Consider the following 56,684-nt stretch of genomic DNA (forward strand, 5'->3'; position numbering starts at 1 on the left):
GCGAGTTGGAGATCCAGGTCTTGGCGCCCGAAATGACATAGCCATTCGCGGTCTTCTTCGCGCGCGTCGTCATACCGCCGGGGTCCGAACCCGCATCGGGCTCGGTCAGCCCGAAACAGCCAATGAACTCGCCGGTCGCGAGCTTTGGCAGAAATTTGCGCTTCTGCGCTTCGGAGCCGAACGCGTTGATCGGGTACATCACCAGGCTCGACTGGACCGACATCATCGAGCGATAGCCCGAGTCGATCCGCTCGACCTCGCGCGCGACCAGGCCGTACGCGACATAGGAGGCGCCGACGCCGCCATATTCCTCTGGGATAGTCGGACCGAGCAGGCCGAGATTGCCCATTTCGCGGAAAATCGCGGGATCGGTATGTTCGTGCTGGAACGCGTCGATGATCCGCGGCGCGAGCTTGTCCTCGGCATAGGCGCGCGCGGTATCGCGGATCATGCGTTCGTCTTCGCTCAGCTGGTCGTCGAGCAGGAACGGATCCGCCCATTCGAACTTGCCCATTCCGGCGCCGGTGCCTGCCATCGTCATCTCCTTCATTGGCCGCCGACTTCGTGTTTCCAGGGCCGAAAGTCCAGCCCCAAGGCATGGCTATGCGTCGATCAGCGTCAACGCCGCGATGGTGACACGCAGCCGCGACCCGACTTGCTCCACCATGTCGATCGCGAGATCGGCGAGGATGTGTCCCCGCAGCGGCAGCTCGGCATCGGGCAGGGCGGCAAGCCAGGATCGAAAACCGGGTATGGGATCCGCCAATATGACCAGATGGTGTTGCTCGCCCGAGAAGGTGGCGCTCGCCCACGGGTGCGAAACCGTCTCGATCACCTCGAATGGCGTGCCCGATGCTGCGGCACCGGCGTGAAGTGCGCGGATCAACCGCGTCGCGACATCGGGGCCGCGCAGGGGGTCCATCCTCACGACCGGCCGCGCCCGGACGTGTTCGCGATGAACGCCTCGATTCGCGCGACCAGTCCCGCGCGTGGCTGACGACCGCGTCTGAGATCCGCGACGAGCCGGGAGTCATTCACCGCACGCCGTCCGAAGGTCGCCGCCCCCATGTCGGTCTGCCGCAAATAATGGTTGATCTTGACCAGTACGGACATCGTTTGCTCCTCATGATTCCCTGTGTCCGTTCACGATCTGTTCCCTGAAATCCAACTTGTCTAGGATTTTTCCTGCGCTATGGTCTCGCCATGTCCGATCCCGAACCCCGAGCAGCGCTGGCACAGCTTGCGGCTGCGCGCGGGGACAGTCTGGCGGCCCTGTCGGCGATGCTGGGTCGCAATGCGGCCTATCTGCAGCAGTATGTGAAGCGCGGTTCGCCACGACGATTGGCGGAGGACGATCGCCGGCTGCTCGCGCAGTATCTCGGCGTCGAGGACCATGTGCTCGGTGGGAGCGGGGGGAAGGCGGGGCAGAGCCGCACCGGATTCCAGATCGCCCGGCTGGCGGTGCAGGCGTCGGCCGGGCCGGGTGCGCTGGTCGATGACGAGGTGTTGCTGGGCACCGACGTGATCGACCCCGCGCTGGCGCGGCGGCTCGGGCTGCGCGACGGGCAGGCTGCGATCATCCGGGTCCGGGGGACATCGATGGAACCCGGCCTGCAGGATGGCGATCACATCATCGTCAATATGGCGACCACGGTGCCGGGCGCGCGCGGGCGGCTCTACGTCATCCGGGTCGATGGCCTGACGATGGTCAAGCGGGTCGCGTTGCGGGACGGGACGCTCAGCGTGTCGAGCGACAATCCTGCAGCGCCGCCGGTGCCCGACGGCCCGGTCGACATTGTCGGCCGCGTCGTCTGGCAGATGCGCGAACCCGCCTAGCGGCGGTCGCGGATCCAGACGAGCAGCGCGGCGGCGACGCCGATCGCGGTGCCGATCAGGAGGCCGGGCGTGGCCTGGCCGATCGCAAATCCGACCCCCGCGCCGCCAAGGATGCCCATCGCGATCAGGAAGCCGCCGGCGGCGGTCGGACGTTTGTCAGCCATGTCCCGCACCTGCCACGTCGCGCGCGCGGACGCCAGTGCCGGCTGCCGACGCGGACAATGCACCGCGCAACGCGCTGATTGTCCGGCAGGATATTTCGATGTCATGACGAAACGTGGCGAAAATGCGTCACGAACGACTGTTGCGGGGGGCCAAGCCCGGCTAGGAGGCGAGCATGGTGTACCGCTTCGGGTGGGTCGGGATCGGTACGGCCACCGCCGTCCTTGTCGTGCCGATGCTGACGGCGCCCCCGCGCGCCGCCGCCCAGACACGCGTGTCCACGCCGCAGGAGGGCGCTGCGGCCGCGGACGCGCCGGTGTCGCTCGATCCCATGTCGCCGCTCGCGCCGCTGCCCGATATCGGCGTCGCCTGGCCCGATCTTGCTGCCGCCACCGATGATCCGGTCACCGTCGCTACCAACACCGACGCGACGACCGAGACGCGCTATTCGTGGCGGCTGGAAGGGATCGACTCGGTTGGAAACGCGCTGCTGAAACAGCGGTTTGACCAGCTCTCGACGCTCAACGCGAACGACGGCGAGGTCGCCAACGCAGCGCAGCTCGATCGCCGCGCGCGCGAGGACGGCGACCTGCTCAACAGCCTGTTGCGCGCCGAGGGCTATTATGACGCGCGCGTCACCACCCGGGTCGAGCCCGGGCAGAAGCCGCTGGTGATCGTCTCGGCCGAGCCCGGCACACGCTACACCTTCACGGGTGTGACGATCGACGGTCTGGCGGCGGCGGGGGACAAGGCGCCCGCGCTGGCCCAGGCCTTCGGCATCAAGCCTGCCGACCCGGTCAATTCGGACGCGATCGTCGCGGGCGAAGCCAAGCTGACGACTCAGATCGGGCGCGAGGGCTTTCCCTTTGCCAAGGTCGGCGATCCGGCGATCGTGGTGGACCATGCGACGCGCACCGCCACGCTCGACCTGTCGATCGTCCCTGGCGGCCAGAAGCGCTTTGGCCGGATCGTCGCGCTGCCCGGCAACCGCGTGTTCGATGCGGAGCATGTGCAGGAAATCGCGCGGTTCACGCCCGGCCAACCCTATGACGCAGGCGAACTGGACGATCTCCGCCGGGCGCTCGTCCAGACCAGCCTGGTGTCGTCGGTCGAGGTCAGGCCGATCCCCGGCAGCACCGCGGACAGCGTCGATATCGGCGTAAAGCTCGACCGTGCGCCGCCGCGCACGGTCGCGGGCGAGCTTGGGTATGGCACCGGCGAGGGCGCGCGCGCCGAGGTCAGCTGGACGCATCGCAACCTGTTCCCGCCCGAAGGCGCGCTCACGCTGCGCAGCGTCATCGGGACGCAGGAGCAGCTTGGCGCGATCGTCTATCGCCGCAACAACTTCCATGCGCGCGACCGCGTGCTGACCGCACAGGTCTCCGCGGTGCATATCAACCGCGATGCCTATGAAGCCAAGACCTTCACGCTGGCCGGCAGCATCGAACGCCAGACGAACATCTTCTTTCAGAAGACCTGGACCTGGTCGCTCGGCGCGGAGCTGATCGCGTCGGACGAACGCGACGTGATCGTGTCGACCGGCGACCCGCGGCGACGCACCTTCTTCATCGGCGCGCTGCCGACCACGCTGAATTTTGACGGATCGGACGACCTGCTCAACCCGACGCGCGGGTTCCGGCTCGGCGGGCGGCTGAGCCCGGAGGCGTCGTTCCAGGGATCGGTGTTCGGCTATGCGCGGACGCAGATCGACGCGAGCGTGTACCGGACGGTCAGCGACGGGATCGTGCTGGCGGGGCGGACCCGGCTCGGCACGATCGTCGGCGCGCCACGCGATCAGGTGGCACCGTCGCGGCGCTTCTATGCCGGCGGCGGCGCGTCGATACGCGGCTATGGCTATCAGTCGATCGGTCCGCGCGATCCGAACAACGATCCGATCGGCGGCCGCAGCCTGACCGAATTCTCGATCGAGGCGCGGATCAAGGCGTTCGGCAATTTCGGCGTCGTGCCGTTCCTGGATGCGGGCAACATCTACACGTCGCCGCTGCCCAAATTCACCGGCCTGCAATATGGCACGGGGATCGGGGTGCGCTATTATTCGAACTTCGGCCCGATCCGATTCGATGTCGGGACGCCGATCAACCCGCAACCGGGGGACAGCCGGATCGCGGTCTATGTATCGCTGGGACAGGCGTTTTGACCGACGCCGCGACCGACGCGACAGAGCCGGGCCGGCCTGTGCCACGGCGCCGCTGGTGGCGCTGGCTTGCGGCAGCGTTCCTGGCCCTGGTGGCGATCCTGGGTGCTGCACTGCTCATCGTCGATACCGATGTCGGCCACCGCTATGTCGCCAACCGCGTCGGCGCGATCCGCGCGGCCAACGGGCTGCGCTTCACGATCGGGCGGATCGACGGGTCTCTCTATGGTGATACGCGGCTGACTGATCTGCGCGTCTATGATCTCGACGGGCTCGTGTTCCAGGCGCCGCGCGTCGAACTCGACTGGTCGCCCATCCGCTGGTTTTCGAACCGGCTCGAGATCCGCCGGCTCGCGATCGATCGCGCGACGCTGTTCCACGTCCCGCGCACGCGACCGTCGAAGAGGCGCACGCCGATCCTGCCGGATTTCGACATCCGGATCGGGCGGCTCACAGTCGGACGTCTGCTGCTCGACACGCGCGTGCTCGGCACCGCCCGCGTCGCGCGGCTCGACGGCCGTGCCGATATCCGCTCGGGACGCGCGCTCGTCGACGTGAACGCGCTGGTTGCGGGCAGCGACCGGCTCAAGCTGCGGATCGATGCGGAGCCCGCGCGCGACCGGTTCGATCTGGACGTCGCGGCGCGCGGGGCGGCGAACGGGGTGCTCGCCCGGATGATCGGCGCCCGGAACAACGTCGCGCTCGTCGTCACCGGTGACGGCCGCTGGGCGCGCTGGACGGGCCGCGCACAGGGTAATGTCGGCGCGTCGCGCGCGGTCGATCTCGCGCTCTCACAGGTAAGCGGACGCTATACGCTGTCGGGAACGCTCGCCCCCTCGGGGCTGCTCAGCGGACGGCTCTCGGCGCTCACGACGCCACGGGTTCTGGTAAATGGCGCCGCGACGTTCGTCGAACGCCGGCTTGACGGGCGGCTGTCGCTGCGGTCGCCGGCCGTCTCGCTCGACACGACGGGTATCGTCGATCTCGGCGCGAACGCGTTTCGTGATCTTCGCGTGAAGGCGCGGCTGCTGCGGCCGACGGCGCTGATCGGGACGATGGGGGGCAGCGGCATCGAACTGCGCGCCATTCTCGACGGTGACTTCGCGACTGCCAGCTTTGACTACCGCCTCGATGCGGCACGACTGACCTTCGACAAGACCGGCTTCGATTCCGTGCGGATCGCCGGCAAGGGGCGTCTGTCGGCGGCGCCGGTCACCGTCCCGATCCGCGTCACCGCCGCCCGCGTGACCGGGGTGGGCGATGTTGCCGGGGGGATCCTGCGCAACCTGTCGGTCGATGGGCGGCTGCGGATCACGCCTGCGCTGTTGACCGGTGACGACCTCGTGCTGCGCTCCGACAAGCTCAAAGGGCGGATCGGCATCCGGGTCGATCTGCGCACCGGGCGGTTCGACGTCGGGGTGAATGGCCGGCTCGGTCGCTATCTGATCCCGGGGCTGGGAATCGTCGACGTCACGTCGACGCTGCGCGTCGTTCCGGGGCCGAACGGCAAGGGGACGCGCGTGATCGGGCAGGGAGCGGCACAGGTGCTGCGTCTCGACAACGCCTTCTTCCGCAGTCTCGCAGGTGGCCTGCCGCGGCTCACCGCCAATCTCGAACGGACGACGGACGGCGTCCTGCATTTCAACACCCTCGTCCTCGTCGCGCCGCAGATCCGGTTGAGCGGCAACGGCTACAGGCGGCGCGACGGCAGCTTCCGGTTCGAGGGTGGTGGGCGCCAGCAAAACTACGGGCCGGTCACGCTGACGCTGGACGGCAGGATCGAGCGGCCGACGCTCGACCTCGTCCTCGCCAGCCCCAGTCCGGCGCTGGGGCTGACCAACGTGCGAGCGCATCTCGATCCGACCGCGCAGGGCTATGCCTTTGCCGCTGCGGGCGGCTCGCGGCTTGGCCCCTTCACCGCGGCGGGTACGCTCCTCCTGCCGCGCGGCGCCGGTGCCACGATCGCGATCGCCGCGCTGGACGTCAGCGGGACCCGCGCGACGGGGACGCTCGCGATCGTCGATGGCGGCTTCAACGGGCGGCTCGCGGTGGCGGGCGGCGGTCTGGCGGGTGAACTGCTTTTCCGGCCGGTCGGCGAGAATCAGCGCGTCGAGGCGCATCTCGATGCGCGCGCGGGGACGCTTGCCGGCTGGACGTTGCGGCGTGGTCATATGGACCTCGTCACGATCCTTGACCCTGCGGGAACGTCGATCGAGGCGACCGCGACCGGCGCAGGCTTGCAACGCGGCGCGCTCAGCATCGGGCGGCTGGCGGGCAGCGCGTCGCTGCGCGGCGGGGTGGGGCAGATCAAGGCGTCGATTGCCGGCTCGCGCGGACGCGCATTTGATATCGAGAGCGTGACCGACGTGACCGCGGACAGCTATCGCATCGCCGCGCAAGGGACGCTCGACCGGCGGCCGCTGCGCCTGCTGAGCCCGGCGATCGTGACCCGCGACGGCGATGGCTGGCGCCTCGCACCGACGCGGCTGAGCTTTTCGGGCGGCGAGGCGCAGATCGGCGGACGCTTCACCGGATCGACCAGCGCGATCGACGCGAGCATGACGCGGATGCCGCTGGCCATCCTCGACATCGGCTATCCCGGCCTCGGGCTCGGCGGTCTGGCATCGGGGACGTTCAGCGTCGCGACGAGCGGCGGCAACCCGCCGACGGGCAAGGCGGACGTGACGATCCGTGGCCTCAGCCGTGCGGGGCTCGTGCTGTCGTCGCGGCCGATCGACGTCGGGGTCGTGGCGCTTCTGTCGCCCGACAAGCTCGGCCTGCGTGCGGTGATCGCCTCGGGTGGCAAGACGATCGGGCGCGCACAGGCGCAGCTTGCGCCGCTTGGTGAGGGCGACCTTGCCACGCGGATCGCGCGCGCGCGGCTGTTCGGACAGCTGCGCTACAGCGGGCCCGCGGACACGCTGTGGCGGCTAACGGGGGTCGAGCTGTTCGACCTGTCGGGACCGGTGGCGATCGGGGCGGACGTCGTCAATACGCTCGAAGCGCCGGTAATCCGCGGCGTCGTCCGTGCGACCAACGCCCGCATCGAAAGCGGCACGACGGGCACGATCCTGTCGAACGTCCAGGCCAGCGGCCGGTTCGGCGGTTCGCGGCTGGTGATCGACCGTTTCGCCGCGGACGCGGGCAAGGGTGGTCGGGTGACCGGCGTCGGCCAGTTCGATTTCGCAGGCAAGAACGGGCTCGGCATCGATTTGCGGCTGCAGGCTGCAAACGCGGTGATGATCAATCGCGACGATATCGGCGCGACGGTGACGGGGCCGCTGACGTTCACATCGGACGGGATAGGCGGCGTGATCGCAGGCGACGTGGTGATGAACAAGAGTCGCTACCGGCTTGGCCAGGCGACCGCGGCGAGTGCGGTGCCCCAACTCAACATCCGGGAAATCAACCTGCCCGAGGGCGGCGAGGAAAAGGCCGCGCCGACGCGCCCCTGGACGCTGGCGATCAAGGCCCGCGCACCGAACCAGGTCATGGTCAGCGGACTGGGGCTGACGAGCGAATGGTCCGCCAATCTCCAGATCGCCGGTGAGCCGCAGAACCCCGCGATCACGGGCCGTGCGACGCTGATCCGCGGCGATTACGAATTTGCCGGGCGCGAATTCGAACTGGCGCGCGGCGTCATCCGGTTCGATGGCGGCGTGCCTGCGAACCCGGCGCTCGATATCGAGGCGAACGCCGATTCGACCGGGCTCAACGCTTCGATCCGGGTCACGGGCTATGCGCTCAAGCCGGAGATCGGGTTCACGAGCACGCCCGCGCTGCCGCAGGACGAACTGCTCTCGCGCCTGCTGTTCGGGACGTCGATCACCAACCTGTCCGCGCCCGAAGCCCTGCAGCTCGCGGCGGCGGTGGCGGCGTTGCAGGACGGCGGCAACGGGATCAACCCGATCAACGCGGTGCGGCGTGCAGCAGGTCTCGACCGGCTGCGTATCCTGCCTGCCGACCCGCAGACGGGGCAGGGCACGTCGATCGCCGCGGGCAAATATGTGACGCGGCGGCTCTATGCGGAGATCGTCACCGACGGCCAGGGCTATAGCGCGACGCAGGTCGAGTTCCAGGTCACCCGCTGGCTGTCGCTGCTGTCGAGCATCTCCACGCTAGGCAGGCAGAGTGCGAACGTCCGCATCTCGAAGGACTATTGAACCGGCGGCAAACGCTGCGGCCCCCCTTGTCGTGGGAACCAGCGCTTTCGGCCATGGTTGATCGGCCGTTACATATCGAGGCCAGATGACCCTTCCCCAATCTCTTTCGATCGCCACGCTCATCGGCATGATGATGCTCTTCATCTGGGGACGGTTTCGCTATGACGTCACCGCCATCCTGGCGTTGCTCGCGAGCATCGCGCTGGGAATCGTCAGTCCCAAGGACGCCTTCAAGGGCTTTTCCGACGACATCGTCATCATCGTCGGTTCGGCGCTCGTCATCTCGGCGGCGGTCCAGCGCTCGGGGGTGATCGAACTCGCGCTGGCGAAGCTCGCAAAGCGGGTCACGCGGGTACGATCGCAGCTCGTCGTGCTGACGGCGTCGGTCGGATTCTCGTCCGCGCTGGTCAAGAATATCGGCGCGCTGGCGATGCTGATGCCTGCCGCGTTCCAGATGGCCAAGAAGAACGACACCTCGCCATCAGTGTTCCTGATGCCGATGGCGACCGCGTCGCTGCTCGGCGGTCTGATCACGCTCGTCGGCACCTCGCCCAACATCATCGTCAGCCGCGTCCGCGAGCAGATGACCGGCCAGCCGTTCGGGATGTTCGATTACACCCCGGTCGGCCTCGGGCTGACGGTGATGGGGCTGATCTATCTGCGCTTCGCCTATCGGCTGCTGCCGCGCGACCGGCGGGCTGCGCCAACGATGGGCGAGGCGCTCGATATCAAGGGGTATATCACCGAAGCGGCGATCCCCGAGACGTCCCCCGCGGTCGACGAGTCGGTCGAGGATTTTCTCGCACGGCACGACGGCGAGGTGTCGATCACGCGGATCCTGCGCGCGGGCATGCGCAGCGCGCCGAACGAGCATACGCACCTGAGGGCTGGCGACGTACTGATCCTCGGCGGCGAACCCGATGCGCTCGAACGCGTGATCGCGCGCGACCGGCTGAAGCTCGAAGGCGAGGACCGCGAAAAGGCGGATCAGGCGGACGACGATGAAGTCGGCGTGATCGAGGCGGTCGTCAATGTCGGTTCGCCGCTGGCGGGGCGGACCGCTGCCCGGCTTGCGCTGCAGGCGCGGTTCGGGGTCAATCTGATCGCGATCTCGCGACAGGGCGAGCATCTGTCGCGCAGGCTGGCGAATATCGAGCTGCGCGCGGGCGACGTGCTGGTGCTGCAGGGGCCGCTCGAACAGCTGCCCGGCAAGCTGCGCGACCTGGGCTGCCTGCCGCTGGCACAGCGCGAGATGCGGCTTGGCGTGTCGAAGCGCAGCTGGCTGCCGATCGGTATCCTCGGCGTCGCGATGGGGGCGACGGCGATGGGGTTCGTGCCCGTGGCGGTGGCCTTCTTCGCGGCGGCGGGTCTGATCATGGCGACCGGCGTGTTGCCGGTGCGCGAGGCCTATGACCATGTCGAATGGCCGATCCTGATCATGCTCGGCGCGTTGATTCCGGTCAGCGACTCGCTTCGCACCACCGGCGCGTCGGATGTCATCGCGACCTGGCTGTCCGCGACGGCATCGACGCTGCCGCCCTGGGGCGCGGTCGCGCTGATCCTGGCGGCAGCGATGGCGGTGACGCCGTTCCTGAACAATGCCGCGACCGTTCTGGTGATGGCGCCGATCGCGGCGACCTTCGCTGGCGACCTCGGCTACCGTCCCGAGGCGTTCCTGATGGCGACCGCGGTCGGCGCAGGGTGCGACTTCCTCACGCCGATCGGGCATCAGTGCAACACGCTGGTCATGGGGCCGGGCGGCTACAAGTTCAGCGATTACGCCCGGCTCGGCGCGCCACTGTCGCTGCTGGTGCTGCTGGTCGGCACGCCGCTGATCGTGGCGGTCTGGCCGATGCACTGAGCCCCCTCCCGCAGGGGAGGGGGCGTCGGCGGGGTCAGCCGGGCAGGCCTACCACGGTCTTCACCTCCATGAAGTCCGTTAGCCCGTAACGGCCGTTCTCGCGGCCATTGCCCGATTGCTTATAGCCGCCGAACGGTGCGCCGATGTCGGGGCTCCACGAATTGATCGTGACCAGCCCAGCGCGCAGCTTAGATGCGACCTTCGCGGCGGCGGCGGGGTCACCGGAGATCGTCGCAGACAGCCCGTATTCGGTCGCGTTGGCGATGCGGATGCCCTCGTCCTGGTCGGCATAGGCGGTGATCGTCGCGACCGGGCCGAACGTTTCCTCCTGCGCGATCCGCATGTCGGGGCGGACATCGGTGAACAAGGTCGGCTGAATGTAATAGCCCGCGTTGCGCCCGTCGGGACGGCCGACGCCGCCGGTGACCAGCGTTGCACCCTCGTCGATCGCCGACTGGATCAGCCCCTGGATCTTGTCGAACTGCGCCTTGTTGACGACGGGGCCGATATGCTGGCCCATTTCGGCAGGGTCGCCCACTTTGGTCTGCTCCATCATCGACTTCACGATCGCGGTGGCTTCGGCGACCTGGCTGGCATGGACCAGCAGCCGGGTCGGCGCGATGCAGCTCTGCCCCGAATTGGCGAGCACGCCCGCCACCGTCGGCGGCAGCACTTTGGCAAGGTCCGCGCCTTCAAGTACGAGGTTGGCCGCCTTGCCGCCAAGTTCCTGATGGACGCGCTTGACCGTCGGAGCGGCGGCCTGCGCGACCGCGATGCCCGCGCGGGTCGAGCCGGTGAAGCTGACCATGTCGACGTCGCGGTGGCTCGACAGCGCCACGCCGACGCCGGGGCCATCGCCGTTGACGAGGTTGAACACTCCCGCCGGGACGCCCGCGGCATCCATGATCTCGGCGAGGATGATTGCGCAGGAGGGCGCCTCCTCGGACGGCTTCAGGATCATCGTGTCGCCCGCCGCCAGCGCTGGCGCGACCTTGGCGCAGATCTGGTTGAGCGGCCAGTTCCAGGGCGTGATCATCGCGACGACGCCGAGCGGTTCGTGCACGACGGTCGCCTTGCCGATGACTTCGGAGAATTCGAACGCCGCCAGCGCCTTGGCGGTCGCGGAGAAATGCGCGAGGCCGGTCGGCGCCTGTGCCATCGATGCGAGCGCCATCGGCGCGCCCATCTCCTGCGACATCGCCTTGGCCAGATCGGGCATGCGCGCCTTGTACTCGGTCATGATCCGGCCGAGCACGTCGAGCCGCTCCTGAACGCTCGTCTGGCTCCAGCTTTCGAACGCGGCGCGGGCGGCGGCGACCGCCTTGTTGACATCGGCCGCGGTGCCGAGCGTGATCTCGGTACAGGGCTGTTCGGTCGAGGGATCGATGACCTGGTGGATCCGGCCGCCGTCGCTGTCGACCCAGGCGCCGTCGATATACTGCTTCAGATAGCTCTTCATCATGCCTCTCCGCATCGTGTTTTGCAGAGGAATGGGCGTCGGGCGGATCGGTTGCAACCCGAAACGCGGAGCCTAGTTAGGGTCATGATCAACAGGAGACGGGCATGGCACGCGTAGCGACTATCAGGACGACCGGTGGCCCCGAGGTGATCCAGTGGGACGACGTCGACCTGCCCGCGCCGGGCAAGGGCGAGGTGTGGATGCGCAACACCGCAGTCGGGCTGAACTATATCGACACCTATCACCGCAGCGGCGTCTATCCGGTGACGTTGCCCTCGGGGCTCGGCAGCGAGGCGGTCGGCGTGGTGATGGCGGTGGGCGAGGGGGTCACGGGCTTTGCCCCGGGTGACCGCGTCGGCACCTTCGGCCCCACGCGCGGGGCCTACGCCACCGAGCACAACGTGCCTGCGGGTGAGCTCTTCCATTTGCCTGACACGCTCGGCGACCGCACCGCCGCGGCGATCCTGCTGAAGGGCTGCACCGCGGAGTTCCTCATCGAACGCTGCGCGCGCGTCGAGGCCGGGCAGACGGTGCTTGTCCATGCCGCCGCGGGCGGGGTCGGGCATATCCTGGTCGGCTGGCTGAAGGCGATCGGCGCGACCGTGATCGCCAGCGTCGGCAGCGAGGCGAAGGCCGAGCGGACGCGCAAGGCGGGGGCCGATCACGTCATTCTCCACCGGTCCGAGGACATCGCTGCGCGGGTGCGCGAGATCACCGGCGGGAAGGGCGTGCCCGTGGTGCTCGACGGCGTCGGCGGCGCAACGTGGACGGCATCGCTCGACAGCGCGGCCAAGCGTGGGCTGATCGTCAGCTATGGCAATGCAGGGGGCGTGGTCGATGGTGTCAATCTGGGCGTGCTGGCGGCCAAGGGGTCGCTGTTCGTGACGCGCCCGACGCTGTTCGATTATGCCGAGCACCGGCAGGCGATGGTCGACCGGGTGTTCGCGATGCTCGCGCAGGGCGCGTTCAAGCCCGAGATCGGCCAGACCTTTGCGCTGGAGGATGCGGCGGATGCGCACCGGGCGCTCGAGGCGGGGGAGACGTTCGGGAGTAGCGTGCTGCTGGCCTGAGCGCGCCGCAGCCATGTTCTCCCGCGAAGGCGGGAGGCCAGACTGGGGCGCCGCCTCCGCGGGGACACAGGGTCTGGATGTATCGTGCAGTTTGAGCCTCCCCGGTCGGTGGAGTTTGCAGAGCACCTCAACGGGAAAAGGGCGCCCGGATTGCTCCGGGCGCCCTTTTCTCTGTCAGCGCCGTGGCGAAGCCACGTCGTCGGTCGTCGCCATAGGCGACGCCGGCCTACAGCGGCTAAGCTGCCGGCACGGCAGATTAGCCGCTGTAGTACATGTCATACTCGACCGGGCTCGGCGTCATTTCCCAACGCGCGACTTCGGCACGCTTGATCTCGACATAGCTCTCGATCTGATCCTTCGAGAACACGTCACCCTTGAGCAGGAAGTCGTGATCGGCGAGCAGGCAGTCGAGTGCCTCGCGGAGAGACCCCGCGACGGTCGGGACCTGGGCGAGTTCTGCGGGCGGCAGGTCGTACAGGTTCTTGTCCATCGCTTCGCCCGGATGGATCTTGTTCAGGATGCCGTCCATGCCGGCCATCATCAGCGCCGCATAAGCGAGATACGGGTTGGCGAGCGCATCGGGGAAGCGCACTTCGACGCGCTTCGCCTTGGGGCCGGTGCCGTACGGAATGCGGCACGAGGCCGAGCGGTTGCGCGCCGAATAGGCGAGCAGCACGGGCGCTTCGTAGCCGGGGACGAGGCGCTTGTAGCTGTTGGTCGTCGGGTTGGTGAACGCGTTGACCGCCTTGGCATGCTTGATGATGCCGCCGATGAAATACAGGCACATGTCGCTGAGGCCCGCATAGCCGTTGCCGGCGAACAGCGGGGTCTTGCCATCCCAGATCGAGAAGTGCGTGTGCATCCCCGAGCCGTTGTCCTCCTTGATCGGCTTGGGCATGAACGTCGCCGTCTTGCCGTATGCGTGCGCGACCTGGTGGACGACGTACTTGTAGATCTGCATGCGATCCGCGGTCTGCGTCAGCGTGCCGAAGGTCAGGCCCAGCTCATGCTGTGCAGCCGCGACCTCATGATGATGCTTGTCGCAGGGCAGGCCCATCTCGATCATCGTCGAGACCATCTCGCCGCGGATGTCGACGGCGCTGTCGACCGGCGCGACCGGGAAATAACCACCCTTGGCGCGCGGACGGTGGCCGAGGTTGCCGCCCTCATATTCGCGGCCCGAATTGCCCGGCAGCTCGATGTCGTCGATCTTGTAATAGCTGGTCGAATAGCTGTTCTCGAACCGGACGTCGTCGAACATGAAGAATTCGGCCTCGGGGCCGACATAGACGGTGTCGCCGACGCCGGTCGTCAGCAGATACGCCTCGGCGCGCTTGGCGGTCGAGCGCGGATCGCGGGCGTAGAGCTCTCCGGTCGACGGATCAGCGATGTCGCAGATCAGAATCATCATCGGCGTCGCCGAGAACGGATCGACATAGACCGCGTCGAGATCGGGCTTGAGCGTCATGTCGCTCTCGTTGATCGCCTTCCAGCCCTCGATCGACGAACCGTCGAACATCAGGCCGTCGGTCAGCTCGTCTTCGCCGATCAGGCTGGCGACCATCGTGAGATGCTGCCACTTTCCCTTGGGATCGGTGAAGCGCAGATCGACCCACTCGATCTCCTGGTCCTTGATCATCTTCAGGACGTCGTTGGCCGAATTTGCCATGATGCTAAGCCCTCTTTGCTCGATAGGTCGGCAGATATGCCGGAAATGATAGTGCGGCGCAGCGCGCTAATTCCACAGATTGTTGCGCCGCGTCAAATGAAGTCGGTGTCAGTAAAGTCGTTAAATCGCGTCGTCGTCGCGCTCGCCGGTGCGGATGCGCAGCGCGCTTTCGACGGGAATGACGAAGATCTTGCCGTCGCCGATCCGGCCGGTCTGCGCGGCCGCGGCGATCGCCTCGACGACGCGTTGTGCCAGACCATCCGCGACGACGACCTCGAGTTTCACCTTGGGCAGGAAGTCGACGACATATTCGGCGCCACGATACAGCTCGGTATGGCCCTTCTGCCGGCCAAAGCCCTTGGCCTCGGTCACGGTAATACCGCTTACGCCGATCTCGTGCAGCGCTTCCTTCACCTCATCAAGCTTGAACGGCTTGATGATGGCTTCGATCTTTTTCACAGGTACGCCCCCGATTGTCGTTGAAACCAACGCCCTACAGGGCGCCTTGCACCAAACGTGCCAGTTGTCGCCACTTCGGGCAACGGCCGATTCACCCGTAAACCCTGCCCGAAAATACAGCATCCGGAAGGGATGTGCACGATGCGGGGGCAGCGATCACAGAATTTCGTGCAGCCGCGCGATGGGTCGTCCGAGGCGGACGCCTTTGTCGGTCTCGACCAGCGGGCGCTCGATCAGCAGCGGATCGATCATCATCGCGTCGAGGATCGCCTCGGCGTCGCCATGCTTGACCGCCTTCGCGCCGTCTTCTGCCATGCGCAGACCTTGGCGCGGCGTCATGCCTGCGCGGTCATAGAGACGGACGAGTTCGGCGCGCGACGGGGGAGTCTTCAGATATTCGACGATCGTGACGTCCGCGCCGGCCTCTTGCAGCAGCGCGAGCGCGTCGCGAGACTTGGAGCATTTCGGGTTGTGGTAGATCGTCGCCTTCACGAATGCTCCGTCGTCATTGGACTAGCCTCGGCCAGACCATGTGTCCCGCCCGGTTCTTGTTCTCCCGCCCTCGCGGGAGAACATTCTCAGTGGCAGGAGTGTTACGCCCCTTGCTTGGCGAGCCACTCTTCCAGCCACTTGATCGTGTACGCGCCTTCCTGGAATTCAGGATCGTCGAGCAGTGCACGGTGCAGGGGAATCGTCGTCGTGACGCCCTCGATCACCATCTCCTCGAGCGCACGCCGCAACCGCCGTAGCGCGCCCTGACGCGTCGCGCCGTAGACGATCAGCTTGGCAACCATCGAGTCGTAATAGGGCGGCACGCGGTAGCCGGCATAGAGCCCGCTATCGACGCGGACATGCATCCCGCCAGGCGCATGATAGAGCTTCACCAGTCCCGGCGACGGCACGAAGGTACGGGGATCCTCGGCGTTAATGCGGCATTCGATCGCATGGCCGCGGAACTGCACATCTTCCTGGCGCAGCGTCAGCGGATGCCCCTCGGCGATACGGATCTGTTCGCGCACCAGGTCAAGGCCGGTGATCATCTCGGTCACCGGATGCTCGACCTGAAGCCGGGTGTTCATCTCGATGAAGTAGAACTCACCTGCTTCCCACAGGAACTCGATCGTCCCCGCGCCGCGATAGCCCATGTCGGCCATCGCCTTGGCGACGATCCCGCCCATCCGCTCACGCTCTTCCGCGGTGATGATCGGCGAGGGGGCTTCCTCGAGCACCTTCTGGTGGCGGCGCTGGAGCGAGCAGTCGCGCTCGCCGAGATGGATCGCGTTGCCCTCGCCGTCACCGAAGATCTGGAATTCGATATGCCGCGGATTGCCGAGGTATTTTTCCATGTAGACGGTGGCGTCGCCGAACGCGGCCTTCGCCTCGCTGCCGGCCTGCTGCATCTGCGTTTCGAGGTCTTCGGCGTCGGTGACGACCTTCATCCCGCGACCGCCGCCGCCGGAGGCCGCCTTGATGATCACCGGATAGCCGATCTCGTCGGCGATCCGCTTGGCCTCGGCGATGTCGCTGATCGCGCCGTCCGAGCCGGGGACGAGCGGCAGCCCGAGCGCGCCTGCGGTACGCTTGGCCTGGACCTTGTCGCCCATCGTGCGAATGTGCTCGGGCTTGGGCCCGACGAACAGGATGTTGTGCAGCTCGACGATCTCGGCGAACTGCGCGTTCTCGCTGAGAAAGCCGTAGCCCGGATGGATCGCATCCGCGCCGCTGATCTCGGCGGCGGAGATGATGTTGGGGATGTTCAGATAGCTGTCGGTCGCCGACGGCGGTCCGATGCAGATCGCCTCATCCGCGAGCCGCACGTGCATCGCGTCGGCGTCGGCGGTCGAATGGACCGCCACCGTCTTGATGCCCATCTCATGGCAGGCACGGTGGATCCGCAGCGCGATCTCGCCGCGGTTCGCAATGAGCAGCTTCTTGATTTGCTTCATTATTCGACCACGACCAGCGGCTGGTCAAATTCGACCGGCTGGCCGTTCTCGACGAGGATCGCGGTGACGGTGCCGGCCGAGGGCGCGACGATCGTGTTCATCACCTTCATCGCCTCGATGATCAGCAGCGTGTCGCCCGCATTGACCTTCTGGCCGACGGTCGAGAACGGCTTCGCCTCGGGGTTGGCGGCCAGATAGACCGTGCCGACCATCGGCGACTTGACCGCGCTCGCGCTGATCGCCGGGGCGGACGCGCCGACCTCGGCCTGCGGGATCGCCAGCGGTGCGGAGACGGCGGGCGCCGCAGGGGCGGGGGCATAGTGCGCGACGGGCGCGGCCTGCGCCGCCTTGCGTGCGACGCGGATGCGGCGCGAGCCGTCCTCGACTTCGATCTCGGTCAGCTGCGTGGTGTCGAGCAGTTCGGCGAGCTGGCGCACCAGGGTCACATCGACCTGCATTGCGCCTGTTGTTTCTGGTGTATCGGTCATGGCGGGGCCTCCTGTCAGAACCGTGCGACGGCTTCAAGCGCGAGCAGATACGAAAGCGCGCCGAAACCCGCGATCGTTCCCTTCGCCGCCTGTCCGACCAGGCTGACGTGCCTGAACGATTCGCGGGCGTGGGGATTGGAAAGATGGACTTCGATCACCGGCGTCTTCACGCCTTTGATCGCGTCATGGACCGCGACCGAGGTATGCGTGAACGCGCCGGCATTGAGGATCACCGCCTTCGCGCCGCGCGCCTGCGCCTCCTGGATCCAGTCGACGAGGTGCCCTTCGTGATTCGACTGGCGCATGTCGATCGTCAGGTCGAGCTCGCGGGCGCGGTCCTCAAGCTGGCCGGCGATGTCGTCGAGCGTCTCGTCGCCGTAAATCTCCGGCTCGCGCGTCCCCAGCAGGTTGAGGTTGGGGCCGTTCAGGACGAAGATTGTCGCAGGGACGGTGGCAGGGACTGTCGCGGGCAAAGGCTGCTCCTGGTTGCAGGGGCGGCAAACCACCCTCTATATGCACCCCCCTTACCCGTTCGTGTCGAGCGAAGTCGAGACATGAGACCGGCAGCGGACGGGTGGTTTCCCGACTTCGGTCGAAACGAACGGAAAACTCTGCATGCCCCACTCCGACGGCACCGTCTCGATCACCGTGAACGGCGAGCACAAGCGTGTTTCCACCGGCCTCAGCCTTGCGGGGCTCGCGACCGAACTGGGCCTCATCCCCGAGAAGATCGCGGTCGAACGCAATATGGAGGTGGTGCCGCGCTCGACGCTGGCGGACGTGATGGTCGAGGATGGCGACGACCTCGAGATCGTGCACTTCGTCGGCGGCGGCGATCATGCCGCGGCGATCGACACCGACAGCTGGACGGTTGCCGGCCGTACCTTCCGCTCGCGGCTGATCGTCGGCACCGGCAAGTACAAAGATTTCGCGCAGAACGCCGCCGCGGTCGAGGCGTCGGGGGCGGAGATCGTCACCGTCGCCGTGCGCCGCGTCAACGTGTCGGATCGCAATGCGCCGATGCTGACCGACTTCATCGACCCGAAAAAGATCACCTACCTCCCCAACACTGCGGGCTGTTTCGACGCCGAATCAGCGATCCGGACGCTGCGACTGGCACGCGAGGCGGGCGGCTGGGAACTGGTGAAGCTCGAGGTGCTCGGCGAGGCGAAGACGCTTTATCCCGACATGGTCGAAACGCTGCGCGCGACCGAGATCCTGGCGAACGAGGGCTTCAAGCCGATGGTCTATTGCGTCGACGACCCGATCGCGACCAAGCGGCTGGAGAATGCGGGCGCGGTCGCAATCATGCCGCTGGGCGCGCCGATTGGCTCCGGGCTTGGCATCCAGAACCGCGTGACGATCCGGCTGATTGTCGAGGGGGCAGGGGTGCCCGTACTAGTCGATGCGGGCGTCGGCACGGCGTCGGATGCGGCGGTGGCGATGGAACTCGGTTGCGACGGCGTGCTGATGAACACCGCGATCGCCGAGGCGAAGGATCCACTGATGATGGCCGCGGCGATGAAGGCCGCGGTCGAATCGGGGCGGCTCGCCTATCGCGCAGGGCGGATGGGGCAGCGGCGTTATGCCGATCCCTCGAGCCCGCTTGCCGGCCTGATCTGAGCGCATGACGTAAACGTCACGGAACCCTCGATAAAGACGGCCGTTATAGTCTCACAAGTTCAGAGCGGTACGATTGGCGTATCGCACAACATAGTGGAGGCTCTCATGGGCGAATTCACCGATAAGGTCGCAGCCGCAGGCAACAAGGTCGCAGGCAACGTTAAGGAAGCCGTAGGCAAGGCGACCGATAACGATCGTATGGTCGCAGAAGGCGAAGCACAGCAGGCCAAGGGCACTGCGCAGAACGTCAAGGGTAGCGTCAAGGGCGCACTCGGCGACGACATCTAAGCTTAGACTTGATGACGGAAATATGGCCGCTTCGGGAAACCGGAGCGGCCTTTTCTTTGGCGTACCGTCGCGCGCTGCGCGGGACCTGATAATGGTGTCGCTGCACATCAGGACAGCCAAATGACCAAGCGAGATACTCCATGACCCTGCCAACCCGCAGCTACGCCGCTTTCCTGTTCGACATGGACGGGACGATCCTGACGTCGATCGCGTCGGCCGAGCGCACCTGGACGGCATGGGCGATCGCGCACGGCCTGGACGTCGCGACGTTTCTGCCAACGATCCACGGCGTTCAGTCGGTCGAGACGGTTCGGCGGCTGGGTCTGCCCGGCGTCGACCCGGTCGTCGAAGCGGCTGCGATCACCGCCGCCGAGATGGAGGATGTCGGGGACATTACCTCGATCCGTGGTGCGGCTGATTTCCTGGCGACACTGCCGGCCGGGCGCTGGACGATCGTGACCTCGGCACCGCGCGCGCTGGCCGAACGGCGTCTTGCCGCCGCGGGTCTGGCGATCCCGGCGCAGTTCATCGCGGCCGAGGACGTCGCAAACGGCAAGCCCGCGCCCGACTGTTTCCTGCTGGCCGCCGAGCGTCTGGGTGTACCGGCATCCGACTGTCTTGTCTTCGAGGATGCACCGGCAGGTATTGCGGCAGCCGATGCCGCGGGATCCGATGTCGTCGTCATCACGGCAACGCATGGCCGCGACCACCGCGTGGACGCAGCGCGGCATGCGATTGTGGATTATGACGGTGTTGAGCTTACGGCCGACGGTCCTGGTCGCTGGCGGCTTGGCCGCGAATAAGGGCTGGATCATGACATCGTCGGTCCGGCCGCATGACGGGTAACTATCCGAGATTGATCTGTTTTCGACGCATTATGGATATACACTGGTAATGAGTTGAGCGCAGGATCGGCGGATGGAATTTCCGGTGCGACCAGCCAAGCTCGAACGCTTCATGGACGACCAGGCCGTACTCGCGCGCATCGCACCGAACCCCGCGGTCGCGCAGATGCACCGCGACCTTGAACGATATTATCGCGAGCAGCTGGATCAGGCGCTGCGCCTGATCTGATCACGGGGGCCGTAACCGGCCCGGGCCTGGATCAGAATAACTCCCCCTGCGGCCCCTGTGGCGCGCGGAACAGGTCACACCGCAGTCCGACCCGCTCCGCGTTCAGCCCGTGCTTGCGCACGGCGATGTCGAACCTGGTCTTCAGCAAGTCCGCCCAGGGCCCTTGCCCCTTCATCCGGCTGCCGAACCCCGGATCATTGTCGCGTCCACCGCGGATCGACTGGATCGTCGCCATGACCTTGCCGGCGCGATCGGGGAAATGCGCCTCCAGCCACGCACGGAACAGCGGGGCAACCTCCCAGGGCAGGCGGACCGGGATGAAGAACGCAAAGCGCGCACCGGCCTGTGCGGCACGCGCGATCAGATGCTCGATCTCGTGATCGGTGATCGCGGGGATCACCGGCGCGATCGAGACATAGACCGGCACGCCCGCCGCCGCGAGCGCGCTGACCGCCGCGAGCCGTCGCTCTGGATGCGGCGCGCGGGGTTCGAGCGTTGCCGCGATCTTCGGATCGAGCGACGTGATCGACATCGCGACCGCGGCTAGGCCCTTTGCCGCCATCGGGGCGAGCAGATCGAGATCGCGGATGACGCGATCCGACTTGGTCGTGATCGTCAACGGGTGGTTGGTCTCGGCCAGCACCTCGATGATGCCGCGCGTGATCCGCCAGTCGGCTTCGATCGGCTGATAGGGATCGGTGTTGGTCCCCAGCGCCATCGGCCGCGCGCTGTACCCCGGTTTCGCCAGCTCGGCCCGGAGCAGCGCGGCGGCGTCGGGCTTGGCGAACAGCCGGCTTTCGAAATCAAGCCCGGGCGACAGATCGTGAAACGCGTGGCTCGGCCTGGCAAAGCAGTAGATGCAGCCATGCTCGCAACCGCGATAGGGGTTGATCGAGCGGTCGAAGGGGATGTCGGGCGACGCATTGCGACTGATGATCGTTCTGGCCCGCTCGACCGTGATGGTCGTCCGCAATCGGGGGGCCGCGCCGTCGATCGCATCGCGCGCATCAAGCCAGTCGCCGTCCGCCTCGGTCTGCGGAAGGTTGAAGCGCGTGCTTTCGCCGTTGAGCGTCGCGCCGCGTACCGGGCGGGGTCTGGTCATCCCCGATACTAACATCGAGCGGGGAACGAAGAAAGAACAAACGGGCGGCGTCCCCGACGCCGCCCGGTGTCGTCATGCGCGGTCAGAACCTGACGCCGAACCCCGCGATCGCCTGGTGGCGGCTGAAATCGAGGCTGGTCTTGGTCGTGCCGTCGACCACTTCATAGCCGTTATAATCGGTGTAGACGTACTCGAGCTTGCCGTAGAAGCGCGACGAAAACGCGATCTGGATACCGGCCCCCGCGTGGAAGCCGCTGAGCGAGTCGGAGCCCGCGACGTTGTTTTCTTCAACCGTCGCGTTGCGGTTGCTCAGGCGCAACCGGCCACTCGAAAAGCCACCCTTCACATACAGAAGCGTCGCCGGGGACAGGAGATAGCCGCCGCGGGCGCCGACGGTGATGTTGCGGTTCGCGGCGATGCAGGTGCGATCACCCACGCTCACGATGTCGTTCTCGCACTCCTTCGCGCTCGACCCTTCGAGACCGGCATAGACGCCGAGCACCGCGCTGACATTGACCTGCGCGTCATAGCCGACCTCGCCGCCATAGGTGACGCCGCTCTTGCCGACGCGGACGCTTGCCGAGTCGTCCGCCGTGTCGACGTTCAGCTCGGAAATGACGCGTTCATAGCCGATCCGGGGTTCGACCCGCAGGCCCGACACCTGGCTCGCCGGATTGCCGCGCGAATCGCGATCGAATCGATCATAGGCGCGACCGTCATAGGTCCGGCCGTCGGAGGACTGCGCCACGACCGGCGTGGTGGCGGCCCCGGCTGCGACGAGCGCGAGCAGGTAGATTTTACGCATACTGATACTTCCCCCTTGCCGCCGCCGTCGTCGACGGGCGGTACGGGCCTGGTATCGCGCGGGAATGCTGACAGGACGTTAACCGGAAGCGCGGCAGGCCGGGTAAGGCGCCACGGATGGTCGCGCGGCGGTTTTGCGCGTAGAACGGGGCATGGCAGAGAATCTGACGACGGTGGAGCGGGCCTTCGAACTTGCGCGGTCCGGCGAGTGCGATTCGGTCAACGGCCTGCGCCAGCGATTGCGCCGCGAGGGGTATGACGCAGTACATCTCCACCTCCACGGCGCGGCGATCAACAAGCAACTCGTCGATCTGATCCACGCCGCGAGAGGCTGAACGCCACGATCATTTCTGGGCGAGGATCAACTCCTTCGGCATGTCGAGGCCCGACGCGGCCCAGGCGGCTGCCGTGCGGCAGGTGATCCGGTCGATGCGGGTGCCGGTGACTGCGGGTTCGGTCAGGCAATATTTGCGCGACTTCGCATCATATTTCAGCGTCGTCATCTGGGCGTGTGTCGCGCTTCCCCGCGGAGCGGCGTTCGCGATCGTCGGGCTGACGGCCGTGGCAATAGCGATCGTTATGAAGGTGACGGTGCGGCCGAGCGTGCGCGTGGTTGGCAGAGCGGGCATGATGGTGTGTCCTTCCAGAAGATGAGGTCGAGCCGCCCGGGGGCGGCATGAAGACCAATGCATCTGGCGTGCCAGTTGACTACTACACTAAGACACTTCGCTTCTGTGCTTTAAAACCTCGTCTTTTTGCCCGCAGCGGCGATCGGCACGATCCACGCCCAGCGGAAATCGCGCCATCAGTTGGGAATCGATGCCGAAACATGGCCCGTCGACGTGCGCGGTCAGCGCTCGAGCAAGCGCGGCATCAGTTCGACGAAGTTGCAGGGCCGGTGACGGCTGTCGAGCTGGTCGCGCAGGATCCCGTCCCACCCGTCCTTCACAGCGCCGGTCGAACCCGGCAGCGCGAAGATATAGGTGCCGTGCGCGACACAGGCGCAGGCCCGCGACTGCACCGTCGACGTGCCGATCGTCTTGTAGCTGAGCATCCGGAACAGCTCGCCGAACCCGGGGATCATCTTTTCGGCGACGCGCTCGACCGCCTCGGGCGTCACGTCGCGGCCGGTGACGCCGGTGCCGCCCGTGGTGATGACGCAGTCGACTTCCGGATCATCGATCCAGGCGTGGAGGCGGGCGACGATCGTCTCGACGTCATCCTTCTCGATCCGGCGATCGGCGAGCACATGCCCTGCCTCTGCCAGCCGCGCGACGAGCGTATCGCCCGAGCGATCCTCGGCCAGCCCGCGCGTATCGGACACCGTCAGCACGGCGATCCGGACCGGCAGGAAGGTCCGGCTTTCGTCGATTGGCATAAAAGATCAGTCCGCGCGTGTGACGGTGGAGGATTGCGCGCCGACGCTCGCATTGACTGCGATCATCGGCTGATGCGCGGTGAGGCTCGCGCTCGCGCGCGCATTCGGCCGGGCGTTCATGCGGATCGCGGTCGCGCCGGGCAGGCCGGGGAAACGCGGCCACATGCCCTGTGCCAGTGCGTTGCGGCTGGTCGAGGCCTTCCGCCCACCCTGCGCCTCGTACATCCAGTAGTTGCGCAGCACGGTGGTGACGTAGCCGCGCGTCTCCCAATAAGGGATGCTTTCGATATACAGCAGCGGATCGCCATTATCGTGGACGATCGCGTTCCAGTCGCCGACCGGACGCGGGCCCGCATTATAGGCTGCGATCACCTTGGGTAGCAGCCCACCGGTCACGCCAGCCATGTCGCGCAGCCGTTCGAGATGCCGCTGGCCGATGTCCATGTTGGTCGACGGCTTGGTCAGCGCCTTGAGGTCGATCGACGTGCCGCGTTCGCGCGCAAAGTCGGTAGCCGCCGCGGGCATGATCTGCATCAGGCCGTAAGCGCCCGCGGGGCTGCGTACCGTGTTGCGGAAGCGCGATTCCTCGAGCGTGTGCGCGTAGACCAGCGCCTTGTCGATGTGCCAGCCGCTGTCGGGCGTCCAGTTCGGCGTCGGATAGCGCGCCTCGGCCGCGGTGGTGACCCCTTGCGGGCAGTTGTGCGCGAGCCAGACGGTCGTCGCGGGCAGGCTGAGTGCCTCTGCGACCCGAACGAGATTGCGGAATTCGCGGGGATCGCCGATCTTCGCCTGCTGGCGGATGACGGTATCGGCCAGTTCGGTCTCGCCGACCTCGACGAGCGCGGCTGCGACGCGGACATTGGGGCGCTTCTCGACGACCTTCCAATCGCGCGCGACCACGCCGCCGGGACCGCTGCCGCCGACCCGCGCGGGATCGGCCATTGCGAGCTGCTGGCGTGCGAGTTGTCCGTAGAAGCTTTCGCCGAACTGCGCCGCAGCCTTCAGCCGGCCCTGGATCTTGTCGGGACGCGCGCAGACCATGTCGGCGCGCGACGCCCAGTAGAGCGCCGCCGCGCGCAGGTCGACATCGCCCGCGCGTGCCGCGACGCCTTCGAACCCCGTACCGGCGTTGGCACAATCATTCTGCCGCCACGCAGCCAGCGCCCCGACCCAGCGGGCCTGGACCGCCCATTCGCCGACACCGTCCTGGCCCTTGGCGGCCATCACGCGCGCATTGGCGTCGTCACCCTGGAGGAAATAGATCCACGCGATCTTCTGCTGCCATTCGGTCAGCGTCTCGGGCGTGAGACCGGGCGTGCTGTCGAGCAGCGACTGTGCCTCGCGGCCCATGTCCGCCTTGACGTAAGGCTGCATCTTCAGCGCGAGGTCGGCGGCGATCATATCGCCTTTGAGGCTCTTCGCGCGCACCCGACGCGGTGCGCCGTCCTGCCAGATCAAACGCTGCGCGACGGGCAGGGGAGGCAGATCGACCGCGCCGCGGACCGTGGCGAGGCGTGCAATCTGTTCCGCCTCGGGCAGCTCGGGGGCCTCGTTCAGCAGCGCGACGAGCGGCGCCATCTCGATCCTTGGCGATCCCTTGGCGATGTACATCTCGGCGCGCGCGATCGCATGGAGCGGGCCGGGCTTCATGGTATCGAGCTGGATCTGCGCATCGGTCCATTTGCCGTCGCGGATCGCGCCGAAGACCGCGCGATAGGCGTCACGCTGCGCCGGATCGAGCTGATCGGGAATCTGTTCGGCGGTCGGTGCACCGGCAACGAGTCGGGCATCGCCCGTACCGCTGTCTGCGATCGGTGCCGCCAGAGCGGGCAGCGGCAATGCCGCGCAACCGAGCAGGATTGCGAGCGTGCGGGTCATGCCCGCGTCTCCTGAGACATCTGGCCCCCCATCAACATCTGCAAATCCTTCCAGGCTTCTGCCTTGGCCGCCGGCTTCTCGATCAGAAAGCGCGGGTGAAAGCTGGCGACCACGCCTGCTTCTCCGACCTTATGGCTAATTCCATGTAAACGTCCCCGCGCCGCCTGCAATTCCATCCCGAGGATGGCACGGCTCGCCGCATTGCCGAGCAGGAGCAAGCGCTTGGGCGCAACAAGTTCGATGTGATGCTTGGCGATCTCCGCCAGCCGGTCCTCGACCTCGCGCTGGATGCGACCCGCGGTCGGGCGCTTGGCGCAGACCGCGGCGACATGAACCTCCGACCGGGTCAGTCCGATCGCGGCGAGCATGCGGTCGAGCAGGCGACCCGATGCGCCGCTCAGCAATTGTCCGGCGCCGCCATTGTCCGTGCCGTCGTCGCGATCGGGGCAGTCGGCAAGCACCATGACCGTAGCGTCAGCGGGTCCCTCGGCCGCCAGCGAAATGCCGTTCCACCCCGCCTCGGGCACATCCGCGCCGGTGCGCCAGGCCAGGAATTCGGTCAGCGACAGTGGCATCGTGGCGACCGCCACCGGCGGCGCGACGGGCACGCCGGCAGGCGCCGGCGGCGCGATAACCAGCGGTTCGGGTGCCGCGAACCAGTCGCGCGGGGCGTCGTCGACGAGCATGTCGACACCGGCATCGTGCCACCAGTCGAGCACGCTGACCGCGGCGTTGCGCCAGTCGATGGTCTGATCCGCCCCCATATGTCTCCTATGCTGCGTGGTTGACGTGGCGGTCAACTCGCGCAATCGCCTAAATAGACGCGACACGGACAAGACGGTGCCGGCCCGAGCCCGAACGAACGGGAGGGGCGGGAAGCCGGGCAGACAGGGACCATCCCCCGGGAGACGATGATGACGACACGTGAATCGATGCCCTACGACGTAGTGATCGTCGGCGCAGGTCCGGCGGGGCTTTCGGCAGCGATCCGGCTGAAACAGCTGGCGGCCGAGAAGGACGCGGACATCTCGGTCTGCGTGCTCGAAAAGGGATCCGAGGTCGGCGCGCACATCCTGTCGGGCGCGGTCATCGATCCCAAGAGCCTCGACGAGCTGCTGCCCGACTGGCGCGAGGATGGCTGCCCGCTGGCGGAAGTGCCGGTGACGGAGAATCATCACTGGATCCTTAGCAAGACGAAGAAGAGCGAGATGCCGCACTTCGTCACGCCGTCGTTCATGCACAACAAGGGCACCTATACCGGCAGCCTCGGCAATCTGTGCCGCTGGATGGCGGGCAAGGCGGAGGAGCTCGGCGTCGAGATATTCCCCGGCTTCGCTGCCGCCGAGATCCTGTTCAACGACGACGGATCGGTGAAGGGCGTCGCGACTGGCGACATGGGCGTCGCGCGCGACGGCACGCATAAGGGCGACTATACCCCGGGGCTCGAACTCCACGCCAAATACACCTTCTTCTCCGAAGGCTGCCGCGGTCACCTGACCAAGCAGCTGATCGCCAAGTTCGATCTCGCCAAGGACAGCGACCCGCAGGTCTACGGCCTGGGTATCAAGGAATTGTGGGACATCGATCCCGCGCTCCATTCGCCCGGCCGCGTCATCCATACGCAGGGCTGGCCGCTCAGCGAAACCGACGGCTCGAACGGCGGCGGCTGGATCTATCACCAGGCCAATGGTCAGGTTTCGATCGGCTTCGTCACCTGGCTGAACTACACCAATCCGCATCTCTCGCCGTTCCACGAGATGCAGCGCTGGAAGACGCATCCCGAGATCGCGGCGCTGCTGAAGGGCGCCAAGCGTGTCAGCTATGGCGCACGCGCGATCAGCGACGGCGGGCTGCAGTCGATTCCGAAGCTGGTGATGCCGGGTGCCGCACTGATCGGCGACAGCGCCGGCTTCCTCAACGTGCCGCGGATCAAGGGCACGCACACCGCGATGAAGTCGGGCATGATGGCGGCCGAGGCTGCGGTCGAGGCGATCGTGTCGCAGCGCGGGCATGACGAACTCGCCGCCTATCCCGAGGCGTTCGAGCGCAGCTGGGTGAAGAAGGAGCTGTCGGTCGTCCGCAACGTCGTGCCGCTTGTCAAGAAGTTCGGCGACATGCTCGGGTCCGGACTTGCCGGCATCACGATGTGGCTGGAACATTGGGGTCTGAAGGTGCCGTTCACGATGCACCATCATCCCGATCACGAAAGCCTGTGGCGCAAGGATCTGGTCAAGCCGATCGTCTATCCCAAGGCGGACGGCGTGCTGACGTTCGACCGGCTGTCGTCGGTGTTCATCTCGAACACCAATCACGAGGAGGACCAGCCGGTCCACCTGACGCTGAAGGACCCGGCGGTGCCGATCGCCTACAACCTGCCGATGTACGACGAGCCCGCGCAACGCTATTGCCCCGCCGGCGTTTACGAGGTGGTGGGCGAAGAGACGGGCGATCCGAAGTTCGTGATCAACGCGCAGAACTGCGTCCACTGCAAGACCTGCGACATCAAGGACCCGACGCAGAACATCAACTGGGTCGTGCCCGAGGGCGGTGGGGGCCCCAACTATCCCAACATGTAAGTCTGTCCTGCTGGCGATCGGCCTGCTGACCGCCCCGACGGCGGCGCTGGCCGACACCGGCGGTCTCTCTGCCTATCTCAAAGCGCGCGCCGCCGACGCCGACGGGAGGGTGATGATTGCCGCGGACCAGTACGCCAGGGCATTGGCGGCGGCGCCCGACGATCCGGTCATCGCAATCCGCGCCTACCGCGAAGCGATTGAGGCGGGCGACATGCCGTTCGTCGCGCGCGCGGCGGGGGTGCTGGCGAAAGCAGGGGTCGCGCCCGCGGACGCCGCACTGTTCCCGCTCGCCGCCGCTGGGCGCAAGGGCGACACCCGGGCGACCCGGATGGCGATCGCCACGCTTGGCAAGGGCCCGCTGGTGGTGCTCGCACCATCGCTGAACGCGTGGGTGGCGCGTGCCGAGCATCGTGACCCGGGCGCGGCGCTGGCTACCGCGGGCGAGGATCCGGTCGCGCGCCGCTTCGCCGCCGAGACGCGTAAGCGCATCGCTGCCGCCCCCGCGCGCCAGCCACTCGGCCTTGCCGTCGCACAGACACTCGCGGGTTTGGCGGGGGACCTTATCGCAGGGGCGCCGTCGCCGCTGGCAATCGCGCTCGCCCAGGCTGCGGTGGAGGCCGATCCGGATTATGCCCCCGCGCGAATCGTCCTTGCCGACGCGCTTGCGCATAGCGACCGGATCGACCGCGCACTGGCGGTGCTCGACAGGGTCGATGGCACGTCGCCGTCCGCAGAGGCGGCGATCGCCAAGCGTCTCGAAATCCTGTCGGTTGCCGGCCGTGACGAGGTGGCGCTGGCCATCGCGAGGACACGCGCCGAGCGGCAGGAGGCGGTCGCCGGCGACTGGCAGCGTTACGCCGACCTGTTGCTGACGACCGGCGATGCGGCGGCGGCGGCGCAGTGGTATGGCCGGGTCCTGGCGGCGGACCGCAGCGCGCCGGCGGCCGCGCGCGGAAGCTGGGGGGCGTGGCTGCAATATGGCGGGGCGCTCGATCAGGCGGGCCGCTGGCCCGAGGCCCGCGTCGCGCTCCGCAAGGCGGTTGCCCTCGCCCCGACGCAACCGCTCGCGCTCAATTATCTCGGATTCGCACAGGTCGAGCATGGCGACGACATCGCGGGCTCGATTCGCCTGCTCGAACGGGCGAGCCGGCTCGATCCCGCCAACCCGTCCGTCACCGACTCGCTCGGCTGGGCCTATCACCGCGCCGGCGATACGCGGCGCGCGCTGCCGTTGCTCGAGCGTGCCGCGCAGGCGGAGCCGACCAATGCCGAAATCGGCGATCATCTGGGTGATGCCTATTGGAGCATGGGCCGACGCTACGAGGCGCGCTATGCGTGGCAGGCCGCGATCGTCACCGGCGATGCCGAGGAGCGCGCGCGCATCGCCGCGAAGATCGACACCGGCCTGCCGATCGCTGCGTGCCGCTGACCCCTGATCCCGAGACGCCGATGCCGACGACGACCGAAACCGCACCTGCCAAGATCAATCTCGCGCTGCATGTGCGTCACCGCCGGGCGGACGGCTATCATGAACTCGAGACGCTGTTCGCCTTTGCCGAGCATGGCGACGTCGTCACGGTGCGCACGGCGGACGTGGACAGCTTTGCCATCATCGGGCCGTTCGCCGCGGCATTGCGCCCGGCGGCGGGGGGCACCGACGCTGCGCCATGGGATGGCAACCTCGTGACGGCCGCGGCGGACGCGTTCGTCGCGACGTTCGGGATCGCCGCGCACCACGCGATCACGCTCGACAAGCGGCTGCCGATCGCATCGGGGATCGGTGGCGGGTCCGCCGATGCCGCGGCGACGCTGCGCGCGCTGGCGCGGTTGTACGGCGTCGCGGTGCAGGATCCGGCTCTTCACGACATTGCCGCCCGACTGGGTTCGGACGTGCCCGCGTGCCTCGTCAACCGGACGACGTTCGGCACCGGGCGCGGCGACACGCTCGTCGAGGTCGATGGGCTGGCGGGAACGCCGTTGCTGTGCGTCAATCCGGGCGTGGCGGTGTCGACCGCGGCGGTATTTGGCGCGTGGGACGGGATCGACCGCGGGCCGCTCGGCAAGGGGCCGCTGCTCGAACGCGCGATTGTCGGGCGGAACGACCTCGAGGCGCCGGCCTGCGCGATCGCGCCGGAGATTGCCCGGGTGCGCGCGCTCCTCGACGCAGCGCCGGGCGTGCTGCTCGCGCGCATGTCGGGATCGGGGGCGACCTGCTTTGCGCTGTTCGACAGCATCGCGGCCCGTGATTCCGCGGCGACGGATGCCGCTGCGCAAGGCTGGTGGACGCTGGCGTGCACGCTGCGCTGAACACAGTTCAACTGCCGCTTCGAAACTGTTCGGCTTTGGGACTCCGGACGCTATAAAATCGATTGCATCGCACCAGTCGGAAGCGTCAAATCGGGATGTCCACTACCGGATCGGCGCCAGGGTTTGGCCGACCGGCCCAAGGTTTCTCCCAAGACGCCGAAGCGGACCCATGATGGGAGGGCGGTCACCGAAAGGCGGCCGCCCTTTTTCACATTCCCCGATGTTCCGCACTTGTTCCGTGAGAACAAAAGCAATACATGGCGTTTGACGCGTTGAATGGCACGCGCGCTTGCTTTAGCGATGGGAGCTTATCGATGGCCGCTAATCTGAAAGTGATCGACACCGGCATGGCAACAGCAACCAACGACCGGCAAAAGGCGCTCGATGCCGCACTCGCGCAGATCGACCGCGCGTTCGGCAAGGGCTCGGCGATGCGTCTGGGCTCGAAGGAGACGATGCAGGTCGAGGTGATCTCGACCGGCTCGCTCGGGCTCGACATCGCGCTCGGCGTCGGCGGCCTGCCGCGCGGCCGCGTGATCGAGATCTACGGTCCGGAAAGCTCGGGCAAGACCACGCTCGCACTCCACGTCATTGCCGAAGCGCAGAAGAATGGTGGCACCGCGGCATTCGTCGACGCCGAGCATGCGCTCGACCCGGTCTATGCCAAGAAGCTTGGCGTCAACATCGACGAGCTGATCGTGTCGCAGCCGGACACCGGTGAGCAGGCGCTCGAGATCGTCGATACGCTGGTCCGTTCGAACGCGATCGACGTGCTCGTCGTCGATTCGGTCGCAGCGCTCGTGCCGCGCGCCGAAATCGAGGGCGAGATGGGCGACAGCCATGTCGGGCTTCAGGCACGCCTGATGTCGCAGAGCCTTCGCAAGCTGACCGGTTCGATCAGCCGGTCGCGTTGCATGGTGATCTTCATCAACCAGCTCCGCATGAAGATCGGCGTCATGTACGGCAACCCGGAGACGACGACGGGCGGCAATGCGCTGAAGTTCTACGCTTCGGTCCGTCTCGACATTCGCCGCATCGGTGCGGTCAAGGCGGGCGACGAGGTCACCGGCAACCAGACGCGCGTGAAGGTCGTCAAGAACAAGGTCGCGCCGCCGTTCAAGCAGGTCGAATTCGACATCATGTACGGGCAGGGCGTCTCCAAGCTTGGCGAGATTCTTGATCTCGGCGTGAAGGCCGGGCTGGTCGAGAAATCGGGTGCGTGGTTCAGCTATGACAGCGTCCGGCTAGGTCAGGGTCGCGAGAATTCGAAGACCTTCCTCAAGGACAATCCCGAGACGGCCGATCGTCTCGAAAAGCAGATCCGCGCGCGCACCGACAAGGTCGCCGAGGAAATGATGGTCGGTCCCGACGCCGAAGACGACGCCTGAGTGAGAGTCGGAGCCCTTTTCCTCGCGGGGAAGGGCTCCGCTTCCTGCGACAGGGCGAGGCAGCGTCCAGGGCTGATGGGTCGGGCGAGTCTCGTCTCGCCTGGTTGAGCTGATAGGCCGCAGCGGGACGCGTGTTGGGCGATCGTCCGGAAATCCAGCGAGCCTTGGCGGGCATACGCTTCACGACTTGCGTCAAACGCGCCACAAGAGCTGATCTTGTGCGCACAGACGGGAGTTCGACCATGCGATACGGCGGATCATGACCAGTGATCGAGACTGGACCGGACGCGTCGGCGACATCTGGGCCATCGAATGGCGCCGTACCGACCGCAGCTTCGAGAGGCTTGCGCCTGTACTGAACGCCGCGATCCTTGCGGCGGCCGGACCGCAGGCCGGCACTATCGTCGATATCGGTTGCGGCGCCGGCGCCACGTCGCTGGCGAGTGCGCAGGCTCTGCCGGACGGGCAGGTGATCGGCATCGACCTATCCCCGAAACTGATCGCAGTGGCGAAGCACCGCGCGGGGCACCTGACGAATGTCGCGTTCCACTGCGCCGACGTCGCGGCGGGCGTCGAGACGCACGCGCCGGTCGACCTTTATGTATCGCGGCACGGGGTCATGTTTTTTGCCGATCCGGCGGCCGCCTTTGCCCAGCTCGCTGAGGCCGCCGCGCCTGGCGCCGCGCTCGTCTTCTCGTGCTTTGCCGAGCGTGCCGCCAATCGCTGGGCGGTGGAAACCGTCGCGGGTGCGGATGGCGCATCCGGACCAACGGGGGCCATGACCGCGCCGGGGCCCTTTGCCTTTGCCGATCCCGCCTATGTCGCAGAGCTGCTGAAGCAGGCCGGGTGGCGCGCGACGACACCACAGCGAGTCGACTTCGGCTATCGCGCGGGAGGCGGCGCGGATCCGGTGGCGGACGCGGTCGACTATCTCAGCCGGATCGGCCCCGCTGCGTCGCGGATCCGCGAGACGCACGGCGCGGAACGCGAACAGGCGCTGGCGCGTCTGACCAGCGCGTGCGTCGATCGTCTGGCTGGGGATGCGGTCGAATTTCCGGCCGCCGCCTGGATATGGACGGCGCACGCGGCGCGCGACAGCCAAGGGAGCCTGCCATGATCACCGTCCACCATCTCGAAAACTCGCGGTCGCAGCGGATCCTGTGGATGCTCGAGGAACTCGGGTTGTCCTATGAGATCAAGCGCTATGCGCGCGATCCGAAGACGATGCTCGCACCCCCGGAACTGAAGGCGGTCCATCCGCTCGGCAAGTCGCCGGTGATCGAGGACCACGACGTCGAAGGTGGCCGGGTCGTGGCAGAGACCGGCGCGATCGTCGAGTATCTCGTCGACAAGGCGGACGGTCGGCTTGGGGCGCCCGCCAAGCGCGCGGATGCGCTGCGCTATCGGTTCTGGCTGCATTATGCCGAAGGCTCGATGATGCCGCCGCTGCTGCTCAAGCTGGTGCTCGCGAGGATTCCGGTGATGGGGAAGATCGCGCTGAAGCGCATCCAGCCGATGATCGATGTCCATCTCGATTATGTCGAGGCCGAACTGTCGAAGCGCCCCTGGTTTGCGGGCGACCAGATGACCGCGGCGGACATCATGATGAGCTTTCCGCTCGAAGCGGCGCGCAGCCGTGCGGGGCTCGACGAATCACGCCCCGCGACGATCGCCTGGCTCGGCAAGGTTCACGCCCGCCCGGCCTATCAGGCGGGGCTGCAAAAGGGCGGCCCCTATGCCTATGCCTATGCCTATGCCTGACCCTGGCGCACGCCAACAGGCGGGCGGGCCGACCGCCTCCTGACGTCCCGTGCCGCTCAGGCCTGGCCGGGCTTGATCTTCTCATAGCTGTCGACATTCACCTTCGGGCCATGCCCGGTCGGTGCGTGCGGCGGGTCGCGGTCGGCGGGTTCACGCTCGTCGAGCCCGCCCTCCCATTTCGCGACCACGGTCGCGGCGACCGCATTGCCGATGACGTTGGTCGCCGATCGGCCCATGTCGAGGAAGTGATCGACTGCGAGGATGAGCAGGATGCCGGCCTCCGGGATCTTGAACATCGACAGCGTGCCCGCGATCACCACGAGTGAGGCACGCGGCACGCCGGCAATGCCCTTCGACGTGACCATCAGCACCAGCAGCATGGCGATCTGCTGCCCGATAGGCATGTCGATGCCGTAGGCCTGCGCGATGAACAGCGACGCGAACGTCATGTACATCATCGAGCCGTCGAGATTGAACGAATAGCCGAGCGGCAACACGAAGCTGGCGATCCGCGGCGGCACGCCGAACCGGTCGAGCGCCTCGAGCGTGCGCGGATAGGCCGCCTCCGACGACGCGGCCGAGAAGGCGAGGATCAGCGGGTCGCGGATATAGCGCACCAGCAGCCGCGTCCGCGGGCCGATAAGCAGGAAGGCAATGCCGATCAGCATCAGCCAGAGCAGCGCCAGCCCGAGATAGAAGGTCAGCATGAAATAGCCGAGATCGCCGAGGATGCTGGGCCCCCGTTCGGCGAGCGTCGCGGTCACCGCAGCGAACACCGCGAACGGCGCGAACCGCATCACATAGTTGGTGATCTGCAGCATGACCGCGACGAGCGCCTCGATCGCCTTGACGAGCGGGGCGGCCTTTTCGCCGACCGCGGTGATCGCGACGCCGACGAACACCGAGAATACGACGATCTGAAGGATCTCGTTGCTCGCCATCGCAGAGATCATCGAGTCGGGAACGATATGGGTGATGAACTTGGCGAGATCGAAGGCGGCTCGGTTGACGCCGCTCGACGCGGTCGCCGGCGGGATGGCGAGCGCGAGGCCGACGCCGGGCTGCAGCACGTTCACCAGGATCATGCCGAGCGTCAGCGACAACAGGCTCGCGCAGATGAACCAGCCGAGGCTGCGCAGGCCGACGCGACCGAGCGCCCCGGTGTCGCCCATATGCGCGATGCCGACGACCAGCGTCGAGAAGACCAAGGGCGCGATGATCATCTTGATCAGCCGCAGGAACAGCGACGTGACGATCGAGAAATAGCCGGCAATGTCCTTCAGCTGCGCGGCGGATTGCGCGCTGCCGTCGTCGATCGACGCGTTGAGGATCCAGCCGACGGCCATGCCGGCGACCAGCCCGAACAGGATATAATAGGTTAGCCGCTTGGCCATTAAACGCTCCCGAAACTCGCGAAGGAGGGAAGGGGATTGCGGCGCCCGGGTCAAGGACCCTATCGTCCCGACATGGCAATCTCTCCCGAATTACCCACCAGGCGCACGCTCCTAAGTGCCGCTGCCGCGCTCCCGCTGCTGTCGATCGGCGCGGTGCTGCGCGCCGCCGAGCCCGACCTGTCGGCGCTGTCCGATCTCACGGGGGGTGCCAAACCGATCGATGCGGACGAGCGCGCCGCCCGGCTGATGCGCGCCCAGGCGCTGATGAAGGCGGCGGGGATCGGCGCGGTCCTGATCGAGCCGGGATCGTCGATGCTCTATTTCACCGGTGTCCGCTGGAGCCGCAGCGAGCGGCTGACCGCCGCAATCCTGCCGGTCGAGGGGCAGCCCTGTATCGTCACGCCGTTTTTCGAGGAGCCGTCGGTGCGCGAGACGCTCGCGGTGCCGGCGGAGGTCCGCGTCTGGCAGGAGGATCAGAACCCGCTCGCGGTGGTGTCGGGCTTCCTGCGCGATCGCAGGCTGATCGCGCAGCCGATCGCAATCGAGGAGACGATGCGCTTCTTCGCCGTCGACGCGCTGCGTCGGCTGGTACCGGAGGCGCGGATCGTGTCGGCCAATCCGGTCGTGCGCGGCTGTCGGATGATCAAGACGCCTGCCGAGATCGCGCTGATGCAGACGGCGACGGACGTCACGCTCGCCGCCTATCGATGGACACACGCGCGAGTCGAGACCGGCATGACCGGTCCCGAGATCGGCGCGCTGATGACGGCCGCGACGCGGAAGCTCGGCGGGGCGCCCGAATTCTCGATGGCGCTGGTCGGTGAAGCGTCGGCCTATCCGCATGGCAGCCGCGAGATCCACCGCGTCGCGAACGGGCAGGTCGTGCTGATGGATTGCGGGTGCACCGTGCAGGGCTATCAGTCCGACGTGTCGCGCACCTGGGTTCACGGATCCGCCACCGCCGACCAGCGCAAGACCTGGGACCAGGCGATACGCGGTCAGAAGATCGCCTTTGCCGCCGCGCGGATCGGCGCAACTGCGGGCAGCGTCGACGATGCGGTGCGGCAGCATTACCAGGCGCTGGGCTATGGTCCGGGCTATAAGCTGCCCGGCCTGTCGCACCGGACGGGGCACGGGATCGGCATGGACGGGCACGAACCGGTCAATCTGGTGCGGGGCGAGGCGACGAAACTCGCGGCGGGCATGTGTTTCAGCGACGAGCCCGGCATCTACATCCCCGGGCGCTATGGCATCCGGATCGAGGATTGCTTCTACATGACCGAAGCGGGGCCGAGCTGGTTCAGCGTGCCGCCCACGTCGCTCGACCGACCGCTGGGCTGACGAGCCCGGGGCCTGCTCAGGCGGCCCGGCTCATCCAGCGCTCGGCATGCGCGAGGGCGGCTGCGTCGTCGACGTCGATCCAGTCGATGTCGCTGCAGTCGACCACGTCGGCACGGTTCTGCGCGGCGAGCATGCGGACGCCTTCGGTCAGCGAGGGACCCGCCAGCGTGGCGAGTGCGGCGCCGAGGCGCGGCGAGATCGCGAAAACGCCCGTGTCATAGGCGTCATGCGGTTCGAGACCCTTGCCGATCGCCACGATCGCCGACCCATTGGTCGCGACACACGTGACGTCTTCGGGGTCGACCCAGGGATGGCCGAGCCGGCGGTCGATGCCGAGCCGAAGCCCGTTACCCGATCCGGCGGTGGCCATGCGGCGATAAAGAGCGGGGAGAACGAGGTGGTCGCACATCGCCAGAACCGCGTCCTGCCCGGCCAGCGCCTCGGTCGCGGCAAGCACCGATACGCCATTGGGCTCGCGGTGGTCCGCAAGGACGGTTTTGACATGGAGCGGCCAGCTGCGGCTGGCGAGATAGGCCTCGATCGCGTCGCGGCCGTAACTCAGCGTGACGATCGCACGCTTGAGTCCTGCTTCCGCAAGACCCTCGAGCGCATGCGCGATGAGGGGGCGGCCGGCGACCGGGCAGAGTGGTTTATAGGGCGCCGAGGCGCGGAGACGGCTGCCCTCCCCGGCGGCGAGGATGACAGCCGTCTCGATCATGTCAGGCGGCCTTGATGAACCGCTCGACCTCGATCTGCGCGAGATCGTCGGTCATCTGCGTGCGGGGATGCTTGCAGAAATAGGCCGATGCAGGGTCGATCACGCCGGCGATGCCGCGATCCTTGGCGATCTTGGCGCAGCGGATCATGTCGATCGCGACACCCGCCGAGTTGGGCGAATCCTCAACCGAAAGACGCAGCTCGAGGTTCATCGGCACGCCGCCGAACAGCTGGCCTTCCATGCGCAGGAAGCAGACCTTGTTGTCGTTCTGCCAGGGGACATAGTCCGACGGGCCGATATGGACGTTGTCGTCATCCATCCGCTCGGCCGCGACCGACTGGACGGCTTCGGTCTTCGAGATCTTCTTCGACTCGAGACGGCGATGGTTCGACATGTTGAGGAAGTCGGTGTTGCCGCCGGTGTTGAGCTGGTAGGTGCGATCCAGCTTCACGCCGCGCTTGGCGAACAGGTCGGTCAGCACGCGGTGGACGATCGTCGCACCGAGCTGTGCCTTGATGTCGTCGCCGATGATCGCGACGCCGGCGTCTTCGAACTTCTTTGCCCAGACGGGGTTCGATGCGATGAAGACGGGGATGTTGTTGACGAACGCCACGCCGGCTTCGATCGCGCAGTCGGCATAGAATTCGGTCGCTTCCTGCGAACCGACGGGCAGGTAGTTCATCAGCACGTCGGCGCCTGACGCCTTCAGATCCGCGATGACCTGCTCACGCGTCGGCTCTGCGGCGTCGGCGAGGAGGAACGTACGGTCGTCCTTGAAGTCGGACATGTGATCGGCGACGCCGTCGAGCGTCTTGCCCATCTTCACGATGGTGCCGGTGTTGCCGACATTGGGGGCGAACACTGCGGTGCAGTTGGGCTTGGCGAAGATCGCCTCGGCGACGTCCTTGCCGACCTTGCGACGATCGACGTCCCACGCCGCGACGACCTTGATGTCGCTTGGCTTGTAGCCACCCATATCGAAATGCATCAGGCCGACCTGGTCGTTTGCCCCCTCGCGATAATGCTCGAGACCCTGGACGAGCGAGCTCGCGCAGTTGCCGATGCCGACCACGGCGATCCGAATGCTATTCATTACTGACCCTGTTCCTTACGAAAGATGCATGCGCGACGCGGTCTTCGATCGCGGCGGTGTGGTATTACGGACGAAAGCCCGTTCGACACGACGGTGCCAGACGAGCCCGACGATGGCGACGAGCGTCAGAGGGACGATCTCGAACCACCAGAAGATGCGCGGGTTGCCCGCAAAGCAGGCGACGAAGATCGCCCATACTCTGACATTCGCGGTTAGCAAGGCCATGAAGCGCAATGGCGCGACGGCGCGCGTGGCATAGCTCTGGCCAAGCGCGACAGGATCGCTGGCCTGACCGAGCGTGCGTTCGAACGGCATCGCGATCCGGTCGATGCTGCCGGCCACCCCGTCATAGAAGCGGACGAGCGCGTTGCCGGTCGGCACCGGCGGCGCGTCGAGCGCGACGCCGCGGATCCGGCGATGGAAGCGCGAGCGCTCACCCTCGTACATGTTCGACTGCACCGCGTGCGCGGCGCCCGCCGCAACCGCGAGGATCCAGGCCTCTGGCGTGTCGATGGTGAGGGCGAGCGAGATGTAGATCAGCGCGAACACACCGTGATCGCACAGGCCGTCGAGCATCCGCCCGAGCGGGCTCGCGGTCTTGGTCGCGCGGGCGACCATGCCGTCCAGACCATCGGCGATCAGCCACCCGATCGACAGGGCCAGGCCGATTAGTGCCAAAGCGGGATTGCCCCAATGCGTATAGGCCAGCGCAGCAGCGCCCCCCAGGACCAGTCCCGCCACCGACACCGTGTTCGCCGAGATGCGACGCGCGAGTGCGAGGGGCAAAAGCGCGCGGCCTGCCGGGTGAATCAGCCAAAGGTTAGATGGGATCTCGATCCGGCGATCGCGCGATCCATCCGGTGGAGCCACTGTCATAGGATTTTCATAATGCGCGCGGCACGCAATTTATGCAAGGTCGCCCGGCTCGGCCTGCGGAACGGCTGAGCGCAATTCGTCGATCCAGACCCGCGCGGTTCCATCCGACGGTGCGCGCCAGTCGCCGCGCGGCGACAATGCGCCGCCCGCCGAGACCTTTGGCCCGTTCGGCAGCGCAGAGCGCTTGAACTGGCTCGTCGCGAAAAAGCGCTGAAGAAACCTTTCGAGCCATGCGGTTATCGTCGGCAGGTCATAGGCGACGCGCGCAGTCGCCGGCAGGTCCGCGGGCCATGCCCCGCTCTCCGCATCGCGCCAGGCATGCCAGGCGAGAAACGCGATCTTCGACGGCGCGAGGCCATAGCGGATCACGTAATGCGCGAAGAAATCGTTCAGCGCATAAGGCCCGATCATCGATTCGGTGCTCTGCAGCGCGCCGTCCACCCCCGCGGGGACGAGTTCGGGAGAGATTTCCTGGGCGACGATCGTCGACAGGATCGCATCGGTCGCCGCGTCATACTGGCCGGTGCGGATGCACCAGCGGATCAGGAACTGTATCAGCGTCTTGGGCACGCCCGCGTTGACCGCATAATGGCTCATCTGGTCGCCGACGCCGTAGGTGCACCAGCCCAGCGCCATCTCGCTCAGGTCGCCCGTGCCGACGACGATCCCGCCGCGCTGATTGGCGAGACGGAACAGATAATCGGTCCGCAACCCCGCCTGGACGTTCTCGAAGGTGATGTCATAGGTCGGCGCGCCATCGGCGAAGGGATGCCGCATATCCTCAAGCATCCGCCGCGCCGCGGGGCGGATGTCGATTTCCTCGGCGGTGATGCCCAGCGCGCGCATCAGCGCCCAGGCATTCGCCTTCGTGCCTTCGCCCGTCGCGAAACCGGGCATGGTGAAGCCGAGGATGTCGGCGCGCGGGCGGCCGAGCCGGTCCATCGCCTTGGCCGCGACGATCAGCGCGTGGGTCGAGTCGAGCCCGCCCGACACGCCGATCACCAGCGTGCGGGCGTGCGCGGCCTCGAGCCGCTTCGCCAGCGCTTCCACCTGGATGTTGAACGCCTCGTAACAATCCTCGTCGCGGCGGGCGGGATCATTGGGGACGAACGGGAAGCGGGGGACGACGCGTTCGAGCCCGACATCCGCGACGGCAGGATCGGTCAGGTGATCGAACGCGATCCGCCGGACGCGCGTCTCGGGATGCCCCGCAAACGCCGCCGCGTCGTTGAACGTGCCGGTCCGCAGCCGTTCCTGCGCGATCCGCTCGCAATCGACGTCCGCGACGACAAGATCCGGCTCGGTCGCGAAGCGGCGCGATTGCGCGAGCTGTTCGCCGAGCTCGTGGATCAGCCCCTGGCCGTCCCATGCAACCTCGGTCGTGCTCTCACCCGGGCCCGCCGCGGAATAGACATAGGCGCAGACCGCGCGCGCCGATTGCGCCGCCGCCAGCATCTCGCGCTCGCGCGCCTTGCCGATGACGATGTTCGACGCGGACAGGTTGCAGCAGATCAGCGCGCCGGCCAGCGCGCCCGCGGTCGACGGCGGGGTAGGGGCCCAGTAATCCTCGCAGATTTCGGCATGGACCACGAAGCCCGGCAGGTCGCGCGCCGCAAAGATCAGGTCGGTGCCGAACGGCACGGACTCGCCGCCGAGATCGATCGACAGCCCCGTCAGTCCCGCGCCGCTCGCGAACCAGCGCTTTTCGTAGAATTCGCGGTAGTTGGGCAGGAAGGTCTTCGGCACGACCCCGAGCACGCGACCGCGCGCGATCACCACCGCGCAATTATACAGCCGCCCCGCGCGCACCAGCGCCGCGCCGACCAGCAGCATGTCGCAGTGCGTCGCACTCGCCGCGACGACGCTGTCGATCGCCGCCAGCGTCGCACGCTGCTGCGCGGTCTGCAGATGCAGATCGTCGAGCGCATAGGAGGTGAGGTTGAGTTCGGGAAAGACGACGAGGTCGACATGCTGCGCATCCGCCTGCGTCGCCAGTGCGATCGTCGCCGCGGCATTGGCGGCGGTATCCCCGACCGACGCCCGCGGTGTTGCTGCAGCAACCCGGATCAGGCCGTGCGTGTGGATCGCGTAGAATGGATGCGTCATGCCCGCATCGTTAAACGCGCGGGGCAGTTCATGCTACCGGCTTCACCGGCCGGATATGCGGAGGCTGCTGTCAGGGGGCGCTCTGCGCAGACGTGGAGGCGATGACCCCCTGCACGGCACGGGCGCGCCGGCGTTCGAGCTTCTGCCGTTCGGAGATCTGGTAGGTCTTCGCAATCCGGTACCGCTGCTGCTTCGTCTTCGCGTCGACACTGCCCAGCGCGAGTATGCCGCCAAATGCGAGGATCGCGAATAAGAGGGTAATGAGGTTCAGTTGTCGCGCTTCTGCAGCCTTGTCCGTCATCATCCCGCTCCCATCGCCTGCCGTCATCGGACCCGACAGGTCTTTCACGGCATCCCGCCGAAAAACCTTCTATGTCCGCAACTTGTCTTGGTCATTCCGTACATCGTACAGCCATTTCGCGGCGCCGAGGTTCCACCGTCCATGGCAAAAATCCGCACTGCGGCTGTTGCGCGATCGGCAGGCAGATCTGCTATCGGGACTGACAGGCGATGGCGCGCGGGGTGCGTGGCAGGGTGTCTTATGGGGAAGCAATTTTGACGATCACGCTGTTCGGGATCAGGAACTGCGACACGATGAAGACGGCGCGTGCGTGGCTTGATGCGCATGACGTCGCCTATATGTTTCATGACTACAAGACTGCCGGGATCGATGACGCACGGCTGCGCGACTGGATCGGCCGGGTCGGGTGGGAGCCATTGCTCAACCGCGCCGGCACCACGTTCCGGAAACTGCCCGAGTCTGACCGCGCCGATCTGAACGCGGACAAGGCGGTCGCGCTGATGCTCGCGCAGCCGTCGATGATCAAACGCCCCGTGCTCGATACCGGCGAGACGCTGCTGGTCGGGTTCAAGCCCGAGCGGTATGAGGCAGCGGGGCTGGGGACCGCCTGAAGGAGACGAGCATGCCTGTCGCTACATGGAACGGCCAAGAGATCGCCCGGTCCGACGATACCGTCGTCGTCGAGGGCAATCACTATTTCCCCGCGGACAGCATCGATCCGGCGCTGCTCGAAGACAGCGCGACGCAGTCGAACTGTCCGTGGAAGGGTACGGCGCGATACAAGACGCTAGTCGTCGACGGCAAGCGCAACGTCGATGCGGTCTGGTACTATCCCGATCCCAAATCCGCCGCGGCCGAGATCAAGGATCGCTATGCCTTCTGGAAGGGCGTGACGGTCGGCTGAGCCGCGCCGCCCGGGCGGGCGCGACGGGACGGGCTGGGCGAGCGGCGTCGGCTTCGCTAGAACGCGCGCCCATGTCCACGACCTACACGCTCGACACCGCGACGAGTCGCGCCAACCCGACGCCCGCCCCGCTCAAGCGCCTCACGATCCCCGCGATCCGCCGGCAGAAGGGGCAGGTGCCGCTCGTCATGCTCACCGCCTATACGGTGCGCAACGCGCAGCTGCTGGATCCACACTGCGACATGCTGCTGGTCGGCGACAGCCTGGGGCAGGTGATCTACGGCCTGCCCTCGACCGTGCCCGTCACGCTCGAGATGATGGCGGCGCACGGCGCGGCGGTGGTGCGCGGCAGCTATCACGCGGTGGTCGTGATCGACATGCCGTTCGGCAGCTATGAAGCGTCACCCGAAAAGGCGTTCGAGAGCGCCGCGTGGCTGCTGAAGCAGACCGGCGCGGCGGCGGTGAAGCTCGAGGGTGGCACCGCGATGGCGCCGACCGTACGGTTCCTCGTCGAACGCGGCATTCCGGTGATGGGGCATGTCGGCCTCACCCCGCAGGCGGTCAACGTGCTGGGCGGCTATGGCGCGCGCGGCCGTACGCCCGAAGAGGCGGCGAAGATCGTCGCGGATGCCAAGGCCGTTGCCGAGGCCGGCGCATTCGCGCTGGTGATCGAGGGCGTGGTCGAGCCGATCGCGATCGAGATCACGCGCGCGGTCGCCTGTCCGACGATCGGCATCGGCGCTTCGGTCGAGTGCGACGGCCAGGTGCTCGTCGCGGAGGACATGCTCGGCCTGTTCGACCGTACCGCCAAGTTCGTGAAGCGGTTCGAGGATCTCGCCGGCAAGATCTCGGGCGCGGCGGAGACCTATGCCGACGAGGTTCGCGCCCGTGCCTTTCCGGGACCCGACCAGAGCTATGCGCCGCGCGCCGGCACGGTGGATTGATCCGGCTTTTGTTTCGGACGCGTGGCGGCTAAGGTCCGCGCCATTCCACCATCCCCTGATATCCTTTCCTCCCTTTGTCTCCGGAGTCACCCTTGGCCCTGCCGCCGAAAACCGATGAAGCGTTCCTCCGCGAGGTCGACGAAGAACTGCGCCGCGATCAGCTTGCGGGTTTCTGGACGACCTGGGGCAAATGGGTCGCGCTCGGGGTGGTCGCAGCACTCGTCGCGCTGGCCGGATTCCTCTATTATCAGCACCGCACCGAAACCCAGGCGGGTGTCGAGGGCGAGCAGCTCCAGGCCGCTTATGACGCGCTGGCCGCGGACAGGGTCGCCGAGGCGAACACGACGCTGACCAAGCTCGCCGCGTCCGACCGCGCCGGGTACAGCGCGCTCGCGCGGTTCACGGAAGCGGATATCCTTCTCCAGAAAGAGGATATGAAGGGCGCCGCGGCCAAGCTGGCGGCGATCGCTGCCGACACGTCGGTCGCCAAGCCGTTCCGCGACCTTGCGCTGGTCCGGCAGACGTTGGCGGAATATGACACGCTCAAGCCGCAGGTCGTGGTCGAGCGCCTGCGTCCGCTTGCGGTCACGGGCAATCCCTGGCTCGGCAGCGCAGGCGAGATGGTCGCGGTCGCCTATGTCCGGATGAACCAGACCAAGCAGGCGGGGACGCTTTTCGGCCAGATCGCGGCTGATCCCGGCGTGCCCGAGACGATTCGTCAACGCGCTGTTCAGATGGCCGGTGTACTGGGCGTCGACGCCGTTGCCAGCACCGGGACGACCGGGGCCGCCGCTGCTGCTGCATCAACTGAGGATACCAACGCGCAATGACGAAGTCTTATCGGGTGACGGTCGCGGTGGCTGCGCTCATGGCCTTGAGCGGCTGCGGCATCTTCAAGGGTGGCGTCAAGAAAACCCCGACTGTCGGGAACCGGGTATCGATCCTGACCTCCGAGAACGGGGTCGAGACCGACGCGACGATCGCCGATGTCCAGGTTCTCCTGCCGGCCCCCTCGGTCAACGACGCCTGGGCACAGCCGGGCGGCAATCCCGCCAAGTCGATGGGCCAGCTTGCGCTCGCCGCGCAGCCCACCAAGGCATGGCAGGCCTCGATCGACGGTGGCTCCAACCGCGAACGCATGGCCGCGCCGCCTGTCGTCGGTGAGAACAAGCTGTTCGTGATGGACGTCCACGGCGTCGCGCATGCGTTCAAGTCCGACACCGGCGGGGCGTTGTGGACCACGCCGATCACGGAGGGCAAGATCAACCAGTCTGCGCGGTTCGGCGGCGGCGTGAGCTATGACGACGGCAAGGTCTATGCGACCGACGGCGTCGGCGACGTAGTCGCGATGAACGCGTCGGATGGCACGATCCTGTGGCGGGCCAAGCCCGGCGGCCCGTTGCGTGGCTCGCCGACCGTGTCGAACGGTGCGGTCTATGTCCTGACGCAGGACAACCAGATCTTCTCGCTCAACCAGGGCGACGGCAAGGTCCAGTGGGTCCAGTCGGGCACGCTCGAGACGCAGGGCGTGTTCGGCGTCGCGGCACCCGCGGTCAGCCAGGGTACCGTCGTTTCGGGCTTCTCGAGCGGCGAACTCAGCGCCTATCGCTACGAGAATGGCCGCATCCTGTGGCAGGACGCGTTGTCGCGCACGTCGATCACCACATCGGTGTCGAGCCTGTCGGATATCGACGCGGCCCCGGTCATCGATGGCGGCCGTGTCTATGCGGTCGGGCAGGGCGGGCGCATGGTCGCGCTCGAGCTCTCGACCGGCCAGCGTCTGTGGGAACAGAATTTCGCGGGCATCTCGACCCCCTGGATCGCGGGCGAATGGCTGTTCGTGGTCACCGACGATGCGCGGCTGGTCTGCCTGTCGCGGTCGAACGGCAAGGCGCGCTGGATCGCGCAGCTGCAGCGGTTCGACAATGAGAAGAAGAAGAAGGGGCCGGTGACCTGGTATGGCCCGATCCTGGCGGGCGGACGCCTGATCCTGACCAATTCGCGCGGCGAGATCGTCTCGGTCAATCCGGGCGATGGCGCGGTCGGCAGCACGATCGAGACCAAGACGCCCTTCACCCTGCCGCCGATCGTCGCAAACTCGACGCTCTACACGCTCGACCAGAAGGGCAAGATCACCGCCTATCGGTGAGCCGTCACCCCTCTCCCGGTGGGAGAGGGGTAACAGGTGACGACGGAGCGTTCCCGCGCTAAGGGCACGGCATGTCCAAACTCCCTGTGGTCGCAATCGTCGGCCGCCCCAATGTCGGCAAGTCGACCCTGTTCAACCGCCTCGTCGGCAAGAAGCTTGCGCTGGTCGACGACCGGCCCGGCGTCACGCGCGATCGCCGCGAGGGCGATGCGTCGCTGATCGGGCTCGATTTCCGCATCATCGATACCGCCGGATACGAGGATCATGACGCGCAGACGCTGCCCGGGCGGATGCGTCAGCAGACCGAGGCTGCGGTCGGCCAGGCCGATGTCGCATTGTTCCTGTTCGACGCACGCGCCGGCATCGTGCCGCTCGACGAGGAGATCGCCCGCTGGCTGCGCACCGCCGACGTGCCGGTCGTGCTCGTCGCCAACAAGGCCGAGGGCCGCGCGGGCAATGACGGCGTGCTCGAGTCGCTGGCGCTCGGCTTCGGCGATCCGGTCGAGCTGTCCGCCGAGCATGGCGAGGGCATGGGCGACCTGTTCGAGGCGTTGCTCCCGCTGCTCGAAGGCAAGGACGAGGTTCCGGAGGAACAGCCCGACAATGAATATGAGGGGCCGTTGAAGCTCGCGATCGTCGGACGTCCGAACGCGGGCAAGTCGACGCTGGTCAACCGCATCTTGGGCGAGGACCGGATGATCACCGGTCCCGAGGCCGGCATCACGCGCGACTCGATCAGCGTCGATTACGACTGGCATCCGACCGGCGGCGAATCGCGCAAGGTCCGGCTGATCGATACGGCGGGGATGCGCAAGCGTGCGAAGGTCCAGGACAAGCTCGAGAAGATGTCGGTCGAGGACGCGTTGCACGCGGTCGACTTCGCCGAGGTCGTCGTGCTGCTGCTTGACGCCACGCTGGGGCTCGAGGCGCAGGATCTGCGGATCGCCGACAAGGTGCTGCAGGAGGGCCGTGCGCTCGTCATCGCGCTGAACAAATGGGACATCGCCGAGAGCGCGTCGTCGCTGTTCAACGGCGTGAAGCGCGCGCTCGAGGACGGCCTCAGCCAAGTCAAGGGCGTGACCGTCATGACCGTGTCGGGCGCGACCGGCAAGGGTATCGACCAGCTGCTCCAGGCGTGTTTCGACACGCGCGACGCCTGGTCGAAGCGTGTCGGCACCGGCGAGCTCAACCGCTGGTTCGAACGCGCGATCGAGGCGACGCCGCCACCGGCCCCGGGCGGCAAGCGGATCAAGATGCGCTATGTCACGCAGGTCAAGACTCGGCCACCGAGCTTCGTTATCTTCGGCACGCGCGTCGACCAGCTGCCGGCGAGCTACGAGCGCTATCTGGTCAATTCGATGCGCAAGGATCTGGGCTTCGGCGCGGTGCCGGTCCGGCTGATGTTCCGCGCGCCGAAGAACCCGTACGACGATAATCGCGGCGGCGGCGGCGGCTACTAGACGGTGGCGTCCGGGGTGGTCCGGATCGACGCGCGGGGCATGCGGTGCCCCTGGCCCGCGATGCGGCTGGCCAGAACGCTGCGTCAGGCGGGCGAGGGATCAGGCTCGGACGGAATGCCGGCCAGTGTTCGGATCGAGGTCCGCGCCGATGATCCGCGTGCGCCTGCCGAGCTGGCCGCGGTCGCGGCGGCAGCGGGCGCGGACATGGCGATCATTTCCGATCCAGTCGCGCCAATATTTGTCGTGACACGCGGGTCCGACAGCAACAATGTCTTTACGGAATAGCGATAGGCTGACCGTCGACGTTCATGGCGGGCCGGCCAAACGGGAGTAGGCGTCAGTGTCATTCGAAGGAAACACCCTGGTCGACTGGCCGGCGTTTCAACAGGCCCGCAGCGAGCTTGGCGGCGGGTTCATCCGCATCCTCGGCTATTTCCGCGAAGACGGCGTGAAGTCGGTCGCGACGATCGAAGCGGCGATGCGCGCCGGCAGCGCGGCGGCGCTGATCATTCCAGCCCATACCCTGAAGGGCGAGGCGCGCCAGTTCGGCGCCGAGCCGCTGGCCGATCTCGCGGAAACGATCGAGACGATCGCACGCGACTGTGTCGAGCTTCACGATACCCCGGATGCCGCGCTCGAGCATGTCGCGCGGTTGCGGCCGCTTTTTGGCGAAACGCTGACGCTGCTCGAGCGCGAGGCCAATCCGCTGGTCCCTCGCCGTCCCGCGGCGGGCGGGTTCGGGCGGCGTGCCGTCCCATCGGGGTTCGGCGCCGAATAAGCGCGACGGCGGCGCGCGTTGCCGGTCGCCGCGAACGACGACCGGCAGACGAGCTCAGCCCTTCAGATAGGGTGCTGCACCGGCCTTGGGCGAATCATGCTCGGAGATCGAGTTGAGCTGGATGTAGTTGTGGATGCCCATCCGCGCGATCATCTCGAACTGGCGTTCGATCGTGTCGACATGCTCTTCCTCGCTGGCAAGGATGCGCGCGAACAGGTCGCGGCTGATATAGTCCTTCACCTCTTCGCAATAGGCGATCGCGCTCTTCAGCTGGATCGTCGCCTCGACTTCTAGCGCGAGGTCGGACTTCAGAACCTCCTCGACAGTCTCACCGATGCGCAGGCGGCCGAGCAGCTGGAAATTGGGCAGGCCATCGAGAAACAGGATGCGCTCCGACAACCAGTCGGCATGCTTCATCTCGTCGATCGACTCCATGCGCTCATACTGGGCGAGCTTGTAGACGCCCCAATGCTCGAGCATCCGATAATGGAGCCAATATTGGTTGACCGCGGTCAACTCGTTCTTGAGCGCCTCGTTCAGGAAATCGATTACCGTGGGATCGCCGCGCATTGCCATAACTCCGTCACCTCTGAGCGGCATGTAGCGGTTTTACGTTCGTGGCGGCAAGGGCGACGGGACCGCGCCGTGTGGCGCCGCGCCAGGTCAGGCTGCGGCGCGTTCCTCGTTGATGATCGCCCGGGCGACCGACGTGCACTGACCGCATTTCGGCTGACGACCCAGCGAACGGAACGCCTGGCAGGGCGTCGCGCACCCGCCCCGCGCGCAGCTGCGGACGTCGGATTCTCGAATGGCATTGCAGACGCAGACGACCATGGAAGCTCCCTCGTGAGAGCTTCCAATTAGCGATAATGCGAAACAGTCGCAAGCGCTTTTGCGTGTGATTCGCAACTAACGCTGCATGGCGGGTCAGGCCAGCGCGGCGTCTGCCCCCATCAGCGTTGGGAAGAAGCCCTCATGCGCGGCGCGCAGCGTGTCGAGTGCGATCACGTCGTCGCGATCGGGGCGTTCGAAGATCAGGCGCTTGCCGCCGGTACGGCCCAATGGTTCGGCCTCGACATCGGCGGCATGTGCGGCGCCGAGGAAGTCGAGCAGCGCGTGGTCCTCGACGGTGACGATATAGACGCCCTGGTCCTCCGCGAAGAAAGCGCGGGCGCAGTCGAAGGGCTGCTTGCGATCGATCATCGCACCGATGCAGCCTGCGAGCGCCATTTCGGCCAGGGTCACGGCGATGCCGCCGTCCGAGACGTCGTGGACTGCCGACAGCTGGCCCTCGGCGATCGCGTTGCGGATGAGGTCGCCGACGCGACGCTCCGCCGCCAGATCGACCGAAGGGGGCGGGCCTTCCTCGCGACCATGGCATTCGCGCAGCCACAGCGACTGGCCGAGATGGCCGTGCCGCGTGCCCACCGCGAGGATGATGTCGCCCGAGCCCTTGAACGCGATCGTCGCATTCTTCTGCCAGTCGGCGAGCAGGCCGATCGCGCCGATTGCAGGCGTCGGCAGGATCGCCGAGCCGCCGCCAGTCGCCTTGGATTCATTGTAGAGCGAGACGTTGCCCGACACGATCGGGAAGTCGAGCGCGATGCACGCGTCGCTCATCCCTTCGAGGCAGCCGACGATCTGACCCATGATCTCGGGACGCTGCGGGTTGGCGAAGTTGAGGCAGTTCGTCACCGCAAGCGGCAGCGCGCCGACCGCGGTGAGGTTGCGCCATGCTTCGGCGACCGCCTGCTTGCCGCCCTCGACGGGATCGGCGAAGCAATAGCGCGGCGTGCAGTCGGTGGTCATCGCCAGCGCCTTCTGCGTGCCGTGGACGCGGACGACCGCGGCGTCGCCACCGGGGCGCTGCACGGTGTCGGCGCCGACCATGTGGTCATATTGCTCCCAGATCCAGCGGCGCGAGGCGATGTCGGGCGAGCCCATCAGCGTCACCAGGTCGGCAGCAATGTCGTTGCTGTGCGGCACGTTTTCGAGCGGCGCGGGCTTGGGCGTCGGCACGTGCGGGCGATCGTAGAGCGGTGCCTCATCGGCCAGCGGCCCGAGCGGGATGTCGCAGACGGTCTCGCCCTTGAACGTCAGCACCATGCGGCCGGTGTCGGTGACGCGGCCGATCACCGCGAAATCGAGCTCCCACTTCTTGAAGATCGCCTCGGCCTCGGCCTCGCGGCCTGGCTTCAGCACCATGAGCATCCGCTCCTGGCTTTCGCTCAGCATCATCTCGTACGGCGTCATGCCCGTTTCCCGCTGCGGCACGTCGTCCATGACGAGTTCGATGCCGACTCCGCCCTTCGACGCCATCTCGACCGACGAGGAGGTGAGGCCGGCGGCGCCCATGTCCTGGATCGCGACGATGACGTCGGTCGCCATCAGTTCGAGACAGGCCTCGATCAGCAGCTTTTCGGTGAAGGGATCGCCGACCTGGACGGTCGGGCGCTTGGCGTCCGAATCCTCGCCGAAGTCCGCACTCGCCATCGTCGCGCCGTGGATGCCGTCGCGACCGGTCTTGGAGCCGACATAGACGATCGGATTGCCGATGCCGCTGGCGGCCGAATAGAAGATCTTGTCCTGATCGGCGATCCCGACGGTCATCGCGTTGACCAGGATGTTGCCGTCATACGCCGCGTGAAAGTTCACCTCGCCGCCGACCGTCGGCACGCCGACGCAATTGCCATAACCGCCGATGCCGTGGACCACGCCCGAGATCAGGTGGCGCATCTTGGGGTGATCGGGCCGGCCGAAGCGCAGCGCGTTCATGTTGGCGATCGGTCGCGCGCCCATCGTGAAGACGTCGCGCAGGATGCCGCCGACGCCGGTCGCCGCGCCCTGATAGGGCTCGATGTAGGACGGGTGGTTGTGGCTCTCCATCTTGAAGATCGCCGCCTGATTGTCGCCGATATCGACGACGCCGGCATTCTCGCCCGGGCCGCAGATGACGCGCTCGCCCTTGGTGGGCAGCTTCATCAGGTGGATCTTGCTCGACTTGTAGCTGCAATGCTCGGACCACATCACCGAGAAGATGCCGAGCTCGACGAGATTGGGCTCGCGGCCGATCGCGTGGAGCACGCGCTCATATTCTTCGGGGGACAGGCCGTGGTCGGCGACGATCTGCGGTGTGATCTCGGTCATGGGGCGGGCTTTAGCGGGGTGGGGGGCGACTTGCCAGCGTCGATCCTGCTCGAAGCGCGAGGGACTGGCGACGTGCAATTGCCATGTCATGAAACGGCGTCAGACTTTCCGTCGATACCGCCCGGTATATGGCAGGGCGGTCGTCATTCGGGGGGTGTTAATGAAGATCGCGTCGATACTGGCGATTGCGGCGCTGGGGAGCACGGCGATGCAACTGCCCGCGCAGGCACCGGCGAGTTTCTGCGAGCGGCTTGCTCCCAAACTCAACATGAAGCAGGCCGGATCGAAGCCCGCGCGGGCCACCGAATGGCGCGTCAATACGATGGGTCTTGGATCGCATCTGTTTGGCGGGTCGTCGATGGTGTCGTTCATGGTCCGGCCGTCGGGCGAGCAGACCCAGGCGGCCTATGACAAGGCGACGAAGGCCTGCAGCCAGTCGCCCAAGGGTATCCTGTGCCGGATCGAGGGGCCGGTCGAGCTGACGGTGCAGACCAAGGGTGGCGAAGCGAAGGGCGATGCGGCCGCCGGTGAAAGCGCCGAGGTGGAGTTGCGGAGGGCTGCGATCCTCTGCCGCGACCTGTAGTCGTCATCCCACTTTGCGTCGTCATCCTGACGGACGTCAGGATCTAGGGTAACGAGGTACGCGCCTTGCGGCTCTGGATCCTGACTTTCGTCAGGATGACGGGAGGGGGGCGATTGCGCCCCCCCGTGCGTATCACCCGTAGGGCGGCTGCGTGTAGCCCTTGGGGCTAAGCGTGAAGATGTCGCAGCCGGTCTCGGTGATGCCGATCGAGTGTTCGAACTGCGCCGACAGCGAGCGGTCGCGCGTGACCGCCGTCCAGCCGTCGTCGAGCAATTTCACGTCGGGGCGGCCGATGTTGATCATCGGTTCGATGGTGAAGATCATGCCGGGGCGCAGTTCGGGGCCGGTGCCGGGCTTGCCGACATGGACGACTTCGGGGGCGTCGTGGAACAGCCGGCCGACGCCGTGGCCGCAGAAATCGCGGACCACGCCGTAGCGATGCTTCTCGGCATGACGCTGGATCGCATGCGCGACGTCGCCCATGCGGTTGCCGGGCTTGGCCTGTTCGATGCCGAGCATCAGGCATTCATAGGTCACCTCGACGAGGCGCCGTGCCTTGATCGGCACGTCGCCGATCAGGTACATCCGGCTCGTGTCGCCGTGCCAGCCGTCGAGCAGCGGCGTGACGTCGACATTGACGATATCGCCCGACTTCAGCGTCTTCTCGCTCGGGATGCCGTGGCAAACGACATGGTTGATCGAGATGCAGACGCTGTGCGTATAGCCACGATAGCCGAGCGTCGCCGGCACCGCGCCGGCGGCTGTGACGAAGTCGTAGATCAGCCGGTCGATCTCCGCAGTGGTCACGCCCGGCACCATGTGAGGCACGATCATGTCGAGCGTCTCGGCGGCGAGCCGCCCGGCCTTCATCATGCCTTCAAAGGCAGCGGGGCCGTGGAGCTTGATGGCGCCGGTGCGCGCGTCCGGCGCGTCGGACGTGACGGTTACATATTCGGTCATGGCGAGCGATATAGCGTGGCGGCGCAACTTTTGCGAGGCTATGCGAAGGGCCATGACACAGGAACGCATCTGGACGGCCGCACTGACGATCATCGGCGACGAGATCCTGTCGGGCCGCACGCAGGACAAGAACGTCGCGCAGATCGCGGCCTGGCTCAACGTGCAGGGCATCCGGCTGGCCGAAGTGCGCGTCGTCGCCGACCGGACCGAGGCGATCGTCGAGGCGGTGAACACCCTGCGCGCACGCAACGACTATCTGTTCACCACGGGCGGGATCGGCCCGACGCATGACGACATCACCGTCGATTCGATCGCCGAAGCGCTGGGTGTCGCGGTCGAGCATCATCCGCGGGCGATGGCGGTGCTGGAGGCCTATTATGCGACCCGCGGCGGGCTGACCGAAGCACGCGCGCGGATGGCGCGCGTGCCGGTCGGTGCCGACCTGATCGACAACAAGGTATCGGGCGCGCCGGGGATCCGGATCGGCAACATCTTCATCATGGCGGGGGTGCCGCACATCACCGCCGGCATGCTCGACGCGCTCACCGGCACGCTCGAGGGCGGACGCCCGGTCGTGTCGAAGACGATCGGCTGCTGGGTGGCGGAGAGCGAAGTCGCCGACCTGCTGCGCGATGCCGAGAAGGCGCATGACGGCGTCGCGGTCGGCAGCTACCCGTTTTTCCGCGACGGCCGGACGGGCGCGAATTTCGTCGTGCGCAGTGCGGATGCCGTGCTGGTCGATCGCTGCATCGCCGATCTGGTCAGCGCGCTCGAGGCGACCGGGCGCGTGGTAACACCCGAAGGCATCTGACGCCGCGGGCGTATCCCAGGTTGGTGGACGGCCCGCTGGGCCAAGCCGCTTGCAAAGCACGGCAATACCCGTCAGCCTTCGTAAAAATACGAAGGAGAGGCTGGATGACTGCAAGCAATCTGATGCTGATGATCGTGGGCTGTATGGCGGTGTTGCCACTCGTGGCGCTCGCCTTCGTGATGTGGCGGCCGGTGACCAAGCCCCTCGACTGAGGGGCGTTGCGCCGCGTGCACGTCGGTCGTGCGCGCGGCTCGCTCCGTCTGCCAAGTCCGGTGCCGATGCCAAGCGTGATTGACAGGCGCGGTCGGAGAGCTACCCCGGTGGCATGGTTACCCGACAGACCCGCAACCCGGTGCTCGCGTCCGAACTCGACCGCTTCATCGATGCCCAGGTAATTGCCGGCACCGGCACCAGCGCCGATGCGGTTGCCGCTGAGACCCTGACGCTGCTGCGCGACCGGGTGGGGCGATCCGTCGCCGCCACCCCGGTGGCCTGGCCGATCGCCGGCGGGGCATGTGGCGCAGCGATACGAGCGCATGACTGGAGCGCGACGCCGCTCGGCGCGATCGACACCTGGTCCCCGCAGCTTCGCTCGACCGTCAATACGGTGGTCAACTCGCCCGTCGCCAAGGTGCTGATGTGGGGCGCCGACGGCCTCATGCTGTATAATGACGGCTATGCCAGGATCGCGGGCGGCAAGCATCCGGCTGCGATCGGTGCGCGCGCCGTCGACGTCTGGCCCGAGCAGGCGGACTTCAACCGCCACGTGCTGGGCGAGGTGATGCGCGGCGAGGTCATGCTGTTTCGCGACCAGCCGATGACGCTCCATCATGACGGAGCGGCGCACGCGGTGACGCTCGACCTCTTCTACACCCCGGTGCATGATTTCGACGGCAGCGTCGGCGGCGTGCTGGGCACGGTCATCGACAATAGCGAGCGGGTGGCGGCGGAACGGCAGCTGGCGCGGAGCGAATCGGAGCTGCGGATCGTCACCGACGCGCTGCCCGTGCTGATTTCCTATATCGATCGTGACTATGTCTATCGGTTCGCCAACAGCTTTTACGAGGACTGGGTCGGGCTGACACCCGCGCAGGTCGTCGGACGGCATGTCCGCGACGTCATCGGTCAGCCCGCCTTTGCCGTACGGCAGCCGATGATGGACCGGGCACTGGCCGGCGAGACGGTAACCGCCGATGCGCGGCTGCCGCACCGCGACGGCGGCGACCGCGCGTCCGAGCTGCGCTATATCCCGCGGATCGAACCCGATGGGGCGATCAACGGCTTCTACGTGCTGGTCTTCGACGTCGAGGAGCGCGTCAATCGCACGCTGCAGCTCGAACGACAGATCAGCCACCGTGAACGCGCCGAGCGTCAGCTGCGCGTCCTCAACGAGACGCTCGAGGCGCGCGTCATCCGCGAGATCGAGGAGCGTCGGCTTGCCGAAGCGGGGCTCGCCCAGGCGCAGAAGATGGAGACGATCGGCAAGCTGACCGGCGGTGTCGCGCACGACTTCAACAACCTGCTCCAGGTCGTCTCGGGCAATCTGCAGCTGCTCGGCAAGGACATTGCCGGGAATGCGCGTGCCGAGCGCCGGGTCAGCAACGCGATGGCGGGGATCGAACGCGGCGCCAAGCTCGCCGCGCAGCTGCTCGCCTTCGGCCGACGTCAGGCGCTCGAACCCAAGGTGGTCAACGTCACGCGGTTCGTGCGCGGGATGGACGACATGCTGCGGCGTGCGATCGGCGAGGCGATCGAAGTGGAGACGGTCGTCGGCGGTGGGCTGTGGAACACGTTCATCGACCCGACGCAGATCGAAAACGCGTTGCTCAACCTCGCGATCAATGCGCGCGACGCGATGGAGGGGCGCGGCAAGCTGACGATCGAGCTCGGCAATGCCAGCCTCGACGACGCCTATGCACGCGGCCATCTGGAGGTCGCGGCGGGGCAATATGTCATGCTGGCGGTTACCGACACGGGCAGCGGCATGGCGCCCGACATCATCGACAAGGTGTTCGAGCCGTTCTTCTCGACCAAGAGCGAGGGCAAGGGATCCGGGCTCGGCCTGTCGATGGTCTATGGCTTCGTCAAGCAATCGGGCGGCCATGTGAAGATCTACAGCGAGGTCGGCGAAGGCACGACGATCAAGCTCTATTTGCCGCGCGCGATGGGCCCCGAAGACGTCGAGGTCGCGACCAGCGGTGGGCCGATCATCGGCGGGACCGAGACCGTGCTGGTGGTCGAGGATGATGACGAAGTCCGTGCGACCGTCGTCGAGATGCTCGGCGACCTCGGCTATGGCGTACTGAAAGCGGTCGACGCGGGCAGTGCGCTGAACGTCATCGAAAGCGGCGTGCCGATCGACATGCTCTTTACCGACGTGGTGATGCCGGGGACGCTGAAGAGCCCCGAACTCGCCCGTCGTGCGCGCGAGCGGATCCCCGATCTCGCGGTGCTGTTCACGTCGGGCTATACGGAGAATTCGATCGTGCATGGCGGCCGGCTCGACGTCGGCGTCGAGCTGTTGTCCAAGCCCTATACGCGCGAGGCGCTCGCGCGGAAGTTCGAACAGGTTCTTGCCGGCCAGCGCGCGCGGCGGCGCGCGGCGGAGGGTCACGAGGATGCGCCGCAGTCGGACGGAGACGTCCCGATCCGCGTCCTGCTCGTCGAGGATGACGCGGCGATCCGTGCGGGTGCCGCCGAGATGCTGCGCGATCTGGGCATGGCGGTGATCGAGGCGGCCAGCGCCGAAGCGGCGCTCACGACGCTGCAGGCCCGCCCGGTCGATGTGCTGGTCAGCGACGTCAACCTGCCCGGGCTGTCCGGCCCTGAGCTTGCCGAAGCGGTCCGCATGCGTCGGCCGGACATCGGGGTCGTGTTCGCAACCGGCGACAGCGAGGTCGCGCTCGTGCCATGGGATCCCCAGGCGATCCTGCTGCCGAAGCCCTATGGCGTCGAGGCACTGCGCTCGGCTGTCGTCAGGGCGGCGTCGAAGTCGGCGATCGACAGGCCAGCGCCGGCTGATACTGCGGCCGAAGGACCTGTGCTGATGCAGATCGCCTCAGACGGAAATCCTGACCGGCAGTAACCGTGACGGGGGGCAGGGTAACGTGCGACGGACGCGTGCGTGCCCTGGTGCCTAGCGCGTCGGCCAGACCATCATGCAGGTGTCGACAAGCTGATTGAGCTCGCCACAGGTGGCGCCCGATCCGCCCTGGATCGCCAGCCCCTGCATGACCGCGAACAGATAGCGCGCAAGAGCGGGCGACTCGAGGCCCTCGGGGAACTCGCCCGCGGCCTTGGCCTCGTCGAACCGGCGGATCAGCGCAGCCTGCGACGACTCGCGGCGTTTGGCGACCTCGGCCTTGATCGGTTCAGCCTCGACACCGCAGGCGACGCTGCTGATGATGCTCAGGCACCCCTTGGGATCGCAGGTGCTCGTCTGCATCTGAAGCGCCCCGCGCAGCAGCCGCTCGGCCACCGCCTTGGCGGTCGGCGCATCGAGCGCGGAGGTCATATAAGCGAGCTTTTCGCGCTCATAGAGGTCGAGCGCCTTGTGAAACAGCGCTTCCTTGTTGCCGAACGCGGCATAGAGGCTCGGCTTGGTGATCTTCATCTCGGCCGTGAGCTCGGCCATCGACGCCGCCTCATACCCGTTTCGCCAGAAAACGCGCA

56 protein-coding genes (2 of these 56 running past the window's edge) are annotated in these 56,684 nt (G+C 66.8%); 28 read left to right on the top strand and 28 right to left on the bottom strand.

Annotation, left to right across the window (positions count from 1 at the left end):
• From sphst_RS07305 to sphst_RS07315, 3 genes are all read right to left on the bottom strand, one after another.
• Positions 1-535, bottom strand: the 5' end (the start) of a protein-coding gene (locus sphst_RS07305) for an acyl-CoA dehydrogenase (protein WP_031393682.1). 662 nt of this gene lie to the left of the window's left edge; only the first 535 of its 1,197 coding nucleotides appear in the window; it begins with the start codon at positions 533-535; the stop codon falls past the left edge of the window.
• 66 nt (positions 536-601) lie between these two features.
• On the bottom strand, positions 602-928 hold the full coding sequence (locus sphst_RS07310; RefSeq protein WP_159043547.1) for a hypothetical protein: 327 nt from the start codon (positions 926-928) through the stop codon (positions 602-604).
• Positions 925-1,113 (bottom strand): hypothetical protein, encoded by a 189-nt coding sequence (locus sphst_RS07315; RefSeq protein ID WP_031393680.1) that lies wholly within the window; start codon positions 1,111-1,113, stop codon positions 925-927. Before sphst_RS07315 ends, sphst_RS07310 begins: the two co-directional genes overlap by 4 nt.
• 90 nt (positions 1,114-1,203) lie before the next feature.
• Between sphst_RS07315 and sphst_RS07320 the strand changes: the two genes are divergently transcribed.
• Positions 1,204-1,836: a S24 family peptidase gene (locus sphst_RS07320; protein ID WP_031393679.1), complete on the top strand. Its 633-nt coding sequence runs from the start codon at positions 1,204-1,206 to the stop codon at positions 1,834-1,836.
• On the opposite strand, the gene sphst_RS20885 is transcribed toward sphst_RS07320, so the two are convergent.
• On the bottom strand, positions 1,833-2,000 hold the full coding sequence (locus sphst_RS20885; RefSeq protein WP_199848933.1) for a hypothetical protein: 168 nt from the start codon (positions 1,998-2,000) through the stop codon (positions 1,833-1,835). The two genes, sphst_RS07320 and sphst_RS20885, sit on opposite strands and share 4 nt — an antisense overlap.
• Before the next feature lie 173 nt (positions 2,001-2,173).
• Between sphst_RS20885 and sphst_RS07330 the strand changes: the two genes are divergently transcribed.
• From sphst_RS07330 to sphst_RS07340, 3 genes are all read left to right on the top strand, one after another.
• Complete coding sequence (locus tag sphst_RS07330; RefSeq protein WP_107045361.1) at positions 2,174-4,156, top strand: autotransporter assembly complex protein TamA; 1,983 nt, start codon at positions 2,174-2,176, stop codon at positions 4,154-4,156.
• Positions 4,153-8,316 carry a translocation/assembly module TamB domain-containing protein gene (locus tag sphst_RS07335; protein ID WP_199848934.1) on the top strand — a complete coding sequence of 1,388 codons (4,164 nt, stop codon included), beginning with the start codon at positions 4,153-4,155 and terminating at the stop codon, positions 8,314-8,316. The genes sphst_RS07330 and sphst_RS07335 overlap by 4 nt, the downstream gene beginning before the upstream one ends.
• Before the next feature lie 85 nt (positions 8,317-8,401).
• Positions 8,402-10,177: an SLC13 family permease gene (locus tag sphst_RS07340; protein WP_031395915.1), complete on the top strand. Its 1,776-nt coding sequence runs from the start codon at positions 8,402-8,404 to the stop codon at positions 10,175-10,177.
• A gap of 34 nt (positions 10,178-10,211) precedes the next feature.
• On the opposite strand, the gene sphst_RS07345 is transcribed toward sphst_RS07340, so the two are convergent.
• Positions 10,212-11,636, bottom strand: a complete 1,425-nt coding sequence (locus sphst_RS07345; RefSeq protein WP_107045412.1) for an aldehyde dehydrogenase family protein — start codon at positions 11,634-11,636, stop codon at positions 10,212-10,214.
• Between the two features lie 104 nt (positions 11,637-11,740).
• Between sphst_RS07345 and sphst_RS07350 the strand changes: the two genes are divergently transcribed.
• Positions 11,741-12,706 (top strand): quinone oxidoreductase family protein, encoded by a 966-nt coding sequence (locus sphst_RS07350; RefSeq protein ID WP_107045362.1) that lies wholly within the window; start codon positions 11,741-11,743, stop codon positions 12,704-12,706.
• 256 nt (positions 12,707-12,962) lie between these two features.
• Here the strand turns inward: sphst_RS07350 and glnA are convergent, their stop codons facing one another.
• From glnA to aroQ, 6 genes are all read right to left on the bottom strand, one after another.
• Positions 12,963-14,375 carry a type I glutamate--ammonia ligase gene (gene glnA, locus sphst_RS07355; RefSeq protein ID WP_031394506.1) on the bottom strand — a complete coding sequence of 471 codons (1,413 nt, stop codon included), beginning with the start codon at positions 14,373-14,375 and terminating at the stop codon, positions 12,963-12,965.
• A gap of 120 nt (positions 14,376-14,495) precedes the next feature.
• On the bottom strand, positions 14,496-14,834 hold the full coding sequence (locus tag sphst_RS07360) for a P-II family nitrogen regulator (RefSeq protein WP_031394505.1): 339 nt from the start codon (positions 14,832-14,834) through the stop codon (positions 14,496-14,498).
• 156 nt (positions 14,835-14,990) lie between these two features.
• Complete coding sequence (locus sphst_RS07365; RefSeq protein ID WP_031394504.1) at positions 14,991-15,326, bottom strand: arsenate reductase family protein; 336 nt, start codon at positions 15,324-15,326, stop codon at positions 14,991-14,993.
• 101 nt (positions 15,327-15,427) lie between these two features.
• A complete protein-coding gene (gene accC / locus sphst_RS07370; RefSeq protein ID WP_031395132.1) occupies positions 15,428-16,780 on the bottom strand; it encodes an acetyl-CoA carboxylase biotin carboxylase subunit in 1,353 nt (450 codons plus the stop codon).
• Positions 16,780-17,268 carry an acetyl-CoA carboxylase biotin carboxyl carrier protein gene (gene accB / locus sphst_RS07375; protein ID WP_037527677.1) on the bottom strand — a complete coding sequence of 163 codons (489 nt, stop codon included), beginning with the start codon at positions 17,266-17,268 and terminating at the stop codon, positions 16,780-16,782. The genes accC and accB overlap by 1 nt, the downstream gene beginning before the upstream one ends.
• Before the next feature lie 14 nt (positions 17,269-17,282).
• Positions 17,283-17,741, bottom strand: coding sequence for a type II 3-dehydroquinate dehydratase (aroQ, locus tag sphst_RS07380; protein WP_031394575.1), 459 nt, complete (start codon positions 17,739-17,741; stop codon positions 17,283-17,285).
• A 142-nt stretch (positions 17,742-17,883) separates the two neighbouring features.
• Here aroQ and thiS point away from each other — a divergent pair, with 142 nt between their 5' ends.
• From thiS to sphst_RS20430, 4 genes are all read left to right on the top strand, one after another.
• A complete protein-coding gene (thiS, locus tag sphst_RS07385; RefSeq protein WP_081877604.1) occupies positions 17,884-18,891 on the top strand; it encodes a sulfur carrier protein ThiS in 1,008 nt (335 codons plus the stop codon).
• A gap of 105 nt (positions 18,892-18,996) precedes the next feature.
• Positions 18,997-19,179 carry a CsbD family protein gene (locus sphst_RS07390; protein ID WP_031394577.1) on the top strand — a complete coding sequence of 61 codons (183 nt, stop codon included), beginning with the start codon at positions 18,997-18,999 and terminating at the stop codon, positions 19,177-19,179.
• Positions 19,180-19,319: 140 nt separating this feature from the next.
• Positions 19,320-19,982, top strand: a complete 663-nt coding sequence (locus sphst_RS07395; RefSeq protein WP_031394578.1) for an HAD-IA family hydrolase — start codon at positions 19,320-19,322, stop codon at positions 19,980-19,982.
• Positions 19,983-20,097: 115 nt separating this feature from the next.
• Positions 20,098-20,253: a hypothetical protein gene (locus sphst_RS20430; protein ID WP_156360324.1), complete on the top strand. Its 156-nt coding sequence runs from the start codon at positions 20,098-20,100 to the stop codon at positions 20,251-20,253.
• A 31-nt stretch (positions 20,254-20,284) separates the two neighbouring features.
• Here the strand turns inward: sphst_RS20430 and sphst_RS07400 are convergent, their stop codons facing one another.
• A complete protein-coding gene (locus sphst_RS07400) occupies positions 20,285-21,355 on the bottom strand; it encodes a PA0069 family radical SAM protein (RefSeq protein WP_031394579.1) in 1,071 nt (356 codons plus the stop codon).
• An 82-nt stretch (positions 21,356-21,437) separates the two neighbouring features.
• A complete protein-coding gene (locus tag sphst_RS07405; protein WP_031394580.1) occupies positions 21,438-22,160 on the bottom strand; it encodes an outer membrane protein in 723 nt (240 codons plus the stop codon).
• 151 nt (positions 22,161-22,311) lie between these two features.
• Here sphst_RS07405 and sphst_RS07410 point away from each other — a divergent pair, with 151 nt between their 5' ends.
• Positions 22,312-22,494, top strand: a complete 183-nt coding sequence (locus tag sphst_RS07410; RefSeq protein ID WP_031394581.1) for a hypothetical protein — start codon at positions 22,312-22,314, stop codon at positions 22,492-22,494.
• Between the two features lie 9 nt (positions 22,495-22,503).
• Here the strand turns inward: sphst_RS07410 and sphst_RS07415 are convergent, their stop codons facing one another.
• From sphst_RS07415 to sphst_RS07430, 4 genes are all read right to left on the bottom strand, one after another.
• Complete coding sequence (locus tag sphst_RS07415; protein ID WP_031394582.1) at positions 22,504-22,788, bottom strand: hypothetical protein; 285 nt, start codon at positions 22,786-22,788, stop codon at positions 22,504-22,506.
• Positions 22,789-23,009: 221 nt separating this feature from the next.
• On the bottom strand, positions 23,010-23,537 hold the full coding sequence (gene moaB / locus sphst_RS07420) for a molybdenum cofactor biosynthesis protein B (RefSeq protein WP_031394583.1): 528 nt from the start codon (positions 23,535-23,537) through the stop codon (positions 23,010-23,012).
• A 6-nt stretch (positions 23,538-23,543) separates the two neighbouring features.
• Positions 23,544-25,415, bottom strand: coding sequence for a lytic transglycosylase domain-containing protein (locus sphst_RS07425; protein WP_107045363.1), 1,872 nt, complete (start codon positions 25,413-25,415; stop codon positions 23,544-23,546).
• A complete protein-coding gene (locus tag sphst_RS07430) occupies positions 25,412-26,179 on the bottom strand; it encodes a uracil-DNA glycosylase (RefSeq protein ID WP_031394585.1) in 768 nt (255 codons plus the stop codon). The genes sphst_RS07425 and sphst_RS07430 overlap by 4 nt, the downstream gene beginning before the upstream one ends.
• Before the next feature lie 150 nt (positions 26,180-26,329).
• Here sphst_RS07430 and sphst_RS07435 point away from each other — a divergent pair, with 150 nt between their 5' ends.
• From sphst_RS07435 to sphst_RS07460, 6 genes are all read left to right on the top strand, one after another.
• Positions 26,330-27,991 (top strand): electron transfer flavoprotein-ubiquinone oxidoreductase, encoded by a 1,662-nt coding sequence (locus tag sphst_RS07435; RefSeq protein WP_031394586.1) that lies wholly within the window; start codon positions 26,330-26,332, stop codon positions 27,989-27,991.
• On the top strand, positions 27,963-29,420 hold the full coding sequence (locus sphst_RS07440; RefSeq protein WP_234387503.1) for a tetratricopeptide repeat protein: 1,458 nt from the start codon (positions 27,963-27,965) through the stop codon (positions 29,418-29,420). The genes sphst_RS07435 and sphst_RS07440 overlap by 29 nt, the downstream gene beginning before the upstream one ends.
• A 20-nt stretch (positions 29,421-29,440) precedes the next feature.
• Positions 29,441-30,298 carry a 4-(cytidine 5'-diphospho)-2-C-methyl-D-erythritol kinase gene (locus sphst_RS07445; RefSeq protein ID WP_031396668.1) on the top strand — a complete coding sequence of 286 codons (858 nt, stop codon included), beginning with the start codon at positions 29,441-29,443 and terminating at the stop codon, positions 30,296-30,298.
• A gap of 314 nt (positions 30,299-30,612) precedes the next feature.
• Positions 30,613-31,686, top strand: coding sequence for a recombinase RecA (gene recA / locus sphst_RS07450; protein ID WP_031396669.1), 1,074 nt, complete (start codon positions 30,613-30,615; stop codon positions 31,684-31,686).
• Positions 31,687-31,945: 259 nt separating this feature from the next.
• Positions 31,946-32,803, top strand: a complete 858-nt coding sequence (locus tag sphst_RS07455) for a class I SAM-dependent methyltransferase (protein ID WP_107045364.1) — start codon at positions 31,946-31,948, stop codon at positions 32,801-32,803.
• A complete protein-coding gene (locus tag sphst_RS07460) occupies positions 32,800-33,447 on the top strand; it encodes a glutathione S-transferase family protein (protein ID WP_031396671.1) in 648 nt (215 codons plus the stop codon). Before sphst_RS07455 ends, sphst_RS07460 begins: the two co-directional genes overlap by 4 nt.
• 56 nt (positions 33,448-33,503) lie before the next feature.
• Here the strand turns inward: sphst_RS07460 and sphst_RS07465 are convergent, their stop codons facing one another.
• The gene (locus tag sphst_RS07465; protein ID WP_031396672.1) at positions 33,504-34,841 is read right to left on the bottom strand and encodes a dicarboxylate/amino acid:cation symporter; all 1,338 of its coding nucleotides are present in this window, start codon (positions 34,839-34,841) and stop codon (positions 33,504-33,506) included.
• Between the two features lie 72 nt (positions 34,842-34,913).
• Between sphst_RS07465 and sphst_RS07470 the strand changes: the two genes are divergently transcribed.
• Positions 34,914-36,182, top strand: coding sequence for a M24 family metallopeptidase (locus tag sphst_RS07470; protein ID WP_031396673.1), 1,269 nt, complete (start codon positions 34,914-34,916; stop codon positions 36,180-36,182).
• Positions 36,183-36,198: 16 nt separating this feature from the next.
• Here the strand turns inward: sphst_RS07470 and sphst_RS07475 are convergent, their stop codons facing one another.
• The 5 genes from sphst_RS07475 to sphst_RS07495 all read right to left on the bottom strand — a co-directional run bounded on the left by sphst_RS07475 (position 36,199) and on the right by sphst_RS07495 (position 41,276).
• Complete coding sequence (locus sphst_RS07475; RefSeq protein ID WP_031396674.1) at positions 36,199-36,900, bottom strand: phosphocholine cytidylyltransferase family protein; 702 nt, start codon at positions 36,898-36,900, stop codon at positions 36,199-36,201.
• Position 36,901: 1 nt separating this feature from the next.
• Entirely contained in the window at positions 36,902-37,993 is a 1,092-nt protein-coding gene (locus tag sphst_RS07480; RefSeq protein WP_031396675.1) for an inositol-3-phosphate synthase, read from the bottom strand.
• 15 nt (positions 37,994-38,008) lie between these two features.
• Positions 38,009-38,779 carry a CDP-alcohol phosphatidyltransferase family protein gene (locus tag sphst_RS07485; RefSeq protein WP_234387504.1) on the bottom strand — a complete coding sequence of 257 codons (771 nt, stop codon included), beginning with the start codon at positions 38,777-38,779 and terminating at the stop codon, positions 38,009-38,011.
• A gap of 120 nt (positions 38,780-38,899) precedes the next feature.
• A complete protein-coding gene (locus sphst_RS07490) occupies positions 38,900-40,975 on the bottom strand; it encodes an NAD(+) synthase (protein ID WP_107045365.1) in 2,076 nt (691 codons plus the stop codon).
• Between the two features lie 70 nt (positions 40,976-41,045).
• On the bottom strand, positions 41,046-41,276 hold the full coding sequence (locus sphst_RS07495; RefSeq protein WP_156363278.1) for a hypothetical protein: 231 nt from the start codon (positions 41,274-41,276) through the stop codon (positions 41,046-41,048).
• A gap of 254 nt (positions 41,277-41,530) precedes the next feature.
• On the opposite strand from sphst_RS07495, the gene sphst_RS07500 reads away from it, so the two are divergent.
• The 8 genes from sphst_RS07500 to sphst_RS07535 all read left to right on the top strand — a co-directional run bounded on the left by sphst_RS07500 (position 41,531) and on the right by sphst_RS07535 (position 47,511).
• A complete protein-coding gene (locus tag sphst_RS07500; protein WP_031395621.1) occupies positions 41,531-41,887 on the top strand; it encodes an ArsC family reductase in 357 nt (118 codons plus the stop codon).
• Positions 41,888-41,898: 11 nt separating this feature from the next.
• A complete protein-coding gene (locus tag sphst_RS07505) occupies positions 41,899-42,180 on the top strand; it encodes a DUF427 domain-containing protein (RefSeq protein ID WP_031395622.1) in 282 nt (93 codons plus the stop codon).
• Positions 42,181-42,251: 71 nt separating this feature from the next.
• Positions 42,252-43,124 (top strand): 3-methyl-2-oxobutanoate hydroxymethyltransferase, encoded by an 873-nt coding sequence (panB, locus tag sphst_RS07510; protein WP_031395623.1) that lies wholly within the window; start codon positions 42,252-42,254, stop codon positions 43,122-43,124.
• A gap of 92 nt (positions 43,125-43,216) precedes the next feature.
• On the top strand, positions 43,217-43,954 hold the full coding sequence (locus tag sphst_RS07515; RefSeq protein ID WP_031395624.1) for a tetratricopeptide repeat protein: 738 nt from the start codon (positions 43,217-43,219) through the stop codon (positions 43,952-43,954).
• Positions 43,951-45,273: an outer membrane protein assembly factor BamB family protein gene (locus tag sphst_RS07520; RefSeq protein ID WP_031395625.1), complete on the top strand. Its 1,323-nt coding sequence runs from the start codon at positions 43,951-43,953 to the stop codon at positions 45,271-45,273. The genes sphst_RS07515 and sphst_RS07520 overlap by 4 nt, the downstream gene beginning before the upstream one ends.
• Before the next feature lie 71 nt (positions 45,274-45,344).
• Positions 45,345-46,733 carry a ribosome biogenesis GTPase Der gene (der, locus tag sphst_RS07525; protein ID WP_031395626.1) on the top strand — a complete coding sequence of 463 codons (1,389 nt, stop codon included), beginning with the start codon at positions 45,345-45,347 and terminating at the stop codon, positions 46,731-46,733.
• A gap of 15 nt (positions 46,734-46,748) precedes the next feature.
• Positions 46,749-47,018 (top strand): sulfurtransferase TusA family protein, encoded by a 270-nt coding sequence (locus tag sphst_RS07530; RefSeq protein WP_267895108.1) that lies wholly within the window; start codon positions 46,749-46,751, stop codon positions 47,016-47,018.
• A gap of 55 nt (positions 47,019-47,073) precedes the next feature.
• Positions 47,074-47,511, top strand: coding sequence for an Hpt domain-containing protein (locus sphst_RS07535; RefSeq protein WP_031395627.1), 438 nt, complete (start codon positions 47,074-47,076; stop codon positions 47,509-47,511).
• Positions 47,512-47,565: 54 nt separating this feature from the next.
• Here sphst_RS07535 and bfr read toward each other — a convergent pair whose 3' ends face one another.
• The 3 genes from bfr to purL form a co-directional block, all read right to left on the bottom strand.
• Positions 47,566-48,081, bottom strand: a complete 516-nt coding sequence (gene bfr / locus sphst_RS07540; RefSeq protein WP_042467738.1) for a bacterioferritin — start codon at positions 48,079-48,081, stop codon at positions 47,566-47,568.
• A 93-nt stretch (positions 48,082-48,174) separates the two neighbouring features.
• Positions 48,175-48,345, bottom strand: a complete 171-nt coding sequence (locus sphst_RS21170; RefSeq protein ID WP_081877712.1) for a (2Fe-2S)-binding protein — start codon at positions 48,343-48,345, stop codon at positions 48,175-48,177.
• Positions 48,346-48,438: 93 nt separating this feature from the next.
• A complete protein-coding gene (purL, locus tag sphst_RS07550; protein WP_031395629.1) occupies positions 48,439-50,658 on the bottom strand; it encodes a phosphoribosylformylglycinamidine synthase subunit PurL in 2,220 nt (739 codons plus the stop codon).
• Positions 50,659-50,818: 160 nt separating this feature from the next.
• On the opposite strand from purL, the gene sphst_RS07555 reads away from it, so the two are divergent.
• Positions 50,819-51,241: a hypothetical protein gene (locus tag sphst_RS07555; protein WP_031395630.1), complete on the top strand. Its 423-nt coding sequence runs from the start codon at positions 50,819-50,821 to the stop codon at positions 51,239-51,241.
• A gap of 132 nt (positions 51,242-51,373) precedes the next feature.
• Here sphst_RS07555 and map read toward each other — a convergent pair whose 3' ends face one another.
• Positions 51,374-52,201 (bottom strand): type I methionyl aminopeptidase, encoded by an 828-nt coding sequence (gene map, locus sphst_RS07560; RefSeq protein WP_031395631.1) that lies wholly within the window; start codon positions 52,199-52,201, stop codon positions 51,374-51,376.
• A gap of 52 nt (positions 52,202-52,253) precedes the next feature.
• On the opposite strand from map, the gene sphst_RS07565 reads away from it, so the two are divergent.
• Positions 52,254-53,012: a competence/damage-inducible protein A gene (locus sphst_RS07565; protein ID WP_031395632.1), complete on the top strand. Its 759-nt coding sequence runs from the start codon at positions 52,254-52,256 to the stop codon at positions 53,010-53,012.
• 325 nt (positions 53,013-53,337) lie between these two features.
• Positions 53,338-56,097, top strand: a complete 2,760-nt coding sequence (locus sphst_RS07570; protein ID WP_107045366.1) for a response regulator — start codon at positions 53,338-53,340, stop codon at positions 56,095-56,097.
• Between the two features lie 51 nt (positions 56,098-56,148).
• Here sphst_RS07570 and sphst_RS07575 read toward each other — a convergent pair whose 3' ends face one another.
• Positions 56,149-56,684, bottom strand: partial view of a TetR/AcrR family transcriptional regulator gene (locus sphst_RS07575; protein ID WP_031395635.1) — the 3' portion only. Its footprint extends 79 nt past the window's final position; 536 of the gene's 615 nt are visible here — the last part of the coding sequence; its start codon lies beyond the right edge, outside the window — the gene reads right to left on this strand; its stop codon occupies positions 56,149-56,151.

Source organism: Sphingomonas sp. STIS6.2, assembly GCF_000732685.2.
GTDB classification, from domain to species: domain Bacteria; phylum Pseudomonadota; class Alphaproteobacteria; order Sphingomonadales; family Sphingomonadaceae; genus Sphingomonas; species Sphingomonas aerolata.

Bases quoted from the DNA above. Each gene is read 5' to 3' on its own strand.
- sphst_RS07315 (WP_031393680.1), bottom strand. From the start codon at position 1,113: ATGTCCGTACTGGTCAAGATCAACCATTATTTGCGGCAGACCGACATG.
- sphst_RS07320 (WP_031393679.1), top strand. From the start codon at position 1,204: ATGTCCGATCCCGAACCCCGAGCAGCGCTGGCACAGCTTGCGGCTGCG.
- sphst_RS20885 (WP_199848933.1), bottom strand. From the start codon at position 2,000: ATGGCTGACAAACGTCCGACCGCCGCCGGCGGCTTCCTGATCGCGATG.
- sphst_RS07330 (WP_107045361.1), top strand. From the start codon at position 2,174: ATGGTGTACCGCTTCGGGTGGGTCGGGATCGGTACGGCCACCGCCGTC.
- sphst_RS07340 (WP_031395915.1), top strand. From the start codon at position 8,402: ATGACCCTTCCCCAATCTCTTTCGATCGCCACGCTCATCGGCATGATG.
- sphst_RS07345 (WP_107045412.1), bottom strand. From the start codon at position 11,636: ATGAAGAGCTATCTGAAGCAGTATATCGACGGCGCCTGGGTCGACAGC.
- sphst_RS07350 (WP_107045362.1), top strand. From the start codon at position 11,741: ATGGCACGCGTAGCGACTATCAGGACGACCGGTGGCCCCGAGGTGATC.
- glnA (WP_031394506.1), bottom strand. From the start codon at position 14,375: ATGGCAAATTCGGCCAACGACGTCCTGAAGATGATCAAGGACCAGGAG.
- accC (WP_031395132.1), bottom strand. From the start codon at position 16,780: ATGAAGCAAATCAAGAAGCTGCTCATTGCGAACCGCGGCGAGATCGCG.
- accB (WP_037527677.1), bottom strand. From the start codon at position 17,268: ATGACCGATACACCAGAAACAACAGGCGCAATGCAGGTCGATGTGACC.
- thiS (WP_081877604.1), top strand. From the start codon at position 17,884: ATGCCCCACTCCGACGGCACCGTCTCGATCACCGTGAACGGCGAGCAC.
- sphst_RS07390 (WP_031394577.1), top strand. From the start codon at position 18,997: ATGGGCGAATTCACCGATAAGGTCGCAGCCGCAGGCAACAAGGTCGCA.
- sphst_RS07395 (WP_031394578.1), top strand. From the start codon at position 19,320: ATGACCCTGCCAACCCGCAGCTACGCCGCTTTCCTGTTCGACATGGAC.
- sphst_RS20430 (WP_156360324.1), top strand. From the start codon at position 20,098: ATGGAATTTCCGGTGCGACCAGCCAAGCTCGAACGCTTCATGGACGAC.
- sphst_RS07400 (WP_031394579.1), bottom strand. From the start codon at position 21,355: ATGACCAGACCCCGCCCGGTACGCGGCGCGACGCTCAACGGCGAAAGC.
- sphst_RS07405 (WP_031394580.1), bottom strand. From the start codon at position 22,160: ATGCGTAAAATCTACCTGCTCGCGCTCGTCGCAGCCGGGGCCGCCACC.
- sphst_RS07410 (WP_031394581.1), top strand. From the start codon at position 22,312: ATGGCAGAGAATCTGACGACGGTGGAGCGGGCCTTCGAACTTGCGCGG.
- sphst_RS07415 (WP_031394582.1), bottom strand. From the start codon at position 22,788: ATGCCCGCTCTGCCAACCACGCGCACGCTCGGCCGCACCGTCACCTTC.
- moaB (WP_031394583.1), bottom strand. From the start codon at position 23,537: ATGCCAATCGACGAAAGCCGGACCTTCCTGCCGGTCCGGATCGCCGTG.
- sphst_RS07425 (WP_107045363.1), bottom strand. From the start codon at position 25,415: ATGACCCGCACGCTCGCAATCCTGCTCGGTTGCGCGGCATTGCCGCTG.
- sphst_RS07430 (WP_031394585.1), bottom strand. From the start codon at position 26,179: ATGGGGGCGGATCAGACCATCGACTGGCGCAACGCCGCGGTCAGCGTG.
- sphst_RS07435 (WP_031394586.1), top strand. From the start codon at position 26,330: ATGACGACACGTGAATCGATGCCCTACGACGTAGTGATCGTCGGCGCA.
- sphst_RS07445 (WP_031396668.1), top strand. From the start codon at position 29,441: ATGCCGACGACGACCGAAACCGCACCTGCCAAGATCAATCTCGCGCTG.
- recA (WP_031396669.1), top strand. From the start codon at position 30,613: ATGGCCGCTAATCTGAAAGTGATCGACACCGGCATGGCAACAGCAACC.
- sphst_RS07455 (WP_107045364.1), top strand. From the start codon at position 31,946: ATGACCAGTGATCGAGACTGGACCGGACGCGTCGGCGACATCTGGGCC.
- sphst_RS07460 (WP_031396671.1), top strand. From the start codon at position 32,800: ATGATCACCGTCCACCATCTCGAAAACTCGCGGTCGCAGCGGATCCTG.
- sphst_RS07465 (WP_031396672.1), bottom strand. From the start codon at position 34,841: ATGGCCAAGCGGCTAACCTATTATATCCTGTTCGGGCTGGTCGCCGGC.
- sphst_RS07470 (WP_031396673.1), top strand. From the start codon at position 34,914: ATGGCAATCTCTCCCGAATTACCCACCAGGCGCACGCTCCTAAGTGCC.
- sphst_RS07475 (WP_031396674.1), bottom strand. From the start codon at position 36,900: ATGATCGAGACGGCTGTCATCCTCGCCGCCGGGGAGGGCAGCCGTCTC.
- sphst_RS07480 (WP_031396675.1), bottom strand. From the start codon at position 37,993: ATGAATAGCATTCGGATCGCCGTGGTCGGCATCGGCAACTGCGCGAGC.
- sphst_RS07490 (WP_107045365.1), bottom strand. From the start codon at position 40,975: ATGACGCATCCATTCTACGCGATCCACACGCACGGCCTGATCCGGGTT.
- sphst_RS07495 (WP_156363278.1), bottom strand. From the start codon at position 41,276: ATGACGGACAAGGCTGCAGAAGCGCGACAACTGAACCTCATTACCCTC.
- sphst_RS07505 (WP_031395622.1), top strand. From the start codon at position 41,899: ATGCCTGTCGCTACATGGAACGGCCAAGAGATCGCCCGGTCCGACGAT.
- panB (WP_031395623.1), top strand. From the start codon at position 42,252: ATGTCCACGACCTACACGCTCGACACCGCGACGAGTCGCGCCAACCCG.
- sphst_RS07520 (WP_031395625.1), top strand. From the start codon at position 43,951: ATGACGAAGTCTTATCGGGTGACGGTCGCGGTGGCTGCGCTCATGGCC.
- der (WP_031395626.1), top strand. From the start codon at position 45,345: ATGTCCAAACTCCCTGTGGTCGCAATCGTCGGCCGCCCCAATGTCGGC.
- bfr (WP_042467738.1), bottom strand. From the start codon at position 48,081: ATGCGCGGCGATCCCACGGTAATCGATTTCCTGAACGAGGCGCTCAAG.
- sphst_RS21170 (WP_081877712.1), bottom strand. From the start codon at position 48,345: ATGGTCGTCTGCGTCTGCAATGCCATTCGAGAATCCGACGTCCGCAGC.
- purL (WP_031395629.1), bottom strand. From the start codon at position 50,658: ATGACCGAGATCACACCGCAGATCGTCGCCGACCACGGCCTGTCCCCC.
- sphst_RS07555 (WP_031395630.1), top strand. From the start codon at position 50,819: ATGAAGATCGCGTCGATACTGGCGATTGCGGCGCTGGGGAGCACGGCG.
- map (WP_031395631.1), bottom strand. From the start codon at position 52,201: ATGACCGAATATGTAACCGTCACGTCCGACGCGCCGGACGCGCGCACC.
- sphst_RS07565 (WP_031395632.1), top strand. From the start codon at position 52,254: ATGACACAGGAACGCATCTGGACGGCCGCACTGACGATCATCGGCGAC.
- sphst_RS07570 (WP_107045366.1), top strand. From the start codon at position 53,338: ATGGTTACCCGACAGACCCGCAACCCGGTGCTCGCGTCCGAACTCGAC.